We start from the raw sequence: 57671 nt of genomic DNA on the forward strand, positions 1-57671 counted from the left end.
ACATTAAACTTGAATTATGCGAACAATCCTTTCCAGGATAACTAAATTTCATCACATCCTGATTGCCTGTTCTATGCTGATGGCAGCATGCAGCTGCAATAAAAACGGCAATAAAAATGAAACAGCATCACCGGAACCACCAGCCAATTCAAGATCAGATATCTCAACTTATCTTACTCAGCCCGACCGTTTCATCTATTTTAAAAAGCAGTCTGATGAAGTGAATTTTGCAGATGCCACAACGAGCCATCCCGTGATCGATGTGGATACCGCCGTCACATATCAAACGATTGATGGGTTCGGTTTTACACTTACGGGTGGAAGTGCTGCTGTGATACACGGTCTGCTACCTGCGCGGGAAGATGAGTTGTTAAAAGAATTATTTAATATAGACAGTACATCCATAGGCATCAGCTATCTCCGGGTCAGCATAGGCGCATCCGATCTTGATGCTGCACCTTTCAGTTATAACGATATCCCGCTAAACGAAACAGATTATCCTCTTGCCCGGTTCTCTATCGAACCAGATAAAAAGAACCTGATACCGGTGCTGAAAAAGATAATTCAACTTAACCCTTCCATAAAAATTCTGGGATCTCCATGGTCGGCACCACAATGGATGAAATCTAATAAGGCATTTGTTGGCGGCAGCCTTCTTAAAGACAACTATGATGTGTATGCGAATTATTTTGTCAGATATATAAAAGCAATGCAAAGCGAGGGCATTCGTATTGACGCCATCACTCCGCAAAATGAACCATTGCATGGCGGAAACAATCCCAGCATGGTAATGCAGCCGGCAGAGCAGCTTGATTTTATTAAAAACCATCTTGGGCCTGCCTTTGCTGCTAACGGTATTGACACCAAAATCATCGTATATGATCATAATGCCGACCGGCCCGATTATCCGTTGGCTATATTAAATGATCCTGAAGCAGCCAGGTATGTTGATGGATCGGCATTCCATTTATATGGCGGACCAGTCACTGCATTGTCGCAGGTGCACAATGCTTTTCCGGAAAAGAATATTTATTTCACGGAGCAATGGGTAGGTGGACCCGGTAATTTTAGCGAAGATTTGAAATGGCATATAGAAACGCTGATTATCGGTGCCACAAGGAACTGGAGCCGCAATGTGCTTGAATGGAACCTCGCTTCAGATCCTGAATACCGGCCACACACAAACGGCGGATGCACCAATTGCCTGGGAGCGCTTACTATAAGCAGTAACATCACCCGGAATGTTTCTTATTATATCATTGCTCATGCTTCCCGTTTTGTAAGGCCCGGGTCCGTTCGCATCAGCTCCTCAAATACAACTTCTATACTTACGGTTGCTTTCAAAAATCCCGAGGGGAAAAAAGTGCTGATTGTATTGAATAAGGATAACGGCAGCCAGACTTTCGGGATAAGGTTTGCCGGTAAAACCGCTACTACTGTGTTGGGCGGAGGTGGAGTGGCCACTTATGTCTGGTGATCTTAGAATAGACATTTCACATATCAAACCTAACGGTCCGGCACAGATGGTAATACTTGAAGATTCATATCAGGGATAAGTTCCATTATAACGGCTACCCATAAAGGCGCCCCAGTTGGACATTTTTTTTATCGGGATATTTGTTTTGTATCGGCTGATAAACAAACCCAGTGGTTCAGCCAGGTCCAGGTTGATATCATTATATCTTACGGAAGAATAAATAATATCGAATTTGCCATCATTGTCAATATCACCGATCCAGGGCGTAGATGCGAAATTAGTAGACTGAATAGTATCCTTCAGGGAAAGTATATTATTGTTATTAGTAAAATCAATAGCCATCAGGTAACAGTAATAAACATTATCAAATTGCCTTTTCCTTAATGCACTTTGATTAATGATAACTTCATCATGTCCGTTACCGTCAAGGTCCGCAGTGACGGCGCTGGCATATTGAAAGGACTGCACAGTATCCTGGAAAACGATCCTGCCATTGCTTCCATCAACCATAAAGCGTATTGATTTCGTGAGCCTGGGGAATGTACCAATGGCAAAATTCGCAAAAAAGTCAGGAGTGGAATCCCCGGTGAAACTACCGACCGCAGGAACCGTATAGGCCTCTGTGCCAGGAAAGCTGACCTGCCACAATATTGAATCTGTAACGCCATCAATTGCTTTCATCTTTCCTTCAGAATCATTTACTACAATGTCTTTTATACCGTCATTATTTATATCTGCCAGTACCGGTGAAGACACAAATCCTTTTTTTTCAGTTCTTGCAATTAATGTGGAACTGCTGATATCATTTTCCATAATGTTGTTAAGCCGGGTACGGTAAAGGCCGCCGCCGATTGTTTCACCTCCGGTGCCAAACAATATCTTCCAGTTGCCATCCTGGGTTGGTTCGCAAATCACAGACATATACGTTTCTTTTCCATCCGGTACAACCGCATTGGCAAGGATATTTCCGGTTTTGGTGCTGATTACCAGCAACCGGCCGGCCGGCCTGGTGGTAACATAAGGAGCAGCGCGTGCATCACCGCCATTTGCAATGATCAGTTCATCTATCCCGTCATTATCCTGGTCAGGAATAAATTGCGGTGTGGTAAAATTGTACCATCCACCATCGCTGCCATCTGTTTGTTTGCGCCCGGGATAAAAGGACCACAATATCTTGCCGTCGGCGCCATTAATGGCAGTTAACTGCGCCCATCTTCCGCCTATAAAAATATCGGGAACATTGTCTGCATTGATATCTTTAAAAACAGCTGAGCCAACATATTGATTGATTCCGGGTATTGCCCATAAAATTTTTCCCGATTTACCGTCGAGCGCCAATACTGCCGTGTCGCTGTATTTCTCCTCCCTGCCTCCTGCGCCGATCACGATATCAGATACCTGGTCATTATTGAGATCAACAAGGCGAGGCGAAGAATAAGTGCCGTTATTATTAATATAAACCGTCCATGAATTGTTTTGACTGTTGGAACAGGAGAACGCAGCCGGAATGAATGTGAAGACGGCAAAATATTTTCGGAGTTGAAAAAATATATTCAGATAGATGGATAAGTTGAACAATCGGTATGTTTTAATGATCCTTATGTTTGTTTTAGTACTACACTGTTATTATGGTTCTATTTTGGTATTTGGTTCTATTCTGTTAATTTGGTTCTATACTGTAAAGTGATGTGCGCGTAGTAACAAATAATGTTTTTCCATCCTTACCGCCAAAAATGAGTGTTGAAGGTCTTTCCGGCATCCTGATTTCACCGGAAGGTTTTCCATTTTTATCATAAATATAAATCTGTCCGTCCGGAACATATATTTTGCCATCATTGTCCAATGCTACAGAGAACTCACCTTTGGGAATCAGTATACTGGCTTCACTTAAGTGTCCCTGCTCACTCACTGAAAATTTTACTATCCTATTATTGTATTCATCCACGGCATGAAATACTTTTCCGGGAAATGCTTCCAGCAGCGAATTGGATCGGATAAGATCATAGGCTACAGGTATCACCGTCACACCGTCGGGGGCGATAAAATACGATCCTGGTTTTTTTGTTGTGATGTTCATATAGTCACTGTTGTCGCGCCATCTGTTAGCCGGGTACAGCGCCTTGAAGACTTTTGTAACAGAAGAACCGGGCTGGGGCATTAGCTCACGCATAGTTTCTTCAGGCCGGGAAGGATCAGCGGTAAAGACTTTAACTGTAGAACCGGTGTTGTACCAGACACCGTAAGCTGTACCGGCCGCATCAGCTGGCTTAGGATATATCTCCTTTTTCCCATCCACGACGGACCCTTTTAAAGGGGTATATTCAACTACAACTATCAGGTTATCCCGGGTATCAAAGGCCAGTGATAGTGGTTTCCATGGCATATCAGTTACAACACTTAGCTGCTCCTTAATCACATCCCATTTATAGATGCGCATCCATCTTGAATCACTGAAAAAAATATTTCCTTTGCTATCGCGGCATATAGCATCTGCAAACTCAAATCCTCCGGCGAGTTTTAATGGTTGGCCGTCAGCAGTACCGGCTGTTTTTGAATTCACAGTAGCATCCGGGCGCCCTGCTAATCCATTATCACCTGGTATTTGCAGCCATGCGATTTGCCATGGACGCACCTCCATATTTGTGCCCACATCCAGCAGCGTATTGTCGATTGTATATTTTACCTGTGTAAAGTTGTGAATGTTTGCGAACCTTATGTTTTGAGAATGCCAGGTTTTGATCGCATAAGGGTAAGGGTTAGCCAGCCAGATGGTTCTGAACAAATAAAGGTTTGCAAAAAAAAGATCGTTGCAACTATCAATGTCTACCGGCAGGCAGTTCCAGCTTTCAGCAACTTCTTCTTCGAGTTGCAGGGCATACATTTTCCAGCGGGAAGTATTTTTGAATTTTACCTCATTGCGAACATGATGCTCTGAAGACATTGCGTATATGATTCCGGGAGTGTTGGTATTGGAAACATAAAGACCTGCAGAAGCATAAGGGCTGGCGGTCCAGATATTATTGAAAATGCCCCCGTCGCCTTCCGTAATCCAGAGGTTCCAGTATTGTGAATCCCATTTTCTATCGGGATTGCCGTCGCCGGTGCGGTTCGCATTATATGTCGGCACCCTTGTCCCGTCGCGGTTCATGCTGCCATGTCCACCAATAAACTTTACATCATTCATGTAAGAAAATTCTCCGGCCATCCATTTGCAGGCAACGGCCCTTGGGTTCGAACCTCCTGCATCAAGACCAATGCCGGTAACAATGTTACGGCCGCCTTTTGGTGATTCGAGCAAGGGTAGCGGTGATCCGAAACCGCTGAATGTTTCTGTGTTGTCGGAAATGAACAATTGAGTGGCAATCGGGTTAAGCCCGATAAGTACTGTGTGTGGTTTTAAGCGAATGGTCCCGGTGACGCGATACCAGCCCTGCGGCATATATATCACCTCGTGGTTTTCAATAGCATTTTGAATGATTTTTGTATCGTCGGTCTGGCCATCACCTTTTGCTCCCAGCGATTTCAAGACTATTCCAAAGTTTGATTTTACTTTGAGTGTGTTGATAGCGTTTTGTAGTGCCTCCGACACATCCATAATACCATCAGCTTTTATGGAAAAGTTTTCAGGAGAGAAAGTAACAGCGGCTGTATCATCAATTTTACTTTCGTATAAAGATTTGCTTCCGTTAGCCGGCTGCTGGGAATGCGCGGATGTTGCGATGGCTATAAATAGCAGATAGATAAGTTTCCTGGCAATCATGATCGTTTAAATAATTGTTTGCAGATGTTTGAAATGGCAATTGTCCCTTGTTAATATTTTGTATGATCGTTACAGCATGTTAACATTTGATATGATCGTTCTAGCATAAGAATTCTCTTTTGATGTTTATGCAGTTTAATTTTCCGGTGGATGTTGCTCCCCGATTATTTGTGGGCTTTTAACCAGGTTACCCGGGTCCATTGGTGCTATCGGCAGATTATTGCGTTGAAGGTCGAACAGGAACTGGAATAAATTTGTTTCGGTAGGTATTTGCAACTTTTTTCTCAACCTGTAACGGCTTATTTCGACGCCCCTTACTGAAATGCTCATCAGTTGTGCAATTTCCTTGCTCGAAAGGTTCATACGGAGATATGCGCAGAGTTTTAATTCATGCGCCCTTAATGCGGGATATTTTTCTTTAAGCGTTACCAGCAAATCACTGTGAACCTTATCAAAGTGAACGGAGAATTGCTCCCATTCTTCATTTAACTTTTCTTCTTCATTCAGAATCTTTAATAGTTTCTTTACCTCCGGCGAGTCAGATTTATCTATTCCCGATTTATTGATTTGTTGCAATTCTTCTTTGATCTTTATAAGTAGTTCACCTTTCTGCACCAGGTGCATCGCTGTAGTGGCCAGTTCAGAATTCTTATACTCAATTTCTGTTTCCAGTTTTTCGTTCTTGAGTTTCATAAGTTCCTTTTCGGATTTTTCCATTTCAAGCTGATGGAGATATGCCAGTCGTTTTTGTTCTTCATTATGTTTTTGTCGCTCCTGCATTAATTTTTTCCGGTGTTTCAGGTATAGAACCACACCCAGCAAAGCTGCCAGTAATCCATATAGTAACCAGGCCCAGATTGTTTTGTACCATGGAGGCAAAACAACAAAGGAATACACGGCTGCGGGAGATTCTCCCATCAGGTTGTTCCTCACTTTCACATTGAAGACGTACCGGCCCGGTGGAAGACTGGTGTAGTCTTTTTCAGTTTTTTTTGACCATGAGGACCAGTCTGTATCGAAATCCTTCAAATAATAACTGTATTCAAGGTTTGATATTTGTTCAAATAAAGGCGAAGCGTATTCAATATGCAGAGAGCTATTGTCGTGGGAAAGGGCTGGAACAGTATTTTCGTTTTGTTTTGCAACTGCACTGAATCCGGGTCCATAGCCGCCAAAAATCAGGCTATCCTTTTTACCACCGGACATGATCTTACGGATGTAAACATTCAGCGGGCGGTTGCTCTCTTTATATTTTTCATAGTTAATATGATAAAAACCTTTTTCTCCCCCAACGAATACATTATTGTCATTAACAGGATAGATGTATTCAAAACCACTGAGTATTTTTCCCTGCAATTCCGGTAAATATATAATCCTTGGTTTCAGATTGGAGAAATCAACGACGCCTATGTTCTTCTCCTGTACGAACCAGATGTTTCCGGAAGAGTCGTCTTTAAGATAACGCACGCTTTGTTCTCCAAAGATCTCCCGGAAATACCCGGAAGGTTCAAAAATGTCAAGCCGGAGGTTATATTCATAAACGCCTTTTTCAGTTGCAATGAGTACCTTATTCCTTACATAATAAACATGGTTGTTTAAAGTAGAAGGCAGACCCTTTGCCGTGGTATATAACCTGACATCTGCATCGCCGTTTTCTGTTAACAGCACTCTGTATACTCCGCGATATGGGTGTGAGATCCAGATGGTATTGTCATTATCTATAACGATAAATCGCGCGGATTCTCTAAAGTTCCTGATACTTCCCTTTTCAATTACTGTATTGTTTTTTAATTCAAACAACGCTAACCCCAAGTAATTTCCTCCCACAATAATGGGTGATTGCTGGTTTTTTATTTGCTTAAAGGTCCAGTAACCGGTTCCCTTTTGAACTGCGGCCAGGTTATCTTCCAACACCCTGAAAAAACCATCATGACGGCCGGCAAGCAACATGTTGTTCAGCACCGATAGTCCCCAGGTCTGCCCCTCAGCAATCAATTTAAAATTATCCGGGGCGTAGCTTAAATCTTTTACATGTGGTAAGGGAAGCTTGAAAATACCATTTGACATAGCGAAATAGATGTCATCATTATAGGTTAACACCGAATAACCAGCGCCTCCATTCATTATGGAAGGGTTAATATGCTTTATGGCATTATCAAAAACTATAAAATCGATTCCGGAATCCAGGCCGAGCCATATATTGTTATTTCTGTCCTTAAAAACGCTTCTTACATTGCTGTTTTGTAAGCCATCTTTTCTCGAAATAGTCTCAACGACGGTTCCTTTTTTGTTGATTAAATAAAATCCTTTTGAATAGGTGCCCAGTACAAAATGTTCTTCGTCTACCTTCAGAAGACTGGAGAATAAAATGTTTGAGTCAATATTAAGACCGGAGATTGTAAAGGGAAGTATCATTTGACCAGTGATGATGACTATACCGTTGTTAGTTATCACCAGTGAAGAGTCCCGGCCATAGTCAGCCACCTTTCTTAAAAAGGCACCTCGGGGCAGGAGGGATTTGTCAATATAGGGGACCCATTTTCCATCCTGGAATAACAGGACTCCTGTTTTCTCGTCCTGTGCCACCAGTTTATTGTTTAGCAGTCCAAGAAAAAGCCAATTGCTCTCCGGGCGGTAAACGATCATTTTCTCCCTGGTGTAATGAAAGATTTTCTGGGATGTGCGGAAAAAGATATCCTCACCGACAGCAACAATGTCCCAAATATCAGCAAACTGTTGATCCCCCGACGGGATAAGATGTTTTAAAGATACGAATGACAATTTGCCGGTTTTATCAGGAGAAAAATAGCCAATCTCATCCTGACCGCCTATATAAATACGATTATCGCCTGCTATTTCGATGGATCTTACAATAGTCTTATTACTTAAGGGAAAAAGATTCCAAAAAACACCGTCAAAGCTCAAAAGTCCCTCATTATTAGCGAAATAGACTATACCATTCTTGTCCTGCCTTATATTCCAGTTCTGTGAACCGCCATTATAATCCTGCTTTTGAAAATTCCTGATTTCCCGCAAACCTATATAAGACTGGGCAGTACATAAAATCGCTGACAGCAGTAAAACAGGCAATAATAACCTTCGGCAAAACATAAAAGTAATTTAGGGGCTAATTCAGTACATCAGTTCCTTTTGAGCAGCGTTTTTTTTGTTGATGTACTTAAGATGTAGTGATTCAGGCATAAAATAGCGTATTTATTTGAAGGATGTAGTAGAGATGTGGTGTGATGTTTTTCCGCGGAAGTAATTGAAACTACATTTATCCTACTAAAACGGCCTACGATTGCGGCCGTTCACTAACCAACAATTTGCTTATGATAAGTGTCAAGCCATTACTTCGACAAGCGTTACATGTAGCTAACTTTAACACGCCGCTTCTCCGGGACAAAACCGCTCCTCCCAACAATCCGACAGTTACTGAACTACTTTACAAAGGCCGCTGGGTTCTTGCAATTCACTGACACAACGGCAGCGTAATTTCGATGTTCACTTTTTATATCCACTTACGCTTTGTGCAATTTTTTCAACCGAATATTTATTAATACTATGAAAAAATCTATTAGATTTTTGCTTTTAATCGATATTCCAACCATGATTTTAATTATGGCCGGATGCACCCCCGATTCGGGAGGACTGCTGGGCGATCCGGCTACAGCCTCTTTTACAGTAACACCAGTAACAGGTCGGGTAAACACTTATCTTCTCCAAAGTACCTCCGCCGGTGCATGGGGTTTTCAGTGGGACAGGGGTAATGGAACCTTTGTGAAAGGTAAAGTCTCAGACACTGCTTATTTCCCAACAAAAGGGAAGTTTACCGTCAAATTGAGGGCATTTGGCAGAGGAGGATTTACTACAGCGGAGCAGGCTGTGGAAATTACAGTGGATGATATAGGCAACAATGCCCAGTTTAAATTGCTCACTGCTAAGAAGTGGAAACTGGATGCAACCGATGGAGCGAACGCCATAATTGTTGGCACAGAGGGCAATCCCGGCCAATATTCTCCGGGTGGTCCACTCGCAGATTGCCAGAAAGATGATGTATACACTTTCACCACCGACTTCAAACTAAGTTATGCGGCGAATGGTTCTACTTTCAACGCCGGTAATTTGTCACCTAATTATACCTGTAGTGGTGACAGGTCATACAATAATATTACTTACACGTTTCAACCAGGTGTTTCCGGAGGAGCAGGCATAGCAACGATAACAACCCCTGGCTTGCCCCCTGCAAATTTTATAGGTGTTACGGATATATCATCCAATACTTACCGTATCATTTCCATATCTGCGACGGCTATGGTGCTACGTTCAGGCACTTCAACTCAAACAGTTCACCAGTTCAAATTTGTGGCTCAATGAGAAGAGGGTAACCAACAAACCGCACCGCTTTTAAGCAATTTTTCCATACTAATTTAATAGCTGCATATGAAACGTCTAGGTAAAATATTAACAAGCATATTTCTTACACTTTGTTCGGTTGCCGTATTACATGGGCAAACCCTCGAGGTAACCGGCCTGGTTACAAACAAAAAAACAGGGGAACCCCTTGCAGGGGCTTCCATAAATCTGAAAGGTACCACCACCACAACTATTACTAATGCCGGGGGAAATTTTTCGATGAGTGTTCCCTCCGGATCTACAATTGTGGTTTCATTTACCGGCCTTGGAACCCAGGAGAGACCGGTTACAGCCAGTGGTGCATTAAACTTCGAACTATCCGAATCTGAAGCTGGCACTTTAGACGATGTGATCGTGGTTGGATACGGACAGCAACGTAGAAATAATCTTACCGGTTCGATCGGCACAGTTAATACAAAGGCCCTGACCCAGGCTCCTGTTTCGGATCTTAGTAATGCATTGATGGGTCGTGTTCCGGGCATCGTAACCAAACAAGGTTCCGGCGAACCGGGAAGGGATAATGCAAATATATTTATCCGTGGCGTTTCCACTTTCAGTGGCGGCACGGAGCCACTCTTTGTAGTTGATGGTATCGTACGAACCTTCAGAGATTTTTCTCAGCTTGATGCCAATGAAGTGGAATCTGTAAGTGTATTAAAAGATGCATCTTCGGCTGCTATCTTTGGTGTACGAGGTGCCAATGGAGTTGTGCTGGTAACTACCAAAAGAGGTAAATCGGGTAAGATTACGGCGAACTATTCTTTCAACTATGGCTTTCAGCAGGTCACGAAATTCAACAACAATCTCGGGTCATATGAATATGCCACGATGCTCAATGAAGCACTATTAAACGATAATCTTCCGCTGGCTTTCAGTAATGAAGATATTCAAAAGTTCAGAGATGGTTCCGATCCTATACAGTTTCCGAATACCAACTGGCAAAAACTTGTACTGGGTGGAACAGCTCCCCAGATGCAGCACAACTTATCATTCAGCGGAGGGTCAGACAGGGTTAAATACTTCGCATCACTCGGTTATTTCGATCAGGACGGTTTATACAATTCCCTGAACTACAAAAGATACAACCTCAGAACAAATCTTGATTTGCAGGTTACCAAAACAACAAAAGTTACAATCGATCTTGCCGGTCGACTTGAAAAAAGAACCGCACCAACAACAGGTATTTCTGGCATTTTTGAACATACGTTAAGAAATCCTCCGACAATTGTTGCTGACTATCCCGGTGTGGGATATGCGCAGGTAGGTTCTTATGTGAACACTTTAAGGGCGATTGATGCTGAAGCAGGATATGACAATACCGAAAACAATACCATTCTCACCAATTTCCAGATAGAACAACAGATACCCTGGGTAAAAGGCTTGTCAATCAAAGGTGTATTGGCCTATGACAAAAGAATGAACTATGGTAAGCGGTGGACGGAAAATGTTTATGTTTATACGCGGAACCCAACAACCAATGGATATGACCGTTCTGCTTATAACAACTCAAGTCTGGCGGAGAATTTTTTCCAGAATGACCAGACTGAACTTCAGGGGCAGCTGAATTATACTAATCGTTTTGGAAAGCATGGCGTTTCCGCGCTTGTACTATTACTGCAGCAGGAGCGACCTCAAAATCAGTTTAGTGCTTCCAGATCGGGATATGAATTCTCTTTGTTTGATGTACTTAGCCAGGGTCCGTCTACAAATGCGGCCGGTGTTATCACTGAAACTATAGCTGGTACTAAGGATAGATTTGCTCTCAGAAGCGCCGCTGCCCGTATCAACTACGACTTTGATAATAAATACCTCTTCCAGGCAAGTTTGCGCCGGGATCAGTCAGAGAATTTCGCACCTGACGTGCGGACCGGATATTTCCCCGCTCTTTCTGCAGGCTGGGTGATTTCGAGTGAGAATTTCATGGCTTCTACAGGAAGATTCCTTGACTATTTAAAGATCAAAGGATCCTGGGGGAAACTGGGTAACGATTTGTTGCCAGGATCCCGTTTCTACTATCTTACAAGCTATAACACAGTTGCAAATAACTATGCCTTTGGCGGAACGATTGTTCCGGGCCTGAATCCAAATGCGTTTAACCCGATTGTTGAGTGGGAGACATCCACAAAAACAGATATTGGCCTTGAAGCGCGTTTCTTTGGTGGCAAATTGGGATTGGAATTCGATTATTTTATGGAAGACAGGGACGGCATACTCGCTACACGTTCTGCCCAGATCCCATCCAGTTATGGCGGACCCTTACCTGCTGAAAACATAGGAAAGGTGCAGAACAGGGGTATTGAGCTCACCCTGACCCATGAAAACAGGATCTCAAAGGATTGGTCCTACAATCTCGGAGGCAACTTCACTTTCACATCTAATAAAATATTGAATGCTGCCCAGGCAGACAATGTGCCTGCCGAATTCAAGGTGGCCGGGAATCCAATTGGTTCTTATTACGGATACAAGTCGATAGGTATCATTAAAGATTCTGCAGACTTTAAGAACTATAACAAGAGCACTGCATTCCCTATCGGCCTTGGAGATATAATGTATGAGGACCTCAATAACGATGGTATAATTGATAATGCTGACAGGCAGTTCCTGGATTATGGAAATATACCACGCGTTGTCTATGGATTCTCCGGAGGTATTAACTATAAACGCTTTGAATTCAGCTTCCTGTTTCAGGGTGCAACTGGTGTTAACCAACAATTGACCAACAATGCAGGTTTTGCTTTCTTCAATGGTGGCAGGGTTACTGAGGAATGGCTCGATAGATGGACACCGGATAATCCTAACGCGAAATATCCAAGGCTGAGTACCAACGCGACAGCCACTACCAACAACTACCAGATACCTGGCGGTCCTGCCTATGGCAATGGTGGAAATAGTTTCTGGATAGAAGATGCATCCTATCTCAGGTTGAAAAATGTAGAGATAGCCTATTCCATCAGTCCCGCTATCCTTTCAAAAATTGGAGCCACACAGTTGCGGATTTTTGCCACGGGCCAGAACCTGGTAACATTTACAAAGCTGCATAATGTTGATCCGGAAAATTCAGATGGCAATGGCTGGTATTATCCTGTAATGGCAGTTTATAATTTTGGATTGAACCTCCAGTTTTGATCAGTGATTGTATGAAACGTTCGGCTATAAAAAATAGAAATGAACGGATGAAATTGATTTTAGTAAATAAAATAAAAAACGTAAGTATGAACGCAGGAAATTTAAAATGGGTAACAGGAATATTGTTTCTGGCCACCCTTGCTGCTTCTTGTAAAAAGGATCTGCTTGATATTTATCCATCCAATGCTTTGTCTGATGTAACTGTGTTTGAAGACATACAATTCGCAAACCGGTTTTTAAATAATGTTTATGGTACCCTGCCAAACGGATTTTCCCGGCGGGATCAAAATCCGGGCGATGCCGGTTGGTCAAGAGGGATGAGTGCGTTTGCAATGGCCGAGGATGACGCGGAAGCAAACAACCTGGCGGCATCTACCCAGGGTCTTAACCAGGGCGTGCTGCCGACAACATGGGCTTATGCGGATGATATTTGGGTTCAGAACTATGCAGTGATTCGTAAAGCCAATATGTTCATGGAAAAAATAGATGCCGTTCCGGGAGATGCAGCATTAAAGGCGAGGATGAAAGCCGAGGCTCAATTTCTGCGGGCATTTTCATATGCAGAACTCGCAAAATGTTTTGGTGGTGTTCCACTGATGCTGACTGCAGGTACACCCGAGGAAGCTATTATTCCAAGAAACACCTATGATGAAGTGGTAGCTCAGATAGTTAAAGATTGCGACGAAGCGGCAGCAGCACTTCCTGTTGCAAGTGCGCCTGCGGACCTGGGACGTGCAACGAAGGTGGCCGCACTTGCCGTAAAGGCGAGGATACTGCTTTATAAGGCAAGTCCCCTTAACAACTCCGGTAACACCGCGTCTCTCTGGGCAGACGCTGCTAATGCTGCTAAAGCAGTGATGGCCTTCGGGCCGACACCAGGTTCAGGAGAGTACGGTCTACACCCCGATTATTATAAACTGTTTATTGATAAGCTGGGAAACCGGGAAATAATATTTGCGCGGAAATTTCAGAATCCAAGTCTCAATCCGAGCGATGGTGCAAGAAACAAATGGTACATGAGTGTTCCTGGTGTTAATGACGGTGCCTGGGGCGGATTCTCTCCCACACAAAACCTGGTTGATGCATACGAAATGAAAAATGGTTTGCCGATCTCAGACGGCGGTTCCGGATACGATGCTCAAAAACCTTATGTCAATCGCGATAGTCGCCTCGATAAATCCGTACTTCACCAGGGTTCCATTTACAAAAGCGGAATTGTCATTGAAACTTTCAGAGGTGGCAACACAAATAATGCAAACAGGCTCGATAGTTCAAAGATGGGATATGGTTTACTTAAGATGGTTGATACTACAAAATACGGCGCTGCAGGCAATGCTGACAACGACTGGATTTTTATTCGTTATGCTGAGGTGCTGCTCAATTATGCCGAGGCCCAGAATGAAGCTGTCGGACCGGATATGAGTGTACTCGCTGCAATTAACCAGGTTCGTTCAAGATCAGGTCAGCCAGCTCTTGCTGCCTTGTCACAACAACAAATGCGCGAACGGATCAGGAACGAAAGAAGGGTAGAGCTTGTTTTTGAAGAGCATCGGTTTTTCGACGTGAGAAGGTGGAAACTTGGTTCAACATATTTTAAAGAGCCGATACGCAAAGTTCAGATCACCAGGCTTACTAATGGCACCCTGCAGTATAATTATCCGTTATGGGAAAGCCGGAATTACCAGGAGTTTCAGAACCTGATGCCTTTGCCACAATCTGAGGTTGACAGAAATGCCAAACTCACGCAAAACCCCGGTTACTAAGTTTTAACCGTATAACATTTAATAATAACCACGATATCACATAAATAATAAACACCCTTAATTCCAATCTGCATTCATAACCCTGGTTTTCAGGCCAGGGTTATTGTTTTGCATGTTGACAGGAGCATTGATTATCTGTTGATGGCAGGATGACTATATGGTGCAGGTATATTTTGCCTGGTGCAGATGATAAAATGCTGGTGCAGATGATATAAATGAATGTATATTGATTTCTCAGTAGATTGATTTGATTATGAAGTTTCAGTAGATTGATTTGATTATGAAATTCAGGTTGTGGTATATATTAATTGTCTTAGCTGCTATGTCATGTAACCGGCCTGATACTTTATTTGAAAAACTGGAACAATCAACTACCAATATAGATTTCACGAATACCATTACAGAAACCGCGGATCACAATGTGTTCACCTATCAATACTACTATAACGGCAATGGGGTAGCCATTGGGGATGTAAACAACGACGGCCTTCCCGATGTGTTTTTTACCGGTAATCAAACCCCGTCAAAGCTATACCTTAACAAAGGATCGTTCAGATTTGAGGATATCACAGAAAAGAGCAAGGTGGCGGGCAGAAACGCCTGGCGCACCGGGGCAAATATGGTAGATATTAATGGCGATGGCCTGTTAGATATCTATGTGTGTTATTCCGGTTTTGGAAACGCGGAGAGCCGGGCAAAGCAATTGTTTATCAATAAGGGAAATGATAAAGATGGTATTCCTGTTTTCACTGAGAAATCCTCAGCATACGGGATTGATGCCCCCGGCACTTATTCCAGCCAGTCTGCCTTTTTTGATTACGATCTCGATGGCGACCTGGATATGTTTTTACTGAATCATGCAAACGAATTCTATTCTCCATTTTTCAATACACACCGGCTGCGGACCCTTCACCATCCTGAATACGGAAACCGTCTTTATCGAAATGATGGAAACCGGTTCAAAGACATAAGTGACTCTGCAGGTATTTTCGGCGGTGGAATAAATTTTGGACTGGGAATATCGATAAGTGATATAAACAACGATGGATGGCCGGATATCTTTGTAAGCAATGATTTTCACGAGCAGGACTATGTTTACCTGAACAACAAGGATGGAACTTTCACGGATGTGTGCCACAGGATTTTTGGGCACATGAGCAGAAATACTATGGGTCTCGACATTGCAGACTTTAATAACGATGGCCTGCCCGATATCCTCACCCTGGATATGTTACCTGAATCAAACTACCGCCAGAAGATTTTACAGGGTCCGGATGAATATGATAAGTTTACAAAAATGGTTGATAGTGGCTACGGTTATCAGTATAACCGCAACATGCTTCAGCTTCATCGTGGGTTTACTGATGATGGAATGCCGGTATTCTCGGAGATCGGCCAACTGGCAGGAGTGTCAAATACAGACTGGAGCTGGTCTGCTTTATTTGCAGATTTCGATAATGATGGTGCCAAGGACCTGTTTGTAACAAACGGTTATTTACGCGAATCGACCAACCTGGATTTTATGAGATATGAAGTGGCCGAAGCGCTGCGCGTAACCGCGGAAAAGGGCCTTGATGTTTCTACCGCCATGGGTTATGCGAAAAATATGCCTTTATATGATCTCGTGAAGAAAATGCCAACCAAAAAAATCAGTAATTACGCATATCGTAATGGTGGGGGGCTTTCATTTACCAACGAAACCAGCAACTGGGGGCTGGATGAAGAATCAGTCAGCAGCGGCGCAACCTATGCAGATCTGGACAATGATGGTGACCTGGATCTTATTGTATGTAATAATAATGATCCTGTATCTATATTTAGAAATAATGCTGATGTTATTCTCGGGAATAATTTCATTAAAATAAAGCTGGAGGGCGATCATCAGAATCGATTCGCTATCGGTGCCAGGGTCATTGTAAAAACAGACAGCGGGGAACAGATGCAGGAGATGTATCCTGTGAGGGGATACCAGTCATCAGTCGATTACGTACTAAACTTTGGATTGGGTCAGGTAGGAAACGTGAAGGAGATTAAGGTTTTTTGGAACCGTGATTCTGCCACGGTTGTGACTGATCCGGCAATTAATTCAACAATCACCATTTCGAAGAAGCAGTCTGTTGCTATCAATGCTTCTTTAAACGCTTCATCGCAATTCAACTCTTCCCAAAATCTCAGATCACCTAATCATAAAGATTCAGGTTTCACATTTGAAGATGTCAGCAGGTCGGCAGGCATCGACTTCAGGCATGTTGAAAATTCATACATTGATTTTAAAACCGAATATCTGATTCCATACCAACTATCAAGGCAGGGACCAAAAATGGCGGGAGCCGATGTTAACAATGATGGGCTCGATGACATATTTATCGGCGGAGCTAAAAACCAGGCTGGCAGGTTATATCTGCAGGCAAAAGATGGCAGATTCTTGTCATCGGCCTCACAGCCATGGATAACCGATTCTGTAGCAGAAGATATGGGAGCAATTTTCTTTGATGTGGATGGCGATGGTGATCAGGATCTTTATGTCACAAGTGGCGGAAATGAATGGTTCTATCCCGGTCCATGGCTTCAGGATCGGTTATACATTAACGATAGTAGAGGAAATTTTGTCCGCGATAGCACTGCGCTACCCGCTGAAGTATATAATGGAAGCTGCGTAATTGCCGCAGATTATGATAAGGATGGTGATCAGGATCTGTTTGTTGGTGCCGGAACTATACCTGTTAAATATCCTGCCAGTGCGGGAAACATCATTCTGAGAAATGATTTCGATAAATCAACCCGCAAGATCAGGTTCACTGATGTCACTGCTTCGGTTGCGGGAAATGAATTGTTCAGGGCCGGGATGGTCAATGATGCTGTATGGGTCGATCTTAACAAAGACGGATGGCAGGATCTAATCATTGCCGGCGACTGGATGCCTGTAATGGTTTTTCAAAATGAGAATGGCCGCCGGCTGATGGATGTATCGGTCCAGTGGGGTTTGGAAAAATCAAATGGCTGGTGGCACAAATTGTTGGTCGCCGATGTTGATGGGGACGGCGATATGGATATTATAGCCGGCAATCTTGGACTTAATAACTCATTCAAAACATCAGCCAATGAACCCATGGTTACATACACAGCTGATTTTAATGACGATGGCAGGAAGGAGCCCGTGATGAGCTGGTATATTCAGGGCATTAGTTACCCTTTTAATTCGAGAGACGAACTGGTTGAGCAGATGCCTGTATTGAATAAACGGTACCTGAAATATGATGATTTTGCAAAAGCTACTATAAAAAATTTGCTGGGCGAAGACCGGGCGAAAACTGCTGACAAACTATATATCTATAATACAAAAACGTCTTTATTTATAAATGGTGGTGCACGGTTCGAATGTAAACCACTACCGGAAGAGGCACAGTTCAGTGTTGTCAGTTCAATAGTTTATAAGGACTTTGACAATGATGGAAAGGGCGACCTGCTACTTGCCGGAAATTTTTATCCCTTTCGAGTACAGCAGGGCCGTTGCGACGCAGGGCTTGGCACGTTGCTAAAAGGTAACGGAACAGGGACCTTTACTGCTGTAGACAGGAGATTAACCGGTCTCTATGTTCCCGGGGATGTAAGGGATGCACTTGAACTAAAATCAAATGGCAAAACGATCGTCGTTTTTTCAAAAAATAATGACAGGGTTCAGGTGGTAAGTGTGAAGAAATAAATTAATGCAATGAGAAAAATGTTCTTAAAAGACTGCCTCCTGAATAGATACTTAGTTCCACTCATGATTTTTGTACTGGCAGCTGCATGCGACAAAAAGAATAAAGGGCCGGAGACAATGCCCACCATCAGTTTCAGCGACGTCCCGGTTGCTGAAAACAGTGGCAAAGCAGAGTTGAAAATTTCGTTGAGTGAGCCGGTTTCCGGCGTTGTTTCTGTCAACTGGTCAACCAGCGATGGTACCGCAAAAATCGGGGCGGACTTTGCTGCTGTTACCGATCAAACATTGGTGTTTCAACCAAATGAAACGGAAAAGATCATTACGGTTAACCTTGTTGATGATGATATTAAAGAGGCAGACGAGATCTTTTATGTAAATCTGTCCAGGCCGGTGAATGCTACATTGCTACAAAGCAAAATAATAATTACGATAAGAAATAACGATACAAAAATCGGCTTCAGCAATACTGGTTTTGATGCACCAACTACATATGCAGGCTACAGTCTGTCCTGGAACGACGAATTTAATCAACCAACATTAGATCCTTCGACCTGGTCTTACGAAACGGGAGATGGCTGTCCCACTCTTTGTGGTTGGGGAAACAACGAACTGCAATATTACAGTTCATCACCCGACAATCTCTTCTTTCAGGACGGCAAAATGATTATCGAAGCCCGGGCTGAAACATTCGGCGGTAAAAATTATACATCATCCCGTATAAAAACACAAGGCAAAAGAGCTTTTAAATTTGGCCGGATTGATATCAGGGCGATTCTGCCGGTAGGAAAAGGGCTATGGCCGGCTTTCTGGCTACTTCCACAGGATAATGTGTTCGGCGGCTGGCCCCGGAGTGGCGAAATTGATATGATGGAATACATAGGTGGTGAGCCTTCCAAAGTGCTGGGCACAGTACATTATGGTCCGGGACCCGGCAGCACCTATATCACCAGGAGCACTTCTTTAACAGCAGGAACCTTTAATGATAAGTTCCATGTTTTTTCGCTGGAATGGGAAACCGACCAGATCCGTTGGTACCTGGACGGAAATCTTTACACAACGATCAGCAAGGCAGATATTGGCAATAACAATTATCCTTTTAATGAGAATTTTTATCTGCTGATCAATATGGCTGTTGGAGGAAATCTTCCTGGCGCACCTGATGCCAGTACCAGTTTTCCACAACATCTTATTATAGATTATATCAGGGTCTTTCAAAAATAAATTATGGGTTATCAATCGACTAAGAGTTATTTATCAACTATGGGTTATCAATCAACGTCCGCACAACTATCGGGTTTACTTCTATTCTGCATTTTATCATTCAGCTGTGCTTCCTCTGTTAAGACAAGCTCATTGCAGCAGGGGCAGGAAGTTGTTTTTTTTGATGACTTTTCAGGCCCGTTGCTGGATACCACAAAATGGAACGTAAGAGTTACCGGTGGCACCGTTAACAATGAACAACAGGCTTATGTAGATTCTTCCAATACTGTTTTTATTGAAAACGGGGCTCTTGTTCTTCATCCAAGATATTCACCCGGCTTCATAACAAAACAGGGTAAGAAATTCGATTTTATATCAGGAAGGATTGATTCCCGTGGCAAGATGGAATTTAATTATGGAACCGCTGAGGCACGTATCAGGCTGACTGAAGGTGCAGGGCTTTGGCCAGCATGGTGGGCGCTGGGGGCCGGTCGTTGGCCGGAAACCGGGGAAATCGATATAATGGAATATGTGGGAGAAAAAGATTGGGCCAGTGCGGCAGTTCACGGCCCCGGGTACAGTGGCGAAACTCCGTTTGTGGACCGGTTCTATTTCCCGGAGAAAGCAGACGTTACTAACTGGCATACCTATGCGGTGGATTGGACACCCGATAGCCTGGTTTTTAAATACGACGGCAAGCCAATGTTCCGTGTAACAAAACCGATGGTTGAGCACTACGGAAAATGGGCCTTCGATAACTCAAAATTCGTTATTCTGAATTTTGCGCTTGGCGGTGCGTTTCCTGCCAAGGTAAACGGTGTGAAACAACCTTATTATGGTCTTCCTGCTTCTACAGTTGACCTCATAAAAAATAATAACAGCAAGATGATTGTGGACTGGGTAAGAATTACAAAAAGGAAATAGTTGTAGAGCTCATAAAAAATAATCTTTAAAATTTCACGGATAAGTCATTTCTAAATCAGCGTTCATCATGAGAAAATTCTTTTTAGTCCTGGTATGCATTTATATCAATATTATGGCCTTTGCACAAAAAACAGGTGCCATAAAATCGGAAATTCAGAAGACTGACAGCGGTTACCAGTTGTTGCGCGCGGGCAAACCGTATTTCGTTAACGGAGCAGGCGGTGGCAAATACCCTGACAGGATTGCGGCTTACGGCGGAAATTCTATACGTACCTGGGGCACACGTGGCGCCGACAAGATCCTGGATTCTGCCCAGAAACACGGACTTACCGTATTGATGGGACTTGATGTGGCGCGCGAACGTCATGGATTTAATTATGACAACGCTGACTCAGTAAAAATGCAACTTGAAAAGATCCGTGCCGAAGTAATGAAATACAAAGATCATCCTGCATTGCTTGCCTGGGGAATTGGAAATGAATTGAATCTCCAGTATAAAAATACAAAGGTATGGGATGCGGTAAATGACATATCGAAGATGATTCATGAGGTGGATCCAAATCATCCTACCTCAACCATTCTCGCTGGAGTCAATAAAAACCTGGTGGATCTGATTAAAGAAAAAACAACTGATATAGATTTCCTCGGTATCAACACCTATGGTGGCCTGCAAACGCTTCCGGGAACATTGAAGAATGTTGGATGGAACGGACCTTATATGGTGACGGAATGGGGACCTACCGGTCATTGGGAAGGACTTTCGACTGCCTGGAAATCACCGATAGAAGAAACGAGCAGTGAAAAGGCTGGTGTTTATAAAATGAGGTACGAATATTCTGTTGAAAGAGACAGAGCCAAATGCCTTGGTTCATATGTTTTTTTGTGGGGACAAAAACAAGAGCGAACACCTACCTGGTATGGCTTGTTTACAGAAAAAGGGGAAGAGTCTGAAGTAATGGATGTGATGCAGTTTTTATGGTCAGGAAAATGGCCGGCAAACAAGGCTCCGCATGTTTACTCATTACAAATCAACAATCTCAAATCGATTCAAAACGTATATTTGGCCCCGGGCAGCATCAGTGCAGTTGCCACATATGCTACGGATCCTGACAATGATAAACTCAATTATCGCTGGGAGCTGCTTCCTGAACCCACACAAGTGGGAGAAGGTGGTGATTTCGAAGCAAGACCGAAACCAATTGAAGGACTTATCAAATCAACTCGTGAAGGAAAAGCAACGCTGCAGTCTCCGGCAAAAGCAGGGGCGTATCGTCTTTTCGTTTACATCACTGATGGGAATAACAATGTCGCTACTGCCAACCTTCCGTTTTATGTGAGATAAGGAAGGAATATATTTTTGTTTATCTGATTTAAAACATAGCTTAGCTACAGGTACCCCGCCATAATCTTCCCTTACCCTCCCCATTATTCAGATTGCATTTCCAAGGTCTCGACTCCTCATCATATAACCCTCAAACAAAAAACATGAAGAAGATTATTCCTGGAATTATTTTCTGTGCATGCCTCTGGGCCTGCAACGACGACAAACAAGCTGAAACTGCAGGCGATGTAGCCACTGATAGCAGCTCTGTCAAAAAGCCGGCTACAGAAGTACTGGATTTAAGCGAAGCTGATGGCCTGAAAGCTTCGTTCGCAGCCCTGGCTAAAGGCGATATAGATGGAATGACAGCCAATTACGATGACAGTGCCCGGTATTTCTGGGCAGCAGGCGATAGTGCTGTTGGCAAACAAGCCATTAAAGATTACTGGAACAACCGCTGGAAACTCATCGAATCTCTGTCGTTTCCTGAAGTCATTGTATTACCGGTAAAAATAAATGAAAGCCAGTCGCCACGGTATGCTCCGAACGGCAAATGGGTTTTCGCCTGGACGCTCTCACAAGTAAAATATAAAAATGGAAAGACGCTTACTTTTTGGGCCCATACTGATTATTATTACAATGAGGCCGGCAAAGTTGTAACTGTAATTCAATTTATAGACCGTTATCCAATTATGGAAGCTACGAAGGGCCTGGTGAAATAAATCATAGTGTTTGCTCCAAAGGATAGTCGGAGTTTAAGTAAACTTCCGACTTTCCTTTTCAAAGTCATCAAGAAAATGAAACATTGGCATGGTCTATCGGCTTAAAGTTGAAAATTACTTTTATATGCGTTCCGACATTTGTTTCAATGCTTAAACTACCTCCCAGATCATCGGTGAGACCCTGGAGCAATTCCATACCCATCGATGCCCCTATTTTGGTGTCAAAATCAACAGGAAGCCCGCGTCCATTGTCAGCAATACTCAATAAAAGCTGAGAATCTGAAATATGAGTAAGCGATATCGAGATTTTTTTGTTTGCCGTTTTTGCAAACGCATATTTAATCGAATTGGTAATCGCCTCGTTAAGTATCAGCCCTAATGTAATTGCAGACGCGTGGTTCAATTCGATGTTCTCTATTTGCAGTGAAAATCCGATGTTTTCCCGGATAGAATAGCTTTCACGGAGGTACTCAACCAGTTCATATATGTACTCGGGCATATGGATGGTAGACAATGTTTCGGACTGGTAAAGTTTCTGATGAATAATAGACATTGAGTGAATTCTGTGCTGGCTTTCTTTTATAGCAGATAAGGCTTCTTTGTTTTTAAGATAACTTGATTGGATCTCCAGCAGGCTTGCCACAATGTGAAAGTTATTTTTAACACGATGATGAATTTCTTTGATCAGCCATTCTTTTTCAGTTAAGAGATGCTGTAACTGTTCGTTTTTATGAAGTATAACCTCATTGCTTTGTTGTTTATGCAAGTATTGCCTGTAGAGCAATCCGATAATGACAAACAGTAAGGCAATTCCGCCGATTGTAAAATTCCTTACCAGTTTCACACGGTCAAGATGGTTTTGTTGCAACTGGTTCTTTTGATTCAGTACAGTTATTTCATTTTTATTTTTTTCTGTTTCGTATTCCACTTCCAATTGACTTATTTGCCTGCTGGTGGTTTCATCAAAAAGTGAATCATTCAAAGTTTGATATTTCAGCAAATTTTCTGTTGCTGATTTGTAATACCCCAGGGCTGTATCTAACCGGAACCTGAGGAAATAATCTTCTTTGATCCGGTGAGGGTCACCGATTTTCCTGCCTAATGAATCTATTGTTCCAATATATATGTTGGCCAAAGAATATTGTTTTGACTGCAGGTGAAAACCGATAAGTAAAGAATAGTACTGGTGCAGCTGCTTATCCGATGGCCGGTGGGTTTTGATGAGTTGCAGTATCTGGTTGGAATAATATTTGACTGCAGCATATTGTTTCAACTCGTTGTAAATTCTTAGATAGGATAGTGGAGTATAAATATAGCTTTCATCATCTCCCGGCTCTAGAAGTTTTTTTGGAAGCTTTCTCATAAATAACAACGCTTCATCAGGATTTTCTAATGCAATATAGCTGTCAACGATATTAGCCATTACTTGCAACACCGCGTCATTGTCCTTGTGATCTTCAGCAACCTTAAGCGCTGCCTTGAAGTATCCAATTGCCTTTTCGTTTTCTTTTAGCCGGCCTAAAATAATTCCTATATAATTATTGACCTGGCAGAGGGTCATGCTGTTATCCCCTGTTTTGAGGGCACTCGTCAGCGCCATCAGGCCATGATTCAGGGCCTGCTTGTAATTGCCGTCAGTAAAATAGATGTTGGAATATAAAATATATACGCCCTGGAGGTTTGTAAAATTTATTGATTTATAAAGCTGTAAGGATAGATTGAGCTTTTCGATAGCTTTTTCCCTCAGATCGTCTACCGCGTACAGATCAGCAAGAAATTTAAGACTATACGCTTCCTGTTCTACGTAACCAGCTTTATGAAAAGATTGAATAGCCAGTTCGACAAGACGTCTTTTCTCTGCATTTTCAACCGGGATGGCATAATTATAATAGTCTGATAAACTAAACCATGCCACACCTGCATAATACTGATTCTTTGCATTCTTCAACAGGCTGGTAGCTTTTTCCGCTAATTCTTTTCCTATTTTTTCCTGTCCTCTTTCCCTGGCAAGAAGTGATTCAAACAAAATCTGGATATTATCAGCATCATCCGATTTAATTTTTTTATTCAGCAGCGCTACCTTACGCATACATTCCCCGGCGCTGTCAAGATCGATCTTTAGCTCTCCGGATTTAAATATGTGGTATTGAGCTTCCATGAAATAAATATGCATCCGGTCCGCATCTGGTGTCCCTTCATTTAAGGTCTTCCGAAGCAAGTCCCACCACTCTTTGCCAACCCCCTGGCTATAAGTTGTAAGTCCTGTTAAGGTCAGCATTATCACTATAATTAGCCTGTTCAACATACTTTAAATGGTTAATTATTTTTCCTGGCAATTATGTCCTTTTCAATGCCCAGTTTTTTTATTCTTGAGTTCAGCGTGTTCACGTTTACATCAAGAATTTCTGCGGCGCCACCTTTGCCGGATATTTTCCAGTTACAGCTTTCAAGCACCGCAAGTATGTGATCACGTTCGTTTTCTATCATGGTTTTGAATCCGTTGTGATTGTTCGGGATCACAGTGGCCGTATTTTTTGAAGCTGGTATTTCGAGTGATTCAATAAAATCGCCCTTTGCAAACACCACATTTCGTTGGATAGTATTTTCTAATTCCCTGATATTGCCCGGCCATTGATACTGCATGAGCATTTTTGTAGCTTCTATGGACAGTTCAGGGACTCGTCTTCCTTCTTCAGTACTATACTTTTTCAAAAAATGATTTGCCAATAGCGGTATATCTTCTTTTCTTTCCCGCAGCGATGGCAATAGTAAAGGGAAAACGTTAAGCCGGTAATAAAGGTCAATGCGAAAGCGTCCTGCTGCTACTTCCTCTTCCAGGTCTTTATTGGTAGCTGCAAGCACCCGTACATTAATCTTTTTAGGCTTGCCTCCAACAGGTTCAATTTCTCTTTCCTGTAATACCCGCAGGAACTTGACCTGCAGTTCAAGCGGTAACTCGCCGATCTCATCCAGGAAAATTGTTCCACCATCAGCCAGATCAAACTTACCTTCCCTTTTATTAACGGCTCCGGTATAAGAGCCTTTTTCATGCCCGAACAAATCAGATTCGATAAGATTAGCTGGCAATGTTCCGCAATTAACAACGATGAATGGTTTATGACGCCTGGCGGAAACCTTGTGAATCGAATGAGCAATCAATTCTTTTCCTGTACCACTTTCGCCAAGTATCAGTACGGAGATATCTGTAGACCCAACCATCTTGGCGCGTTCAAGTGATTCTAGAAATTTTTGGCTCCTGCCAACGAGGTGACTGAATTCAGGGGGAAGGACAATGGGTGCGGTTTTTTGTGAGGAAGGAATATTGATTTTTTCAGTCACCCGGTTTTTGTGCAGGTACAAGGCAACGTCTAGCATAATCAATACATCCTTCGCACGAAAAGGTTTGACCATAAAGCCATAAGGCTTTGTTGTTTTTGCCTCTTCCAGTATCTGCCTGTTGGAATTGGCAGATAAATAGACAAAGGCCATATTTTTTTCATTAAGTATTTTACCAAGATCAATACCGGTGCCTTCTCCCTGTAGAAAAATATCAACTAACACCAAGTCTGGTTTTTCTTTTTCAATGATTGATAACGCAGCAGTAACTGATCGTGCAATAGAACAAGTGGAATAACCTGCGTTCGTGAGGATAACATTGAGACTTTTCGCTTCAATAAATTGATCTTCTACTATCAGAATCTTTGCTTTCAATGAAGTTTTATTTGATTTGCTTAATACTTTTATTAACAATGAATAAACTTTTATTAATTATTAATAAATTTACAACAGTTATTTGTCCGAACCATAAAACATTCATGTTCAACAGTCTACCTACGGATTTTTTCAATAATTATTGATATAGCAATAAAGTATTTCATTGATAAAATATTAAAGTATTGCAAACCAATTATCTAAAAAACTGGCATAGATCTTCGTTATAACACAAAAGAATTTTCCTCATAAGGATGGAAATGAGATAGAGAACCGGAAGGAAATACATTCTCTTGAGCTACAGCACCGTAACCTAATATTTTTTCAATAACAACTTTTAATCAGGCTGAAATAAGTCTGACAGTAAAAGCAATTGTCAGCAAAAATAATTATTCACTGATAAGCCATTGATCTATACTGAAGACTGTGTTGCAGCCGGATCCAGGGAAGACTTATTGTAGTTTTTCGCAGCATGCTTAACAATTAATAAAATTATTGTAAAGATACACCAGTACTAAAACTATTGTAATGATACACCAGGAAAAACTGTTGATACCGATACAGGTAATACCCAATCCCGATTCAATTGGTGAAATAGTCGCAGGTCTCAAAACGCGGGGTTACCAGCTTAAGTTCAGAAGAGAAACAACCTGTGTCAATTGCATAGAATTGAACCGCTGGATTATGCCCGATAGTTTCATGGTAGACGAATATTACCATTTCGAAGATACTTTGAATACTGACAGAGACAGAACGCTCTATGCCATTTCTTCAATTGACGGACTCAAAGGTTTTCTCATAGATGCATGTTTCGTTTATGAAGACAACATTAGCCCGGAAATGACACAAAAACTACAATTCGAATAACCTTGGGAGAATACAAACAATCAAAGTTAAAACTAAAATATTATGCAAAATTATGAATCACTGGTCGATGCTATGGATGATCTCAGGAAAAGAGGTTATGAAGCCGACTTTGAACCGCAGTCAGATTGCCTGTACTGCAGCAACCTGGATTTGCGGCTAAACGAAGAAGAATTTCATATAGACGAAGTCTACCATTTTGAAGGAGATTCCAGGACTGGAGATAACGCCGTCGTCTATGCGCTAACTGCTCCTGGTGGAGTAAAAGGCACCATAGTGGACGGGTATGGCGCATCCTCAGAAAGCACCGGTGTTGATATGATAAAGAAGCTGCAAAATCACCCGACAATAGCAAGCGGCTAACAAGTAAAAAATTATTCCATCATGAAAATCATTTTCCAATAATCACGGCACTCACAACACTCACAACACTCACAACATTCACAACACGCACAACACTCACAGCACTCCCACATTCACAACACTCACAACATTCACAACATTCACAACACTCACGGCACTCACAACATTCACGGCATTCACAACATTATTCATATTTAAAAACAATATTTATGGCTCAGCCCAAACAAACACTAAAAGCCGAAAACGATCCACGCATTTTTAAAGAAATAAGAGGGTTCCTGAAAGTACTTAATTCAGGTACAGGTAAACCTATAGAACAACTGAGCCCCGCAGATGCGCGAAAAGTGCTGGTTGATGCACAAAATTCAACCACAGTTGATTACTCAGGTATTGAAGAATCTGAGAAAATGATAAACCAGGACGGAGAAAATCTCAAGATACATATCACAAAACCAATAGGCGCCGGTCCAGGTGCGCCGGTATTCATTTTTATACATGGTGGGGGATGGGTATTGGGAGATTACCCGACACATAGGAGATTAGTAAGAGATCTTGTTGTGGAAAGCGGGGCTGATGCAGTCTTTCCAGACTATACTCCATCTCCCGAAGCCCGTTATCCTACCGCCATTAATCAGATATATGCTACTATAAAATGGGTGTCCGGGCATGGAGATGAAATCGGGGTGAATGGAAAAAATCTTGCTGTTGTTGGCAATAGTGTAGGTGGAAATATGACCGCATCTGTCGTTCTGATGGCAAAGGAAAAAGATGGTCCGTCAATAAAGCTCCAGGTATTACTGTGGCCGGTAACTGATGCAGATTTTGAAACCGGTTCATATAAAGAACTGGGTGAGGGAAGGTTTCTGTCAAGAAACATGATGATCTGGTTTTGGGATAATTATTTGCCCGATAAAAATGCACGGAAAGAAATCTACGCCTCACCGTTGCAGGCAACTTTGGAACAATTGAAAGGACTTCCGCCCGCCTTAGTTCAAACTGCAGAAAATGATGTGCTGCGCGATGAAGGCGAAGCGTATGCGAGGAAATTAAATGAAGCCGGGGTTGCTGTAACATTAACCCGGTATGGTGGATTGATTCATGATTACGGTTTGTTGAATCCAATAGCAGAAACTCCTGCTATTAAAACGGCACTATTGCAGGCGGCAACTATTATCAAAGAAGCATTGAAACTTTCATAGCAGGATAAACAATGAAATCAACCTGGGTTTTTTAATACAGTTTTTGAATACTTATCAATCATATAGGCACTTAGTAAACCAATCATAAAATAAATTAAAAACACAAAAAAATGAAAATCGTAGTAATCGGCGGTAGCGGACTTATTGGATCAAATCTCGTAAACAAGTTTCGCCAGCTTGGTCACACAGTGATAGCGGCATCACCGAATTCAGGTATTAATACAATTACTGGTGAAGGCCTTGATGAAGCTGTTAAGGACGCAAATGTTGTTGTTGATGTTTCAAATTCGCCATCATTTGAAGACAATGCAGTTCTGGCGTTTTTTCAAAAATCAACCAATAACCAGGTGACTGCAGAAACTAAAGCGGGTGTACAGCATCATGTTGCAGTATCGGTGGTAGGTGCTGAACGTTTGCCGGAAAGTGGTTATCTACGTGCAAAACTTGCGCAGGAAGAACTGATCAAAAAATCCGGTATTCCGTATACGATTTTGCGTTCCACACAATTCTTTGAATTTGCTGCGGGTATAGCAAAGTCGGGCACAATGGGCGAAGAGATTCACATATCAACAGGTGCGGTACAACCAATCGCTTCTGAAGAGGTAGTAAATGCATTGGTGGAAATTGTACTTGGTGGACCCTTAAATACTACTGTTGAAGTCGCAGGTCCGGTACGTATGCCGATGTATGAATTTATTCGCTACTACCTGGATGCTACAGAAGATTCACGTCACTTGATAGCGGATGAGCATGCCCGTTATTTCGGAACCGAATTGAATGATGACGCGCTTGTACCAGGCGAAAATCCACGTCTTGGAAAAATTAAATATGAAGATTGGTTCCGCACCCAGTTAGTTAGTTAGTTAGGTAGTTAGTTAGGTAGGTAAAGTTTATTCGATCAGTGCCTTCGTAACGAAGATGACGGGTGTCAGCTCGTTGAGGCGGCTGTAAGGGGCTTGCACTTTCCACCCGTTCGTGCAAGGGACAACCCCAAGTCGGCGCGGTGTCCCCGTGAAAAACCGATCAGCTACACAGCGATACGCCAGGCAATAGGTATTCTTATTTTCTAATGATAAAAAGGATTTAACATGAATACAATCCTTTCTCCTCAAAAAGGAGATTCCTACAAAGAGGTGACTTTGCCAGAAGGAATCCAGGAAAGCATATATCCGGATCAGCACGAAATAAATATAACTGATGGCGGTGAGTTCCTGGATGATGGCATACGAATGAAAGATCAGCCGTACGGGGAAACAACCGTGAAGGAAAATGAATAAATCTTCACAAACCTCAGTTAGAGCTAAATTTTAAAATCAAAAAACAAAATTTTATGTTATCACAAAATGAAGAATCTCAACCAAACAAAAAAGGGATAAAGAACGTGGTATTTGTACATGGTGCCTTTGCGGATGGCAGCAGCTGGTCGAAGGTCATCACACAATTGCAGGCTAAAGGCTACAACGTTATTGCTGCTCAAAATCCACTCACTTCGTTCACTGATGATGTTGCTGCGGCCAGGCGTGCCATAGCTCAAATGGACGGCCCCGTACTGCTGGTGGGACACTCCTATGGTGGAATGGTGATTTCCGAAGCGGGAAAAGATCCAAAGGTAGCCGGATTGCTTTACATTGCTGCATTGGTTCCAGAGGAAGGACAAAATGTTAACGACGTTAATGCAGCGATGCCACTAACAGGTGTTGGACCGGAGTTCCAGCTCAGTCCCGAGGGCTTTTTATCTTTGTCTTTGAAAGGTATCAACGAGTTTTTTGCCCAGGACGCTTCACCTGAAGAAAGAAAAGTAATATACGCTACACAGGTTGACTGGGCTGAATCAGCCACCCATGTGAAAGTGTTCAGCCCGGCATGGAAAACCAAACCTTCCTGGGTTATCGTCGCAGCAAAAGACGGAATGATCAACCCTGATCTTCAGCGATTCAAAACGAAGTTGATCAATGCAACCACGATCGAACTTGCATCCAGCCATGTTCCAATGATTTCCCAACCAAACAAAGTAGCGGATTTCATCATCAGTGCAGCCGGACAATTATAAGCCGGGGTAACTGGTTTATCCCATAATGATTATGCGGCCATCCCTGCTTAGCATTTTCAATTGTCAATTATCATTTTCAATTATGAATGAAAATGCATAACTCACCACTAAATAACTTCTTTCATAATTCATAACTCATAATTCATATCTCTCTTAAAATAATTCTCTTAAAGTGCATAGTGGAAAATCATATAAACTTTCGGAATTTCTTTTTTGGACGCGAAGAAGCATAATTTGGCTCCTGTTGTGGAGCATTATTACTACAGTCCTGTACCAGGTATTTGATTTAAAATGGATATCAGTTCCGTGGACGGTTGTGGCCTTGCTGGGTACGGCTACCGCTTTTATTGTTGGGTTTAAAAATGTACAAACCTATAATCGTACCTGGGAGGCCAGGACAATTTGGGGCGCTGCTATCAGCGCCAGTCGATCCTGGGCACTGATGTGCCGGGATTTTATCGGGGACGACAACAAGTCCAGGGAAATTATCTATCGACATTTCGCATGGCTTACTGCTTTGCGATACCAGCTCAGAGTGCACAGGAATTGGGAATCCACAAACAAATCATATAACAAAGAGTATAAACAATTTTATACTATTCCCGAACTGGAAACGCCCTTGGAAAAGGAATTATTGAAATACATAACAAAGGACGAACTGGAAATGATCATGTCCAAAAATAATAAGGCAGTTCAATTGTTAAGCTTACAAAGCACTGCTCTGACAAATCTTTATACAGAAGGCTTGCTGGATAATTTCAGGTTTATGGAAATGCATAGTGCGCTAAGAGAATTTTCCAACCACCAGGGAAAGAGTGAAAGAATCAAAAATTTTCCTTACCCCAGGCAATATGCCACCATAAATACGCTTTTTGTAAAACTGTTTTGCATTTTGCTTCCATTTTCCCTGCTGGGGGAATTCAGTAGCCTGAATGAAAATATTGATGGGTTTTTGAAAGGGAATATGGTTTGGTTTGTTATACCATTCAGCGTTTTGATCTCATGGGTATATACATCATTGGAACAGGTGGGTGAAAGCACAGAGAATCCATTTGAAGGTAATGCTAATGATGTTCCCATCTCACAAATGAGCCGGGCGGTAGAGATTGATATAAGGGAGATGCTTGGGGAGACTGATTTGCCGCCGGTTTTGCAGCCGCAAAACAATATCGTTTTATAATTAATTACAATAAGTCTATGAGCTGATTCAGTCGGTTCATAGAGATTGTTAGGCTGAAAATAATATTTTTTTATCTTCTGCGTTATTGCATTTAAATCAAAATCCAATCCAAATGAAAAAATTACTCATGGGATCCCTTGCCCTGACCCTTTTTTCCTGCGCTATTTTAATCTTCCAGGTTAGTTGTAGTAAAGATGCCATTGCCCAGGTGGCTGAATATATTTTGCCGGCGGCCAGTTCTACTAACCTTGGCGGTGTAATGATCGGCGACGGGCTACAGGTAACAAGTGCAGGGAAGCTTTCCGTGGTCACAAATGATAGCACCAATATTTCCCAAAAGAACATCATTCTTTTAGAGGACCAGCTTGATGGTTTTATTATCTGTAATTATGATGGGAGCGGCAAGAAAAAAATTCCGATTACCTTGCCTGCCGGACGCCAGCTGAATGGTACGAATGCCAAACTTTCACCAGATGGTACGAAGCTTTTTTTCGACGTGTATGAAAGCAGTACCGGGACAAGTTTTATTTATTCAGCTTCCATCGATGGCAGCAATATTACCCCGGTGATTTCCAGTGATACTCGTCCATACAAAATACTTGGAGCCTATTAATAGTGTTATCGGTTCAGGTGTTCCATAAATCTTTCAGGGTAGCGTGTGCCTGAAACAATTCCGGCAGGCATAATTGCTTCGATGCTTCCCAGGTCTTCACTGGTCAGTTGCACATTTTCGGAGGAGATGTTTTCTTCAAGATATTTTATTCTTTTGGTGCCGGGGATGGCAATGATATCCTCACCCTGCGCAAGCACCCATGCAATGGCAAGTTGTGATGCTGTGCAGCCTTTTTGCTTTGCAATCGTTTTTATTTTTTCCACCAACTCCAGGTTTTTGAAGAAGTTATCACCCTGGAAGCGTGGCATGTTGACGCGATTGTCTTTAAGATCTTCCGGTGTTTTTAATTCACCGCTTAGGAAGCCCCGGCTTAAGGGCGAATAGGCAACAAGCCCGATCCCAAGCTCGCGGATTGTTGGAAGCACTTCGGTCTCAATATCGCGGCTCCAGAGGGAGTATTCAATTTGCAAAGCGGTAATGGTGTGAACGGCAGCAGCCTTGCGTATTGTCGCTGTGGATGCTTCCGAGAGCCCGATGTAACGAACCACTCCTTTTTCAACTAATTCGGATAGCGCGCCGACTGTGTCTTCAACAGGCACTTTAGGGTCTACACGTCCCTGGGTGTAAAGATCGATATAATCAGTTTTGAGCCGCTGAAGACTATACATTACTGCATTTCGGATATAATCAGGATGTCCATTTACCGGCCCGTGTGCCATCGATTTGTTAGGGCCGGGAGCAATGAGTACTCCGGTCTTTACCGAAATAAAAGCTTTGTCACGTTTGCCTTTAATGGCCCGGGAGATGAGCTCCTCATTATGTCCCATCCGATAGTAATCGGCAGTGTCTAAAAAGTTGTGCCCGAGTTCAAGGGCTCTTTCAATAGTGGCTATGGATTCTTTATCATCGCTTTGTCCATAGGCGCCGGACATTCCCATACATCCTAATCCTACTGCTGATACAAGAGGGCCGTTTGTTCCTAATCTTCTGTTCATAATTTAAATTTTATTGTTGAACAAAGATGCCGAGAACATAAGAACAGGAGCCGGACAAATCATATTAGTCCCCTGACAAATCCTGCACGAACATGCTGATAGTTTTGCCGTTTACTTTTTTAAATAAACGGGCGAAGTATTCTGGATCGTTAAATCCAAGATCGTAAGCGAGTTCCTTGATGGAACTTTCCGAATAGTAGAGACGGCGTTTTGCTTCCAGCATGAGACGACCTGTAATAAATTCTTTAGGAGAAACTCCTGCATAGTGTTTAACAATGCTGTACAAGCTGTTGGTACCAACCGTGAGCTTTTCAGCGATATCGGTAACAGTTGTATGTTCGGTAAGATTATTTTCTACAAACAGTTTGAACCGGATATATGTAGACAGCCTGTTGTCTGCAGGGCTTTTATCAGTAGCAAAATAAGCTGCGTTGATTTCTGTAAAAAGGCTGTTGAGGTGTGCCAGGATTATGTCAGGACTTGTATCCATCGCGCTTAACAATTCCTGGAGAATTTCAAATACAGATTTCACCCTTGCCGCAGGTAAAGAAGAAAATTGAATCTTTTGCTTGTTAAAAGGGTTGATGAGGAAAGGATATTGTTTTGGTAGGAGGGATAGACAGTTTTCATCAAAACCTAGCTTGAAATAGTCGGTTCCTTTTTTTGTGGATGGAAGCTTGTGGATTTGGTGGGGGAGGATAAAAAGAAGTTCATTGTTTCTTATATCATATTCGTGAAGGTCTACGCCATGCCGGGTGAGGCCTTCTATCATAAAGATGAAAAAATAGTGTGACTTGCGGTGTGTGGGCCCATATATGCCAACTATTTCGGAAGCAAGGTGCCCGAATGTCGGTGAAATAAGACGGATACTGAGTTTGTTATTTTGTTTATAACGATGGAGGAATGATTCTGGATTTTGCATAGGTCAAATAGTAAATGATGTCACTCAAAAAGGTAAGTTACAGTTAATCCTGATCCAATCTATTTGCATTGATCAAGATTAATAATTTGTTGTCTTCCTTTTTTCATCATTATTTCGTCCAGTCATAAAGGAATTAATCTGCCTGCCTCTGCTTTTTTTTCATTTCCACTTAAAGAAAGGCAGAAGTTTGAAAAGGACATTTGATGTTTAGGCTTTTGAATTAAACAAGGTGATAAGCGTAAATTGAGTGCTGCCATGTTTTGTTAACTGTCAGCATATCGCTCTTGCAGGTACTTCTGTAACACTAAGGCATGATTATGATGTTCATCTTTTGCGGCGTATATAAGCGTCACTAATTTTTTATCTTTGTGTCTGTCCACAAAGACATCAACACCTTTATTCTTTTTTAGTTCAGATTTGTATTTTCTTTGAAATTCATTCCAAAATTTGGGGTCATGCCCAAACCATTTTCTTAAAGCAGGGGAAGGCGCTATGTCTTTAGCCCATTCATCAATTTCAATTACTTCGGTTTTTATCCCTCTTGGCCAGATTCTATCAACCAATATTCTAAACCCATCCTTTTTGAGAGGCCTGTCATAAGCTCGTTTTATTTCTATCAGGGGAGGCATAATATTTATCAGATAGTTAAGAGTTCTTTTTACAATGTTGAAGATATTTTCTGATTTCCTCCGTTGAATTCCCGACTTTGTTAATGATTGATAGAATGTTTTCCGGAGTAATGCCGAAGTGAATCGACCACCAGATTAATTCACCACAATTATTCTGATCTACTTTGGCCAAAGTAGCAGGTTTCTTCATTTGGATGCTCTCACTCATACCAGGCAAAATTACCATTAAATACGTTAAGACGTTTTAGATAAATAGACAAAAATTTGCTCATTCAGGCCAATCTTAACATCATGTTAATTTTGATAAGGCGCTCAGGCAGGAAGTAATGGGGCTCATTCTAATAATACTGACCGTCTTTAGTTATTCCAGCCAAATCGATTAACTTGCTTAAATAATTAATGTTAATGGGCTTAATTGCATTATTGCCTGAAATAAACAAACGACCTAACTCGGTATTTGTATTGCATGAAAAATCCGAAAAGTTAATTCCCGCTCATACTCATAATAAGGGGCAGCTAAGCTATGTTGAAGGAGGAATAGCGTACATTACCATTGCTAATAAAACTTATTTTGTTCCGGCACGCCACTATTTCTGGATTCCGAAAGGATTAAAGCACGTTCTTCGGATAGGACATTCTGCAACGGTTCTCCGGTCTTTGTATTTTTATGGCCTGGATGATCACACTAATCCGTTTTATAAAAGGCTGGGCATATACCCTGCAAGGGAGTTATTGATTCAAATGATTAACTACACAGAGCAGTGGGACGGGAAACATGTAACTATTAAAGACTATAATTTTGAATTTCTTATTTCATTGAAGAAGCTATTACCCGGGATAAGCAACAAGTCTTTGCCTATCATTTTGCCATTAACTGACGATGACCGCATGCAAAAGATCGTGAGGCATCTTGAGAAAAACATATCAGAACAACTCAGTTTAGAATCTGTAAGCAAAAAATTCAATCTTGGGAAAAGGTCATTGTCCCGTTTGTTTCAATCAACATTAAAAATTTCATTTTTGCAGTATCTGAAAACAGTAAGAATGATAAAAGCAATTGAAATCATTTTAAAAACAACTAAATCGATAAAAGAAGTCTCCTTTATGTGTGGTTATAGCGATATTGGTTCCTTTAGTAATGCTTTTTATCAATTTACACATTTCCGACCTTCAGACTTCAGGAAAACCAGGTAGAAATTCCCTGGCAATTGTAACCTTTTCATTGTTCACTGTCTCCATGAAAGTATACCAAACTTCAAAAAAATGGAAACAATCGCACTTAACCAACCAACAACGTCCACTTTCAACTTCCTGAAATTAACATATGGTATTGTCCCCATTGTTGCCGGGCTAGACAAATTCACTAATTTACTTACTGATTGGGAAAAATATCTTAATCCGGATCTTGCGAAATTGTTACCCTTTGCTCCCCATACCTTTATGATGATCGTTGGGGTAATTGAAATAATAGCCGGGTTTATTGTATTGGCAAAACCCGCCATTGGTGGATATATAGTAGCAGCCTGGTTAACATTAATTGCCTTTACATTACTGGCAAGCGGTAATTACCTGGATGTTGCTGTACGGGACCTGGTAATGGCTATTGGTGCATTTTCCCTTGCGCGGATGGCAAAATTTAACCCGGCATAAACAAACGATTTTCAGGATGGGAGAGTCGGAGCAATATACAGACATAGCAATCATAGAAAAAATACTGGCCGGTGAATCAGGGCTATTTGAAATCCTTATTCGCAGGTATAATGCGTGCCTGTACAAAACCGGCCGCTCTTATAGCTACCGGCATGAGGATACACAAGACCTGATGCAGGATACATTAATAGATGCCTATTTGAATTTGTCAACATTTGAAAACCGCGCATCCTTTAAAACCTGGATAATTAAAATAATGCTTCATAATTGTTACAGGAAAAAAGAGAAATTTAGTTTCAAAAATGAGGCAGCCACAGAATTAAATGATAATTCAATACCCGTGTTTTCAAAACAGTCAAATAGCGATACAACAAAGATGGTAGTGAACAGGGAACTTGGCTCAATCATAGAAAATGCCCTGCAACAGGTGCCATTGGATTACAGGATGGTTTTTTCTTTAAGGGAAATTAATGGATTCAATATCGCAGAAACAGCAGATGTTTTACAGATCAGTGAAACAAACGTAAAAGTTCGTCTCAACCGGGCAAAAACAATGCTAAGAAAGGAAATCGAAAAATCTTATTCAGCGGCAGATGTTTTTGAATTTAATCTTGTTTACTGTGATGCGATAACGGAAAGGGTAATGAATAAGATCAAAACGCTTCGTACAGAAAACAAAGATGGAAACATATAATTAAGTTCGTGATCAGGATCAACTGTCCTGATGAGGACGACCATTTAAGCTGGGAAATACGTAAATAGAACAAGGATCAAATGCCCTGATGAGGATCAAAACTAAAAATAAAAAAGCCCGGCTTAATATCCCGGGCTTTTTTACATTTGATTACTATAATAAGCCAAGCCATGCTAAAAAACTATATCAAAATTGCCTGGAGAACCATCTCCCGCAACAAATCGAATAGCATTATCAATGTCGCCGGACTGGCTATCGGAATCGCTTCCGTGCTGCTGATTGTTTTTTACATACAGGATGAGTTAAAATATGACCGGTTTTTTGAGGAAGCTGATCAGATCTACCAGGTCAATATGACCGGTAGCGATAATGGTAATGAATTCCTGACCGGCAATACGGCTCCTGCTGTGGGGCCGGCGCTGGTAGCCAGTTTCCCGGAATTGGAGACATTTGCAAGGATTTACCGTCCCGGTGATATTATGGTGCGTTACGAGGAAGGAAAAGAGGTGTTGAATTATTTTACTGAAAAGCGTATCCTCGCCGTAGACTCAAATTTTTTGCAGGTCTTCAGCTACCAGGTAGTTAAAGGTGATCCGGCAACCTGCCTCAATAAGTCAAATTCAATTGTTTTATCAGAACAAACTGCAAAAAAATATTTCGGTGAAGAAAACCCCATTGGGAAAATCCTGTTGTTTGATAATGATAAAACGCCATTTACTGTAACAGCCATCCTGCAAAATATCCCGGCTCAATCTTCTTTTCAATTTGATATGCTGGCACCTGTTTCATCTTATCCTGTAGTAAAAAAGCGAAGCTGGAACTGGTCATGGCTGCAGGTAAGTACTTATGTAAAATTGCGGGATAATGTGCCGGTAAATAAAGCAGCCATGGAAAACCTGGAGTCGAAATTCCCGGTAATGGTTAAGACGCATGCTTTTAAACGTGGACAATCATACGATGAATTTGTTAAAAAGGGCGGCAAACTTGAGTATCACCTGCAACCATTTACATCGGTGCATCTTTATTCGGCTGGTATGGGTACGGCTTCGCGTTTAACCACCCTGGGTGATATAAAATACATCCGGATCTTTTCCATTATAGCCCTTTTCATCATCATCCTCGCATGTGTCAATTTTATGAACCTGTCCACTGCACAGGCCGTAAAAAGGGCAAAGGAAGTTGGGATTCGCAAAGTGTTAGGTTCTCTGAAAAAGCAATTGGTAAAACAATTTCTTATAGAAGCTTTATTGTATAGTGCGATAGCAACAGTTGTGGCTTTGTTACTCGTTCTTGTTTTGATTCATCCTTTTAATGAAGTAACCGGTAAGGATTTTTCTTTCAGCCTGGTTTTTAGAAATTATACCTTGCTTTTTGTAACTGGGCTTTTTCTGCTTACTGGTCTTCTTGCTGGCAGCTATCCCGCACTATATCTTACTTCATTTAAGCCGGTGGTTGTGCTGAAGGGAATGAAGTTTTTCCCTTTAAAAGGTGGAAATAATTTTATCCGTAATGGTTTAGTAGTGTTTCAATTTACCGTCTCCATAGTCCTGATCATCGCATCCCTTGTTGTATTCGGGCAACTGGATTTTGCCAGGAATCAAAATCTTGGCTTGAATAAGGAAAGGGTAGTAGTCATCGCAAATACCGACCGTTTGGGCAACAGTGAAGAGGCATTCCGGCAGGAATTGACCAAACTTAAAGGAGTTGTAAGTGCAACCGTCTGTTCAAGCATCCCTACAAAAGTGAATTTCGGTGATAGTTATGTTGCTGGTTCATCTAATGGTGATGAACCGGTAGATACGGAGATCGGGCTTTCTTCATTTATGGTTGATGAAAATTTTATTCCGACCCTGCAGGTCCAGGTTTTAAAAGGAAGAAATTTTTCAAAGAATTTCCGGGATTCATCTTCAGTCATCTTAAACGAAACTGCTGCAGCTGAAATCGGATGGAAGGACCCGGTCGGTAAAGTGCTGAATTATCCCGGCAATTCACAAGTGTTTACCGTCATTGGTGTAGTGAAGGATTTTAGTATAGAATCGGTGCGCAATAAAGTGGCTCCCTTTGCTTTGTTTCATACTTCGTCCAATACTTATAATCTTGGACTTTCCTATGTTTCCGTAAGACTGAAGCCAGGAAGCGTTAGTGATAAACTAAAAGAACTTGAAGATAAATGGCAAAGCTTTGCACCGAACACACCATTCGACTTTAGTTTTTTAGACAGCGAGTTTGAGACGCAATACCGTTCCGAAGCAAGTATGGGAACGGTGGTTGGTATATTCACCGGTGTGTCTCTTTTTATAGCTTGTCTTGGTTTGTTTGGCCTGGCCACTTATACGGCGCAAAGACGCACAAAAGAAATAGGTGTTAGAAAAGTATTGGGGGCTTCAGTACAGGGAGTTGTCGCTTTGCTTTCCAAAGACTTTATCATACTGGTCTTGCTGGCTGCTTTTATTGCTTTTCCGATTGCATGGTGGAGTATGAATAAATGGCTGGAAGATTTTGCTTACCGGATCACCATTAATTGGAGTTTGTTTGTAACAGCAGGTTTGTCAGCGCTGGCAATCGCCCTGGTTACGGTGGGTTTCCAGGCTATCAAAGCGGCCATTGCCAACCCGGTAAAAAGTTTGAGAAACGAATAGCATCGCAATTCGGACCGCAAGGATCCTTAAACTATTGTCGGGAACAAAAACATGATTATATGAATATCATCATAACGTGGATTCACCGGTTGTAGATCTCGGGCATGAACAAACGGAATTGCAGATCACAACACACGAGAGTGAAAGGCTATAATTAAAATTCACTTATTTTTTTGGTACATCAAACTTTTAGCATCCGTAAAGTACCTACCATTTTTCCTGTTTTTAAATCAGAGATTCTCATCCAATAAGTACCTCGCAGGAGTTGTATTGTTTTGAGAGTTACCGTTTGCTCATTCCTTGAAATAGTTGTTTGCAGATTTGTTCCTTTTGTATCGAATAACTGTATACTGTACGACTTGATAGGTGAAAGTCCTGAAACATAAATGGTGTTAGAGAACGGGTTAGGAAATACATTGATAGTGGCCAACGGGTTATCCGGATCAACCAAAGCAGTTGTTGTAAGGTTTTTTGTGATGATGATACTATCTGTAACTGTGGCATTTGTGAAACATGTTTCGCTGGTTTTCATCTGCACATAAATCCAGTTTATTTTTTCAACCAGTATAGCAGCTTTGATGCTTACTATGTTGCCTGAACTTTCGGCTTTAAGTACCTTAGTGAATTGCCTGTCAAGAGCGAACAGGTAAGATGGATCTGTCCCACCTCCCTGGCGCGCAATGGAAGTAATTGTTACGGACTCTTCGTTATGGATCAGGACGTTCTTGTCAGCAATTATTTGGAGTTCTGGTACAACCGGTCGAATGAGTTTAAAAGGAAAAACGGATGAAGCTTCACCTGATTCATTTGAAAAACGGATACGAATAAGATGTTCACCGGGTTGCATACTGTTTATTGGTAAAACAAAGTCACCATTTGAGTTAACAGGTAAAGGTTTACCGTCAACAATCAATTCTGGCCTGGCCGATACCGGAACATTAAGGATCTTATATGTTTGTCCAGCCTGCATGCCGCAATAAATGCCTGATTGAAAATTAGTGACAGGCTTTCCTGGTAAAGGCGGCAATTTTTTTACCTTAGTAGTAACGGTATTAGTAGTGATGGGTAGGTTGTAATCGAAATAAATAGCTGCCTTGTTGCGGGCGATTTCACCAAGAGCGGCTGTTGGCTTCAACTTAACGTTAAAGACTACAAAGCCATGGCTTTTAGGTTCGTTAACATTGCTGTCGGGTAGCAAAATATTGTCAAACCTCCAGCTGAGTTGGTTGCCATTCTTAATTGAGAGACGATAATCGTGACTGGCTGCCACCATTTTAAGCGTTGCGGGATCGTGCATAAGATCCAACGTATCTCTTATGTCAACAGTAAATGCAGTGTCGGTCCCGGTATTCTGGAAACGAATGGTGTATTGAAGGGTTTCTCCTGAAACTAATGATTCAGGAGATATGATCCCTCCATGTATTTCTGCTTTGTCATTCGGATCAAATGATCCGGTTAGCAATTGGCGTAACATAGCAGTATCATTCGATGGCCTGGTATCCAGGCTGTCCTGACTTATGAATGCACGATAAAATAATGTATCGCTAATGTTAACAGCCGGTGGTGCCAGTATTGTGGAACTTATTAAGATTGATTTGGTACTGTTTATCTCAATTGGGTCCAGTTGCCACACCAATGTGTCTCCCGAAGCAAAGGAATACATTGGTATAGAAACGATGCTATCGGTTTTACTGCTTTTTATGACCGTGAGTTTTACTGATTCGGCGACTTTATTTCCCTGATTATAATATCGGAGTTCGTGGGTTGTTTTAAACCCAGGCCTTGCCGCACTGGTGGACTGGAAATAGATACCGATATCATGTTTGTTGTCAACTGCAAGCAGTGCAAATTCAACAGTATCGGTGGCCGAACCAGGTCGAAGTTCGCTCCAGGTCGATGAAGGCCTTGAAGCAAAATATTCCTGTGCTAATGGTTTTGTTTCATAAAAACCCGTGTCGGTCTGCAAAATAAATGTTCCGTTTTTTGATATAGTTCTCAACTCATGGCTGTTGCCTTTTGATGAAATCTCAATTCCATCTGCGTATTTTTCGGAGCCGTTCCTGATTCCATCGTTATTCTGATCATAAAAAACTTTACCATGAATATATCCTTTGAAAGGTTCAACGGACGGTGGCGTAACTTTCCTGATACGGTAATTAAGCTGGTCAGCGATGTACAAGTTTCCTGAACCATCGATACCGACATCCAGCGCATTAAATAGCTTTGCTGTATTTGCCGCAGTGCCGTCACCGTTATATCCAAGGTAAGGATAAGTGCCTGCGACTCCTGTGATGATTCCAGTGTTAACATCTAATTTTCTGACAACACCAGCAGCCGCGATATAAATATTTCCCAATCGATCTGATACCAGGCCAAAGGGTTCCCCGATGGTAGCAACGTTTGCCAGCCCGTTATCACCTGACCATCCAGGTGTTTTGTTTCCTGCCACGGTAGTAACGATACCTGTACGCGCATCAATTCTCCGTACCATATAATTATAGGTATCCCCTACATAAATATTTCCGAAAGGATCAACGCATAAAGCTCGGGGATAGTCAAAACTTGCTGCAAGGGCTGATGAGCCGTTGCCGGAAAACCCACGTTCACCACTGCCGGCTACTGTATTGATGATGCCTGTGACTGCATTGATTTTCCGGATGCGGCTACTAGCCATGTCTGCAATAAAAAGATTACCGGCAGAGTCTATGGCAAGGTGGTAAGGAAGAAACAAAGATGCTTTATTTGCTGGCCCTCCGTCGCCTGACAATCCTAAAAGACCTGTGCCCGCAACATGGCTGATTAAACCGGTCCGTCCATCAATTTTCCTGATGTTAATATTCTCTTCTATAAAAAAAAGGTTACCCGAACTGTCAACACAAAGTCCATTTGGTGTAGAAATTCTGGCATTTACTGCAGGTGTATTGTTGTCCGTATTCAGGCCCTTAATACCCGTACCGGCAACCACAGTGACCATCTGGGTCGCCTGATTAATTTTGTAAATCTTATGATTGAAGGGATCTGATAAGAAGACTGTGCCATGACGATCAACTGCTATATAAGAAGTTTCATAGAACTGTGCTTGTGAAACTGGTCCTGGTATACCCGAAGTGCCAATCGTGCCGTTGCCTGCATAACGGCTGATCATTTTTGTGTGAATATTGATTTTGCGGATAGAGTTGCTACCGTTGATATCCTCAAAATAAATATTGCCAGCAGGGGAAACTGCAATTGCCGAACTTTTTGGAAAAGAGGCGAGCGTTGCCTGGCCATTGTCACCTGTAGAAACCGGCGAACCTGTCCCAGCTACCGTATTGATAATATTGTTGGTGTCTATATTTCTTACACGCGTGTTGTCATTGATGTACAGATTGCCTGCACTATCAGCGGTCATGGCGTTTATGCTGTTAAACCTTGCCATTGAAGCATTTCCTCCATCTCCCGAAAAAGCTGTATCGGCATAAGTGCTGCCAGCAATTGTGGAGATCAATCCGGTTGAAGCAGTTATCTTCCTGATTGATTTCCGGTTTTGTACCAGGAATATGTTTCCGGCATAGTCGCATGCGACGGGCCCGGGTAAAATTGTTGCGGATGTGGCCGGCCCATTATCTCCGTCGCCGCCAGCAATACCTGTTCCTGCAACAGTCGTTACGATATCAGTTCTTAGATCTATTTTCCTGAGTCTCGAATTATCGACAACATATAGTTGCTGGTTGCCATCAATGGCAATTGACGAAATTTTTGCAAAGCCTGCGTTAGCCGCTGCACCGTTGTCTCCACCATAAATTTTATCCTTGCCTGCATACCACGAAACAGCACCGGTTGAAAGTTCAACCCGTCCTATAAAGTTTGCATCGGCAAAATAGAGTCTACCTTTGCCATCGAGGGCCATAGTGACAACGCTATTTGTAACAAAATAAATTCCATAGATATCACTTTTTATCTCATGGTCAGTATCGGCAATCTTTGAAACAAGTCCGGTGACGGCATCTATTTTTCGGATACTCCGGTGTTGTTTGTCATAAAAAAATAAGTTGTCATTCTGGTCAGCAACAATTGCAGGAACATTGGTTAGTGCTATGAGGGTTGAGATTTTTCCATCTCCTCTGACCCCACCTGCCATAGTAGTAATAATCTGGCCCTTAGCCTTATTTGATGTTACAGCGACGATGAGTAATACAATAAGGGTTTTCAACGCAATGCGCAGTCTACAATGGATTAGGTTCATTTTTTGGAAAAAGGGTGGGGATGAATGATAGGGGATGATCGGAGGCAAAATACTACAAATGTTCTAAAAATGAAATTCTGTTATTCAAGCAAGTATATTCGATAGGAAAATACGACCGCCAGTTTTAATTATAACGGCGCTTATTACACGCTGTAAATGTTTGGGCAATTATTGGAGGGACTATGGTATTGCACCGGGCATCCAGGATAGATCATTCAAAATGATAATCACATCCAGACAGCCACAACTACTCCTGTCCAAATCTGTACGGATAATGTCCGCTTTCGAACGGGTTAATTAAAACCAGTTTGCTAATTCTCTGTTCAACAGGTAATTGCAAAACGGCACGACGGTTGTAAGTTACCCGATAATAAAACTTCGCCATGCTAAGCCAATTCTTAAAATCTGCTTTCCGTAGCATCCGGAAAAACAAAACTTATAGTTTCCTGAATATTTTTGGGCTTGGGATCGGAATCGCCTGCGCCGGACTCATATTTCTTTGGGTGGAAGACGAACTCAACTATAATAAAAATAACGCAAAAGCTGAAAAGCTTTATGAACTGAAAGTAAATTTGAAACTGGCTGGAAATCTCTTCACCATATATTCATCCCCAAGACCAATGGCAGCCGCAATGAAGACTGAAATTCCCGGTATTGCAGATGCAGCAAGATATTCAGATAACGCACAAAGACTTTTGGTTAATACAAGTGATAAATCATTGTATAGTTTGGGCAGATATACCGACCCTTCTTTATTCCGGATGTTTAGCTTTCATTTTTTAAAAGGCAATGCTTCAAATCCATTCCCCCAATTGTATTCAATGGTAATTACCGGGAGCTGCGCCAAAAAACTTTTTGGGAATGAAGGAAATGTTGTTGGTAAGGTTGTGCGCATAGATAACAAACAGGATTATGTAATCAGCGCTGTTGTTGAAGATCTGCCGGAAAATTCCACCCTCCAGTTTGAATGGCTGGCTCCTTATGAGATTATTACGAATGAATTAAAGAACACAAAGTCTATCAGCGATGCTGTGGACTGGGGTAGTTATGGCCCTATTACCTATGTGGAGCTTGAGAACAGCATAAATGTTGAAGATGTAAATTCACTCTTAAAAGGATTTATCAAACAAAAAGCATCGGATCAGAAAGCGGAAGCGTTTTTATTTCCAATGGCAAAATGGCGTTTATATAATGAGTTTGCCAATGGGCAGGAAACAGGTGGAGGTCGCATCAAACAGGTAAATATGTTTGTAACCATTGCCTGGATCATTTTGTTGATTGCCTGCATAAACTTTATGAACTTGGCTACCGCAAGCAGCCAGAAAAGAGCAAGAGAAGTCGGTGTCCGCAAGGTGCTTGGTTCCGGACGCAAAAAATTAATACTGCAGTTTATGGGAGAGGCCCTTATGATGTCGTTTTTCGCGATGCTGTTTGCGCTGATCATCATTACGGTTACCCTTCCTTTTTTCAACCTGCTGATGGAAAAAACGTTGCAACCGGATTTTGGCAATCCAAATCATATCCTCGCGATGATGGTCATCACGCTGGTTTGCGGCATCACTGCAGGTATCTACCCATCGGTGTTTTTATCATCCTTTAATCCAACGAAAGTATTAAAAGGGTTAAGAGGCAAAAACAGCAGCGCAGTTTATATCAGGAAAGGGCTGGTAGTTACACAATTTGTAGTTTCTGTTGTTTTTATCATCAGCACTGTTATTGTCTACAATCAGATACTCCATGTCAAAAACAGGAAACTTGGCTTCAACCGCGAAAACCTGATCGAGATAAACCCGCAGCAGGATGTTTCAAAGACTTTCCCGATAATCAGGGATCAGTTGATCCAGACCGGTATCATCCAGGATGTTGCACTAGCTGACCATTCAACACTTGTTGGGGGAAATACTGATAGCAGGTTTAAATGGCAAGGTAAACCGGGCGGGGAATCAACGACTATTGCTCACCGTCATGTGAGTCCCCAGTTCATAGCGGTATCGGGCATGCGCATTATGCATGGCCGGGATTTCATAAATAATCCTGTTGCTGAAAATTCAAATGTGATTATTAATCAATCAATGGAGAAGTTGATGGGATCGGGGACTGCTGTGGGACAGATTATACAATCGCCACGCGGAAATGACAACGGTGTGTTTTCCGACATGACAGTAATAGGGGTAGTGGAAGATTATGTTTATGGAAATATCTTTGGTAAGGCCGACCCGTTGATTATTTTTTGTAAACCTCCTCAAAATCAGAATTTTCTTTACCTCCGGCTGAAAGACAATATTGAAACAGAAAGTTCCCTGGCAAAAATTGAAGCCGTAATGAAGAAGTTAAACCCCGCTTATCCCCTGGAATATAAATTTGTTGATGAACAGTTCAACCAACTGTTTAAAACGGAAACACTGCTGAGCAAAATTTCCGGCATTTTTGCGGGCCTTGCCATAGTGATTTCAGCCCTTGGGTTGTTTGGGCTGGCAGCATATACTGCCGAAAGGAGAACAAAAGAGATCGGCATAAGAAAAGTGCTTGGCGCAACTGTAGCGGGTGTGACGGTACTCTTGTCAAAAGAATTTTTGCAACTCGTGATTATATCCTGCCTGGTGGCATTTCCGTTGGCCTGGTTAATCATGGATAACTGGCTGCAATCTTATGAATACCGGGCTATCATAAGCTGGTGGGTATTTGGTGCTGCAGGCCTAACTGCGATTTTGATTGCCGTTACTACAATCAGTTTTCATTCAATAAAAGCCGCTCTTGCAAACCCGGTGAAGAGTCTGAAAACAGAGTAAGATCATAAATTATTCAATAAAAATATTCAAAGCCCGGATATCGGCTGGTAAAGCATCAACAAACATCTATAAAAAATCATTGGCTTCGCCAGGTAAAAAGCTGACGCATTCCATATCTTAGCAATATGAGAAAAATCATGCTGTCCCTCCTGTTTGCATTGGTAACAGGAGTACTATCCGCGCAAGACACTACCGCTGCTTACCGTAAACTAGATTCAATAGCTATCATAGATCAAAAAGTGATGATGCCCATGCGGGATGGCGTCAGGCTGGCAACCGATATTTATCGTCCGAAAGGAAATGCGAAAGCACCGATTATTTTTTCCCGCACTCCATATAATTTCAATACCTGGATAGATGGTAAAATGACAACCCGTACACTGGAAGAAGCATATAACGCGGTAAGCCGTGGATATGCATTGGTGGTACAGAATGAACGCGGCCGGTTTTTTTCAGAAGGAGAATGGGATATACTAGGCACACCTCTTACAGATGGCTATGATGCATTTGAGTGGATGTCAAAACAATCCTGGAGTAATGGTAAGATTGGTTTAATCGGTTGTTCTTCTACTGCTGAATGGCAGATGGCTGTGGCTTCTCAAAATCATCCTGCGCTTGCAGCTATGGTGGCACAAAGCTTTGGAGCTGGAATTGGCCGGGTTGGAAAGTTTATGGAACAGGGTAACTGGTACCGAGGTGGTGCTCAACAAATGCTTTTTACTGCCTGGCTATATGGAACCCAGGACGACATATACAAACCACGCCTGCCAAAGGATGTTACACAGGAAGACGTCCGCCGTCTGCAACGCTTTTATGATATGGGACCGGAAATGCCAAGGGTTGACTGGGCTGCAGGCCTCAGGCATCTTCCTGTAAAAGACATAATCAAAAATGCACAGGGTCCGGTTGGGATCTATGATAAAATGATTGCCCGCAAACCCAATGACACGGCCTGGTTTAAGGGTGGTCTTTATCATGACAACATGCCGCTGGAAGTTCCGGCTTACTGGTTCGTATCCTGGTATGATGTTTCTTCGGCGCCGAATATTGCGCTGTTTAATCATGTAAGAAACAGTGCAAAAAGTAAGGCCGTTGCTGATAACCAGTACCTGGTAATTGCTCCAACGCTCCATTGTTCTTATAAACGCGCTACGGAAAATACCATTGTTGGTCAACGCAGTATGGGTGATGCACGCCTGAACTATGATGAACTTACCTGGAGTTGGTTCGATATGTTACTAAAGGGAGAAAATAATAAGTTCAAAGAAACCAATCCACGCGTGCGATATTTTACAATGGGTATTAATAAATGGCAACAGGCTGAAAGTTTTCCTTTGCCAAATACCGAAACCAGGACATATTATCTGAACAGTGGTGGCAAAGCAAATACCAGGAATGGAGACGGTACACTGATGCTGAAAAAGCCTGGTGCAAAGGACCTGGCTGATGGATTTAAATACGATCCCATGAATCCTGTTCCATCCTATGGTGGTAATGTATGCTGCACCGGTACTGCAGTACAGGGAGGAGCCTTTGATCAATCTGAAATGGAGTTGCGCGATGATATACTGGTTTATACTTCCGAGCCATTAAAAGAAGGCGTGGAGATAACCGGTTTTATCGAGTCGACTTTATTTGTTTCTTCGACGGGGTTGGATACCGATATCACGTTAAAACTGATCGATGTGGACGCCGATGGCAAAGCCTACAACCTGGATGAAACCATCCAGCGTTTGCGTTATCGCGAAGGTTACGACAAGGAAGTGATGATGGAAAAAGAGAAAGTCTATAAGGTGGATCTTAGCCCGATGGTCACCAGCAATTTTTTTGCAGCGGGTCATCGGATCAGGATTGAAGTTTCGAGCAGTAATTTCCCGCGTTTTGACCGGAACCTGAACACAGGCGGCAACAATTATGATGAATCAAAAGGAGTGGTGGTGGAGAACAAAATACATCATTCATCGAAATACCCATCCTTGATTAAGTTACCGGTGATTTCGAAGAATACAGTTAAATGATAAATACTGTTTACAATCCTTTGTGTGTTGCCCCTTAAAGCCTGTCAGAACCATGGTTGAAACTTATGTCCCGTTACTTGTCCATTAATTTAATCCAATCCTTGACAACTTTTTGAAGATTTTCTTTGTGTTTTTTTACTTCATTCATCGAATGAAATTTTGCATATGCTTTCCCTTTTGGTCCTGGTTCGAGTACCCCGGTTTTATCATTTAATAATTCACCTTTGTGAAATATCACTGCGACATAATCTGTTATTCTTGGATTAAATGTTGCCATTGGTTCTTTATAGTCAAAGCTTGGACCACCCCATTTCACATCTTCCTCAAGCCTGGGACTGGCTTCACGAATAAATTTTATTACAGCTTCCATTTCTGCTTTTAGTGGATGTTTGAGTTTGTTTACAAACTCATCAACTTTCGTGTTTGTCATGGCGTTAGTTGTAATTGTTTTTTTTGATTATTTATTTTCTTGAAAGTAACTATATTCTTTTATCAAGAATTTATTGTTTTGTAAAAAGTCATTTGCGTTACAATTATAACTCAAATATGAAGATTCTTGCTTTTGTAAATCTTTACATTCACTCCTTTGCAGGCTCTTTTTTCATAGTAGCATATGCAGAGGGTGTAACGCCAAATTGTTTGAGAAAGCTGCGCCCAAAATTTGACTGGCTGTTAAATCCGGTCATGTCACAGATTTCATAGATACGATGCTCGCCCGCCGCGAGTAGTTCAGCCGCGCGTTTCAACCTTGTGATATTGATCAGTTCCAAAGGTGTCAGGTTGGTCACTGCACTAATCTTGCGATAAAGCGTCGCCCGGCTGAAATTCATTTTACAGGCAAGCAGATCCACATCAAGCGAAACATTTTCCAGATTCTGCATAATTAATTCATGCAGTTGCTGCAGGAAGATTTCGTCTGCCCTGGTATGGGCAACCGTGTTGATATTTACCAGCGGCGTATTGGCAAAATGTTCACGTATCTTAAGCCTGTTCGATAGAAGATTTGCAATCTGCACTTGCAGATAGGCAGGTGAGAAAGGTTTTTCAATATAAGCATCTGCACCTTCTTCCAGACCCTGGATCTTTGACTGCAAGGTGTTTTTTGCCGTTAACAATATCACCGGGATATGACTGTTCTCAATGTTTGATTTAATCGCCCGGCACAATTCATAACCATCCATTACCGGCATCATGATATCGCTGATCACTAACTGGATCACATCTGTACTTAAAATTCCTAATGCATCCTGGCCGTTCGTTGCCGTATAAACCTTGTAAGACTCAGAAAGATCTTCTGTAAGAAATTCAAGGATCTCCCTGTTGTCATCTACTAATAATATTGCAGGTTTCATAGATAAGTTAGTTGAGGTCATGGTATTAAACGTTGAGATTCTAATCCCGATACTGTCACACAGTTCTAGTAGTTCTTTGAGGCGCCAGGTTAAATTCAATCTCCTGGTGCATGGGCAATTCAACTTCAAACACATTCATATTATTAACCGACTTGTTAAGTTGCAATGATCCGCGATGTAATTCCGCCAGTGATCTTGCCAAAGCTAACCCTATACCGGTGCCGGTCTCACGACTGTTTTCATTTAACCGGAAAAAAGATTCAAATATTTTTTCGCGCATCTCATAAGGAATCAAAGGACCATCATTGGAAATAATCACCCGGAACGAAATATCGTCTGCAGATGGTTCCGGTAGCATGATATCAATCCGGGAATCCGCATATTTAATGGCATTATTTAATAGGTTAGAAATGATTTTATTTACCGCTTCCTTGTCGATATAAACTAGTAGGGCTTCAGGTGTTTCGATGGAGATATGGATATGTTTTTGCTCTGCCGCTGACTTAAACCTGAGTACATTATCCCGCAACAATGCCGATACATCAGTACATACAAAGTTCAGGCTGAAGTTATTGGTTTCAGTTTTCCGGAAATCGAGCAGTTGAGTAGTGAGGTCAAGCAGCCGGTCGGTATTTCTTTGCATGATCCGCAGGTTAGATAATATAGAAGCGTCTGCATGCTGGTTGCGCATCAATTTTTCCATCGGTCCCTTTATCAGTGTCAGTGGAGTCCTGATCTCGTGGGCAACATTGGTAAAAAATTCAATCTTGGAATGATAGATTTCCTTTTCTTTTTCATGTTCCAGCAATTCAAGTTTGCGGGCATTGATTTCGGCAATACGTCCGTGATAAAAACGCAACGCCAGCCATATAAGCGTACAAGAAATAATGAGGTATAACGTATACGCATAACTGCTCAGCCACCACGGTGGCTTCACCTGGATCTGGAGAATGGCCGGTTGTGCGTTCCAGATATCACTACTGTTGGAAGCCTTTACCTCGAACCGGTAGTTACCGGGTGGTACCCCGGTAAAATAAACCTTCCTGTTTTTTTCGAGATAGGTCCAGTTGTCATCGAGTCCTGCAAGACGGTATGCGTACTTTGTTCGTTCCGGAGCCGTGAAACTCAGTCCCGCAAAATCAAGACTGAAAGTAGACTGGTCGTGGTTCAGTATGATTTTATCCGTAAAAGTAACAGATCGCTGTAATGGAGATCCCGCCTGTTTTACACCCTGCTCTTTATCATACAATTGAAAACCGGTGATATAAACCGGTGGCAGATATTTATTAAGTATAAATTGTTCCGGGTGAAAACTGACCATTCCTTTCACGGTACCAAAATACATCCGGCCCGATGAATCCTTGAACGCGGAGTTATAGTTGAACTGATCGCTGATGAGCCCGTTTGCCTTTGTATAAGATTTTGCTTTGCCTGATACTGGATCAAAATCAGCCAGGCCTTTGGAAGAGCTGATCCAGAAATGACCGGCACGATCTTCCAGCATTGCAAAAATCAGGTTACCCGGAAGTTCATTTGCAGTGGTGAACCTGGTGAACTGCTTGTTTTCATCAACCTTGCAGAGGCCGCTCTCAGTAGCTACCCAGATATTTTGATGGCTGTCTTCATGGATCCAGGTTACATGGTTATCGGCAAGACTAAGTTTGTTGTCTGGATGATATTTAAAATTCCTGGTTTCATGGCTCAAAGGATCGTATGTAAATAAGCCTTCAACAAAACTGCCGATCCAGAATTTTCCTTTACTATCCTGGAAAATATATGTGTAGAATGTTTCCGGCAAATCTGCGAACTCAACAAAATCATCTTTGACAACATCATGAATATAGATTCCCTGGTTGGTGGCTGCAAGTATCCGGCCCTCTTTTGATTTTGCAAGATCATAAATGAAATTTGATTTAAATCCATGTGATCTTGAATCGTAATGCTTTAGTTTTTTACCCGTTTCCAGATCAACAAGATCGAGGCCATGTTGAAAGGTACCGATCCATAATTTGTTTCCATCAACAAGTAAACCATGAATATTTGAGTTAGAGTTCCGGTTGTGAAAACTAAACTCGTCAAATAAACCGGTGGCCGGGTTCATGATGTTGAGCCCCGCGTCTTCAGTTCCGATCAACAGGTTTCCCTTTCCATCCGGAACTATTTCCCTGACCGCATTTCCGCTGATTGAGTTTACCTGGTATTGTGGAAAAAACTTTTCGAATCTTGTAAACTGGCGCGGATAATAATTTACCCCACCGAAATATGTGCCTGCCCAAACACCACCTTCGCGATCCTTACAGAAAGTGTAGACGGCATTGTCAGAAACTGAATAGGGATCATTGTAATTTTTTCGAAGCCTTTTAAATTTCTTAGTATCGGAATTGTATATGATTATACCGGACTCTGACGCTACCCATAATTCTTTATCGGAATATTGAAGGATATCCCTGACAAATAAGCCGGAATCTTCGACATCAGGAATTTTAACATCCATGTATTTTCTTTGCCTTGTATCAAAAAATTTCAGGCCCTGAGCAGCAGTGCCGATTATCAAGCGACCAGGTCCGCCAAATGTAATTTTTTGAATCCAGGTAGAGATCGGTTTTGCCGAATGCTCAAAGAGATTGTAAGACTCAAAAGTTTTTTTCGACCTGTCATACTTTTCAACAGAGCCAGATGTTGTAACAACCCAGAGTTCGTTTTGATCATCAAGGCACATCGAGGTGGCATCAAAGCGCCGCGGTTGTTTAAATGCTTCGGTTGTTTTATTTGACTTATTGTATATTAATAAGGTGCCACGCGAAATCATCCATCTTTCATTTTTTCCGACCGCAATGATTTCTGTGATTTCCTGTGGCGGTGCAATTGACGAATAAGTAAAGGCTTCCGTGGCCGGATCGTAAATAAAAAGCCCTCCGTCTGTACCCACCCAGATGGTACCATCTTGTTCTTCAAATAAGCTATAGACAATATTTCTTCCTATGCTATTTGTATCACCGGGCTCATTGCGGAATACTTTAAATGAGTAACCATCATAGCGATTCAAACCATCTTTTGTGCCAAACCACATAAAGCCGTGACTGTCCTGCATGGTTGTCATCACTGCATTATTTGACAAACCGTTCTCAACCTGGAAATGATTGAAATAATATGGTTGTGCAACAGTAATGAAACTGGTAAACAGTAAGATTAATATGCATGATAACTTAAGCACTGATATCTGTTTGCTGATTTCCTGGCTTTTGACAAGTATTGATCAGGTTGATACAATTAGACTAAATATTGATACAAAACGGTTGAGCTGGAAAATATAATTCATTCAATTTACAATTCATTAACGTTTGTTGCTTCCGACTTCGGAACATATTGAAAAACTTTCTTTAAAACAGCTTAGCCATGATGAAAAGATCTTCATTGTATTCGCGGCTATCGCAGCAATATATAAAAATATTGCTCATGCCGGTCCTTCTACTCTTTTCACTGTTCACCTCTGCACAAACTTCTACCGTAATTACGGGTAAAGTTACCGGATCTAATGGCGAACCCTTGCCGGGCGTCTCGGTGAACCTCAAAAAATCAACTTCCGGTACAGCTACAGATTCTTCCGGTAACTATTCACTGGAGGTTCCATCACTTACCGGTACGCTTGTATTCACTTTTGTTGGACTCACACCACAGGAAATTTCAATTTCAAATCGTGCCACCATCGATCTTGTCATGCAAAGCAATGCCACAGATCTTGGAGAAGTAGTGGTGGTGGGTTACGGTACCCAAAGAAAAAAAGATCTTACAGGTGCAATCTCTGTGGTCTCTGCCAGGGATATTCAGAGGCGTCAGGTAACAACGGTTGGTGAGGCTCTACAGGGACTCGCATCCGGGGTGAATGTCCGCGCCAGTGGCCTGCCGGGATCTGAGGCCCGGGTCCAGATCCGTGGTTTGAAAAATGTACAGAATGCGAATCCTTTATATGTGATAGATGGACTCATCACAACCGGTAACCGGGATTTTAATCCAAATGATATTGAATCGATCCAGATTTTGAAAGATGCTTCTGCAGCGGCCATCTATGGATCGAGGGCGGCCAATGGAGTTATCATCATCACTACCAAAAAAGGAAAGAAGGGGCCGATGCAGATTGAATTCTCCGGCAAAGCAAGCATTCAGAAAATGCCCGAGTATAATCTTGCGGGCCGTGATGAATTTGCGGCGCTTAATTATATGGCATATGATAATGCCGGCGCTACAAGACAAAACCTGGATATGAATAACAACACCGACTGGCAGGATGTTGCTTTTCAAAATGGGGCCATGCAGGATTACAATCTTACGTTTTCCGGGGGTAGCGATAATGGTTCATACCTGGTGTCTGCAAACTACTTCGATAATAAAGGAACAGTTATCAGTACCGGCTTCAACCGGGTGAGCCTACGGGTAAATTCGCAGGGTTCAAAAGGTATTTTTAGTATCGGTGAAAATATAGCCATTACGAATAGCAGGACGGATGAAATTTCCGGTAATCCTGTTGCCGATGTCGTGCGTTTGCTTCCAACCATTCCTGTTAAAGATCCGGCCAATCCCGGCGGTTATGGTTATGGCAACGAGTCAAAAGCAAGAACATTTGGCACCAATCCCGCTGCCATCGCAGACCTTGAAGATCGGGATAATGAGAATTTCAGAATCCGTGGTAATCTATGGGCAGAATTAAAATTCCGTCCCTGGTTGAAATACCGCTTTAATGCTGGATATGAAACAAGCAATGATCATTACAAATATTTCCGCAAGCAGGGCAACTGGACCTTGAACCAGGCATTTGATCCGGCTATCCTGAACGAAAACCGGGCAAGGTCTCAAACGGTATTGCTTGAAAACACGCTTAGCTTTAACAAGGCATTTGGTAAACATGCAATCAATGCAGTTGTGGGTCAAACTTATCAGCGCGATGATTATGCCCAGATCTGGGGAACCAAAAGAAATATTCTCCAGAACTCACTCGGCACTTATTATGATGTGCTTGACCAGGGTAACGAACCACAGACTGGTGGCTACGAACAAAAGGCAATTCTTCTTTCCTATCTCGCCCGGGTTGAATATAATTTTAATGAGAAATATATTATTAACGGCGTACTCAGGCGGGATGGATCATCAAGGCTTGGCCGCAGCGAACAATGGTACACTTTTCCTTCCGTATCAGCTGCCTGGCGCATCAGCAACGAAAACTTCTTCAAAGCCAGCTGGCTGGATGATCTGAAGTTACGTGCCAGTTTTGGAACCCTTGGTAGCTCTAACATCGGTTATTGGGATTACCTGGCCACTATCAATACATTCTCTACAGTACCCATTGGCCTTGATCAGCATGTTGAACCGGGAGCAACACAGGTGCGGTTGGTAAATCCGAGCCTGAGATGGGAAAAACTCCAGCAGACCAATATTGGAATTGACGCAGAATTGTTTAATCATAAAATATTGTTAAGCGCTGAATATTTTATTTCAGAAACACAGGATGTACTAACGGATATGCCTATCCCATTAACCTCCGGCAACGATGGTGGCAACCCGGTTGCCAATGCAGCGACATTAAAAAACACCGGGTTCGAAGTTTCGGCAACATATCGTAATAATGCGGGCGTCTTTAATTATTATGTCACTGCGAATGTTACTACCCTGAAAAATAAAGTACTGGAGCTTGGTTACGGCCGCAATAATATCTATGTCGGAAACACTGTGACAGAAGTTGGAGCCCCAATAGGAATGTGGTATGTTTTGCAGACTGATGGTCTTTTTCAGACACAGGCAGAAGTTGATGGCTATCGCAATAAAGACGGCAAGGTTATACAACCTACCTCTAAACCAGGAGACATTAAATTCCGGGATAACAATGGTGACGGGCAAATTACCAACTCTGATAAAGTTGTAGTTGGTAGTCCCTGGTCCGATGTTGAACTTGGTTTAAACCTCGGAGCATCATGGAAACAATTTGAATTCACGATGAACTGGTTCGGTGCATTCGGGGCAACTGTGTACAACGGGTACTATAGCCTGGTTGACAGGTTTGATGACAATTCAAATTATCGTTCCGGTATCCAGCCATGGACGGCTGCAAAACCTACCGATGCCACGCCACGTGCTTATTACGGATCAACATTGAATTCGCGGGGTGATTCGGATCGTTGGCTGGAAGATGGGAGTTTTATGCGAATGAAACTGATCAGCCTTTCTTACAATTTCTCTCCTGATCTTTTGAAAAGGATAGGTTTCACCAGCGCCCAGCTTTCGGTTTCAGGTCAGAACCTGATAACAATTACATCTTATAATGGCCTGGATCCCGAATTTAATAATTCAAGTATTTTTCAACGCGGGTTTGACAACTTCAGTTTCCCCAACCTGAAAATGTATACTGTTGGATTACAATTTGGATTTTAATAAATACGATTCATTATTATGAAAAAGATATTAAATACAATCGTTTGTTTTTTATTGCCGGTTATCATTTTAACCTCATGCAATAAAGACCTGTTGGATATAGATAATCCGAACACGCTGACCGAACAGGAATTCTGGATTTCAGAGTCAGATGCTCAAAAAGGTGTGAACGCAATTTATGCCATGTTCGCGAAACCAGGCACCTGGGCGAGATGGATGTATTTCAGGATGGATCTTACTTCAGATGAAGGGTTTAGCAAAAGCCCATGGATTGAACTGGCAGACTGGACCCGGTTCCAGTATGTGAATTATAATTTTTGGGAAGGTAATGTGATTACCTGGCGTGATACCTATAAGGCAATCTTCAGGTGTAACCAGGTATTGGCCAATGTACCCGAAATAACTTTTGCTGACGCGGCAAAAAAAGAAAGCCTTCTTGCCGAGGCAAAGTTCCTGAGAGCCTTCTTTTACTATTATGCTGCCGTGCTTTGGGAAAACGTTCCACTTGTGCTTGAACCCTCGTTGCCGGATGATTTACCTGAACCCGGAACACTTGCCGAGGTTTGGGCACAGGTGGAAAAAGATCTCACCGAAGCCGAAGCTGCATTGCCCGTTAGTTGGCCCGCAGTTGGTGTTGGCCGGCCAACCAAGGGATCTGTAAAAGCATTTCTTGCCCGCACATTAATGCAACAACGGAAATGGACAGCTGCAAAAGCACAGCTTGATTATTTTTTCACTGGTGCAGGTGCAGGCAAGTACAATCTTGTTGCAAACTACAATGATAATTTTACGCATACCAATGAAAACAATATTGAATCTGTTTTTGAATTACAATTCTCAGATGCCAACAAGGGTGGTGACGGAGATGATCCTAACCAGAACATGGGTTCAAACAGGGCACAGTTTTTTGCGCCACGTGGAATTGGTTGGGCCGATGGCCAGGCGC

The 57671-nt window shown here is 42.1% G+C and carries 38 protein-coding genes (1 of these 38 running past the window's edge); 25 read left to right on the forward strand and 13 right to left on the reverse strand.

Annotated elements, in window-relative coordinates:
- Nucleotides 1-16: 16 nt before the first annotated feature.
- Nucleotides 17-1477 (forward strand): glycoside hydrolase family 30 protein, encoded by a 1461-nt coding sequence (locus tag VK664_RS05140; RefSeq protein ID WP_461397546.1) that lies wholly within the window; start codon nucleotides 17-19, stop codon nucleotides 1475-1477.
- Between the two features lie 69 nt (nucleotides 1478-1546).
- On the opposite strand, the gene VK664_RS05145 is transcribed toward VK664_RS05140, so the two are convergent.
- The 3 genes from VK664_RS05145 to VK664_RS05155 all read right to left on the reverse strand — a co-directional run bounded on the left by VK664_RS05145 (nucleotide 1547) and on the right by VK664_RS05155 (nucleotide 8348).
- The gene (locus VK664_RS05145; RefSeq protein WP_461397547.1) at nucleotides 1547-3055 is read right to left on the reverse strand and encodes a hypothetical protein; all 1509 of its coding nucleotides are present in this window, start codon (nucleotides 3053-3055) and stop codon (nucleotides 1547-1549) included.
- An 82-nt stretch (nucleotides 3056-3137) separates the two neighbouring features.
- Nucleotides 3138-5237 carry a glycosyl hydrolase family 28-related protein gene (locus VK664_RS05150; RefSeq protein ID WP_461397548.1) on the reverse strand — a complete coding sequence of 700 codons (2100 nt, stop codon included), beginning with the start codon at nucleotides 5235-5237 and terminating at the stop codon, nucleotides 3138-3140.
- Nucleotides 5238-5372: 135 nt separating this feature from the next.
- Nucleotides 5373-8348 (reverse strand): triple tyrosine motif-containing protein, encoded by a 2976-nt coding sequence (locus VK664_RS05155; RefSeq protein ID WP_461397549.1) that lies wholly within the window; start codon nucleotides 8346-8348, stop codon nucleotides 5373-5375.
- 453 nt (nucleotides 8349-8801) lie between these two features.
- Between VK664_RS05155 and VK664_RS05160 the strand changes: the two genes are divergently transcribed.
- The 8 genes from VK664_RS05160 to VK664_RS05195 all read left to right on the forward strand — a co-directional run bounded on the left by VK664_RS05160 (nucleotide 8802) and on the right by VK664_RS05195 (nucleotide 22412).
- Nucleotides 8802-9614 (forward strand): hypothetical protein, encoded by an 813-nt coding sequence (locus VK664_RS05160; RefSeq protein WP_461397550.1) that lies wholly within the window; start codon nucleotides 8802-8804, stop codon nucleotides 9612-9614.
- Between the two features lie 66 nt (nucleotides 9615-9680).
- On the forward strand, nucleotides 9681-12779 hold the full coding sequence (locus VK664_RS05165; protein ID WP_461397551.1) for a SusC/RagA family TonB-linked outer membrane protein: 3099 nt from the start codon (nucleotides 9681-9683) through the stop codon (nucleotides 12777-12779).
- Between the two features lie 86 nt (nucleotides 12780-12865).
- Complete coding sequence (locus VK664_RS05170) at nucleotides 12866-14542, forward strand: RagB/SusD family nutrient uptake outer membrane protein (protein ID WP_461397552.1); 1677 nt, start codon at nucleotides 12866-12868, stop codon at nucleotides 14540-14542.
- Nucleotides 14543-14864: 322 nt separating this feature from the next.
- The gene (locus VK664_RS05175; RefSeq protein ID WP_461397553.1) at nucleotides 14865-18245 is read left to right on the forward strand and encodes a VCBS repeat-containing protein; all 3381 of its coding nucleotides are present in this window, start codon (nucleotides 14865-14867) and stop codon (nucleotides 18243-18245) included.
- A 9-nt stretch (nucleotides 18246-18254) separates the two neighbouring features.
- Nucleotides 18255-19466, forward strand: coding sequence for a family 16 glycosylhydrolase (locus VK664_RS05180; protein WP_461397554.1), 1212 nt, complete (start codon nucleotides 18255-18257; stop codon nucleotides 19464-19466).
- Between the two features lie 3 nt (nucleotides 19467-19469).
- A complete protein-coding gene (locus VK664_RS05185; protein ID WP_461397555.1) occupies nucleotides 19470-20369 on the forward strand; it encodes a glycoside hydrolase family 16 protein in 900 nt (299 codons plus the stop codon).
- 67 nt (nucleotides 20370-20436) lie between these two features.
- Nucleotides 20437-21711: a glycoside hydrolase family 2 TIM barrel-domain containing protein gene (locus tag VK664_RS05190; protein ID WP_461397556.1), complete on the forward strand. Its 1275-nt coding sequence runs from the start codon at nucleotides 20437-20439 to the stop codon at nucleotides 21709-21711.
- A gap of 143 nt (nucleotides 21712-21854) precedes the next feature.
- The gene (locus VK664_RS05195; RefSeq protein ID WP_461397557.1) at nucleotides 21855-22412 is read left to right on the forward strand and encodes a nuclear transport factor 2 family protein; all 558 of its coding nucleotides are present in this window, start codon (nucleotides 21855-21857) and stop codon (nucleotides 22410-22412) included.
- Between the two features lie 67 nt (nucleotides 22413-22479).
- Here the strand turns inward: VK664_RS05195 and VK664_RS05200 are convergent, their stop codons facing one another.
- Nucleotides 22480-24717: a tetratricopeptide repeat-containing sensor histidine kinase gene (locus tag VK664_RS05200; protein ID WP_461397558.1), complete on the reverse strand. Its 2238-nt coding sequence runs from the start codon at nucleotides 24715-24717 to the stop codon at nucleotides 22480-22482.
- Nucleotides 24718-24728: 11 nt separating this feature from the next.
- Nucleotides 24729-26123, reverse strand: coding sequence for a sigma-54-dependent transcriptional regulator (locus VK664_RS05205; RefSeq protein ID WP_461397559.1), 1395 nt, complete (start codon nucleotides 26121-26123; stop codon nucleotides 24729-24731).
- A gap of 528 nt (nucleotides 26124-26651) precedes the next feature.
- On the opposite strand from VK664_RS05205, the gene VK664_RS05210 reads away from it, so the two are divergent.
- The 8 genes from VK664_RS05210 to VK664_RS05245 all read left to right on the forward strand — a co-directional run bounded on the left by VK664_RS05210 (nucleotide 26652) and on the right by VK664_RS05245 (nucleotide 32392).
- The gene (locus VK664_RS05210; RefSeq protein WP_461397560.1) at nucleotides 26652-26990 is read left to right on the forward strand and encodes a hypothetical protein; all 339 of its coding nucleotides are present in this window, start codon (nucleotides 26652-26654) and stop codon (nucleotides 26988-26990) included.
- 42 nt (nucleotides 26991-27032) lie between these two features.
- Entirely contained in the window at nucleotides 27033-27350 is a 318-nt protein-coding gene (locus VK664_RS05215) for a hypothetical protein (protein ID WP_461397561.1), read from the forward strand.
- A 209-nt stretch (nucleotides 27351-27559) separates the two neighbouring features.
- A complete protein-coding gene (locus VK664_RS05220; protein WP_461397562.1) occupies nucleotides 27560-28549 on the forward strand; it encodes an alpha/beta hydrolase in 990 nt (329 codons plus the stop codon).
- A gap of 110 nt (nucleotides 28550-28659) precedes the next feature.
- A complete protein-coding gene (locus tag VK664_RS05225; protein WP_461397563.1) occupies nucleotides 28660-29412 on the forward strand; it encodes an SDR family oxidoreductase in 753 nt (250 codons plus the stop codon).
- 225 nt (nucleotides 29413-29637) lie between these two features.
- Complete coding sequence (locus VK664_RS05230; RefSeq protein ID WP_461397564.1) at nucleotides 29638-29826, forward strand: hypothetical protein; 189 nt, start codon at nucleotides 29638-29640, stop codon at nucleotides 29824-29826.
- A 53-nt stretch (nucleotides 29827-29879) separates the two neighbouring features.
- Nucleotides 29880-30599, forward strand: a complete 720-nt coding sequence (locus tag VK664_RS05235) for an alpha/beta fold hydrolase (protein ID WP_461397565.1) — start codon at nucleotides 29880-29882, stop codon at nucleotides 30597-30599.
- A gap of 244 nt (nucleotides 30600-30843) precedes the next feature.
- On the forward strand, nucleotides 30844-31779 hold the full coding sequence (locus tag VK664_RS05240) for a bestrophin family protein (protein ID WP_461397566.1): 936 nt from the start codon (nucleotides 30844-30846) through the stop codon (nucleotides 31777-31779).
- A 112-nt stretch (nucleotides 31780-31891) separates the two neighbouring features.
- On the forward strand, nucleotides 31892-32392 hold the full coding sequence (locus VK664_RS05245; RefSeq protein WP_461397567.1) for a hypothetical protein: 501 nt from the start codon (nucleotides 31892-31894) through the stop codon (nucleotides 32390-32392).
- 5 nt (nucleotides 32393-32397) lie between these two features.
- On the opposite strand, the gene VK664_RS05250 is transcribed toward VK664_RS05245, so the two are convergent.
- The 4 genes from VK664_RS05250 to VK664_RS05265 form a co-directional block, all read right to left on the reverse strand.
- Nucleotides 32398-33387, reverse strand: coding sequence for an aldo/keto reductase (locus VK664_RS05250; RefSeq protein WP_461397568.1), 990 nt, complete (start codon nucleotides 33385-33387; stop codon nucleotides 32398-32400).
- A 64-nt stretch (nucleotides 33388-33451) separates the two neighbouring features.
- Entirely contained in the window at nucleotides 33452-34309 is an 858-nt protein-coding gene (locus tag VK664_RS05255) for a helix-turn-helix domain-containing protein (protein WP_461397569.1), read from the reverse strand.
- A gap of 263 nt (nucleotides 34310-34572) precedes the next feature.
- Complete coding sequence (locus VK664_RS05260; RefSeq protein ID WP_461397570.1) at nucleotides 34573-34938, reverse strand: DUF488 domain-containing protein; 366 nt, start codon at nucleotides 34936-34938, stop codon at nucleotides 34573-34575.
- 16 nt (nucleotides 34939-34954) lie between these two features.
- Nucleotides 34955-35164 carry a DUF3606 domain-containing protein gene (locus VK664_RS05265; RefSeq protein WP_461397571.1) on the reverse strand — a complete coding sequence of 70 codons (210 nt, stop codon included), beginning with the start codon at nucleotides 35162-35164 and terminating at the stop codon, nucleotides 34955-34957.
- 179 nt (nucleotides 35165-35343) lie between these two features.
- Here VK664_RS05265 and VK664_RS05270 point away from each other — a divergent pair, with 179 nt between their 5' ends.
- The 4 genes from VK664_RS05270 (at nucleotide 35344) to VK664_RS05285 (ending at nucleotide 39921) form a co-directional block, all read left to right on the forward strand.
- Nucleotides 35344-36132 carry a helix-turn-helix domain-containing protein gene (locus VK664_RS05270; protein WP_461397572.1) on the forward strand — a complete coding sequence of 263 codons (789 nt, stop codon included), beginning with the start codon at nucleotides 35344-35346 and terminating at the stop codon, nucleotides 36130-36132.
- Between the two features lie 69 nt (nucleotides 36133-36201).
- Nucleotides 36202-36588 carry a hypothetical protein gene (locus tag VK664_RS05275; protein ID WP_461397573.1) on the forward strand — a complete coding sequence of 129 codons (387 nt, stop codon included), beginning with the start codon at nucleotides 36202-36204 and terminating at the stop codon, nucleotides 36586-36588.
- 16 nt (nucleotides 36589-36604) lie between these two features.
- Nucleotides 36605-37282, forward strand: coding sequence for a sigma-70 family RNA polymerase sigma factor (locus VK664_RS05280; protein WP_461397574.1), 678 nt, complete (start codon nucleotides 36605-36607; stop codon nucleotides 37280-37282).
- A gap of 170 nt (nucleotides 37283-37452) precedes the next feature.
- Nucleotides 37453-39921 (forward strand): ABC transporter permease, encoded by a 2469-nt coding sequence (locus tag VK664_RS05285; RefSeq protein WP_461397575.1) that lies wholly within the window; start codon nucleotides 37453-37455, stop codon nucleotides 39919-39921.
- A 181-nt stretch (nucleotides 39922-40102) separates the two neighbouring features.
- Here the strand turns inward: VK664_RS05285 and VK664_RS05290 are convergent, their stop codons facing one another.
- Nucleotides 40103-44146, reverse strand: coding sequence for a DUF7619 domain-containing protein (locus tag VK664_RS05290; RefSeq protein ID WP_461397576.1), 4044 nt, complete (start codon nucleotides 44144-44146; stop codon nucleotides 40103-40105).
- 383 nt (nucleotides 44147-44529) lie between these two features.
- Between VK664_RS05290 and VK664_RS05295 the strand changes: the two genes are divergently transcribed.
- The gene (locus VK664_RS05295) at nucleotides 44530-46935 is read left to right on the forward strand and encodes an ABC transporter permease (RefSeq protein WP_461397577.1); all 2406 of its coding nucleotides are present in this window, start codon (nucleotides 44530-44532) and stop codon (nucleotides 46933-46935) included.
- A 125-nt stretch (nucleotides 46936-47060) separates the two neighbouring features.
- Nucleotides 47061-48953, forward strand: coding sequence for a CocE/NonD family hydrolase (locus tag VK664_RS05300; RefSeq protein WP_461397578.1), 1893 nt, complete (start codon nucleotides 47061-47063; stop codon nucleotides 48951-48953).
- Nucleotides 48954-49026: 73 nt separating this feature from the next.
- Here VK664_RS05300 and VK664_RS05305 read toward each other — a convergent pair whose 3' ends face one another.
- From VK664_RS05305 to VK664_RS05315, 3 genes are all read right to left on the reverse strand, one after another.
- Nucleotides 49027-49383: a DUF1801 domain-containing protein gene (locus tag VK664_RS05305; RefSeq protein WP_461397579.1), complete on the reverse strand. Its 357-nt coding sequence runs from the start codon at nucleotides 49381-49383 to the stop codon at nucleotides 49027-49029.
- A gap of 148 nt (nucleotides 49384-49531) precedes the next feature.
- Nucleotides 49532-50305 carry a response regulator transcription factor gene (locus VK664_RS05310; RefSeq protein ID WP_461397580.1) on the reverse strand — a complete coding sequence of 258 codons (774 nt, stop codon included), beginning with the start codon at nucleotides 50303-50305 and terminating at the stop codon, nucleotides 49532-49534.
- Nucleotides 50306-50360: 55 nt separating this feature from the next.
- On the reverse strand, nucleotides 50361-53519 hold the full coding sequence (locus VK664_RS05315; RefSeq protein ID WP_461397581.1) for a ligand-binding sensor domain-containing protein: 3159 nt from the start codon (nucleotides 53517-53519) through the stop codon (nucleotides 50361-50363).
- A gap of 182 nt (nucleotides 53520-53701) precedes the next feature.
- On the opposite strand from VK664_RS05315, the gene VK664_RS05320 reads away from it, so the two are divergent.
- Complete coding sequence (locus VK664_RS05320; RefSeq protein ID WP_461397582.1) at nucleotides 53702-56725, forward strand: SusC/RagA family TonB-linked outer membrane protein; 3024 nt, start codon at nucleotides 53702-53704, stop codon at nucleotides 56723-56725.
- Between the two features lie 18 nt (nucleotides 56726-56743).
- On the forward strand, nucleotides 56744-57671 hold the 5' portion of the coding sequence (locus VK664_RS05325) for a RagB/SusD family nutrient uptake outer membrane protein (protein ID WP_461397583.1). 608 nt of this gene lie beyond the right edge of the window; 928 of the gene's 1536 nt are visible here — the first part of the coding sequence; the start codon lies at nucleotides 56744-56746; its stop codon lies off the right edge, out of view.

It is taken from the genome of Flavitalea sp. (assembly GCF_035489435.1).
In the GTDB taxonomy this organism is placed as follows: domain Bacteria; phylum Bacteroidota; class Bacteroidia; order Chitinophagales; family Chitinophagaceae; genus DATHKG01.

Coding starts and splice junctions, on each gene's coding strand:
- VK664_RS05140 (WP_461397546.1), top strand. CDS start 17: ATGCGAACAATCCTTTCCAGGATAACTAAATTTCATCACATCCTGATT.
- VK664_RS05150 (WP_461397548.1), bottom strand. CDS start 5,237: ATGATTGCCAGGAAACTTATCTATCTGCTATTTATAGCCATCGCAACA.
- VK664_RS05155 (WP_461397549.1), bottom strand. CDS start 8,348: ATGTTTTGCCGAAGGTTATTATTGCCTGTTTTACTGCTGTCAGCGATT.
- VK664_RS05160 (WP_461397550.1), top strand. CDS start 8,802: ATGAAAAAATCTATTAGATTTTTGCTTTTAATCGATATTCCAACCATG.
- VK664_RS05165 (WP_461397551.1), top strand. CDS start 9,681: ATGAAACGTCTAGGTAAAATATTAACAAGCATATTTCTTACACTTTGT.
- VK664_RS05170 (WP_461397552.1), top strand. CDS start 12,866: ATGAACGCAGGAAATTTAAAATGGGTAACAGGAATATTGTTTCTGGCC.
- VK664_RS05175 (WP_461397553.1), top strand. CDS start 14,865: ATGTCATGTAACCGGCCTGATACTTTATTTGAAAAACTGGAACAATCA.
- VK664_RS05180 (WP_461397554.1), top strand. CDS start 18,255: ATGAGAAAAATGTTCTTAAAAGACTGCCTCCTGAATAGATACTTAGTT.
- VK664_RS05185 (WP_461397555.1), top strand. CDS start 19,470: ATGGGTTATCAATCGACTAAGAGTTATTTATCAACTATGGGTTATCAA.
- VK664_RS05190 (WP_461397556.1), top strand. CDS start 20,437: ATGAGAAAATTCTTTTTAGTCCTGGTATGCATTTATATCAATATTATG.
- VK664_RS05195 (WP_461397557.1), top strand. CDS start 21,855: ATGAAGAAGATTATTCCTGGAATTATTTTCTGTGCATGCCTCTGGGCC.
- VK664_RS05200 (WP_461397558.1), bottom strand. CDS start 24,717: ATGTTGAACAGGCTAATTATAGTGATAATGCTGACCTTAACAGGACTT.
- VK664_RS05210 (WP_461397560.1), top strand. CDS start 26,652: ATGATACACCAGGAAAAACTGTTGATACCGATACAGGTAATACCCAAT.
- VK664_RS05215 (WP_461397561.1), top strand. CDS start 27,033: ATGCAAAATTATGAATCACTGGTCGATGCTATGGATGATCTCAGGAAA.
- VK664_RS05220 (WP_461397562.1), top strand. CDS start 27,560: ATGGCTCAGCCCAAACAAACACTAAAAGCCGAAAACGATCCACGCATT.
- VK664_RS05225 (WP_461397563.1), top strand. CDS start 28,660: ATGAAAATCGTAGTAATCGGCGGTAGCGGACTTATTGGATCAAATCTC.
- VK664_RS05230 (WP_461397564.1), top strand. CDS start 29,638: ATGAATACAATCCTTTCTCCTCAAAAAGGAGATTCCTACAAAGAGGTG.
- VK664_RS05235 (WP_461397565.1), top strand. CDS start 29,880: ATGTTATCACAAAATGAAGAATCTCAACCAAACAAAAAAGGGATAAAG.
- VK664_RS05245 (WP_461397567.1), top strand. CDS start 31,892: ATGAAAAAATTACTCATGGGATCCCTTGCCCTGACCCTTTTTTCCTGC.
- VK664_RS05250 (WP_461397568.1), bottom strand. CDS start 33,387: ATGAACAGAAGATTAGGAACAAACGGCCCTCTTGTATCAGCAGTAGGA.
- VK664_RS05255 (WP_461397569.1), bottom strand. CDS start 34,309: ATGCAAAATCCAGAATCATTCCTCCATCGTTATAAACAAAATAACAAA.
- VK664_RS05260 (WP_461397570.1), bottom strand. CDS start 34,938: ATGCCTCCCCTGATAGAAATAAAACGAGCTTATGACAGGCCTCTCAAA.
- VK664_RS05265 (WP_461397571.1), bottom strand. CDS start 35,164: ATGGTAATTTTGCCTGGTATGAGTGAGAGCATCCAAATGAAGAAACCT.
- VK664_RS05270 (WP_461397572.1), top strand. CDS start 35,344: ATGGGCTTAATTGCATTATTGCCTGAAATAAACAAACGACCTAACTCG.
- VK664_RS05275 (WP_461397573.1), top strand. CDS start 36,202: ATGGAAACAATCGCACTTAACCAACCAACAACGTCCACTTTCAACTTC.
- VK664_RS05280 (WP_461397574.1), top strand. CDS start 36,605: ATGGGAGAGTCGGAGCAATATACAGACATAGCAATCATAGAAAAAATA.
- VK664_RS05285 (WP_461397575.1), top strand. CDS start 37,453: ATGCTAAAAAACTATATCAAAATTGCCTGGAGAACCATCTCCCGCAAC.
- VK664_RS05290 (WP_461397576.1), bottom strand. CDS start 44,146: ATGAACCTAATCCATTGTAGACTGCGCATTGCGTTGAAAACCCTTATT.
- VK664_RS05295 (WP_461397577.1), top strand. CDS start 44,530: ATGCTAAGCCAATTCTTAAAATCTGCTTTCCGTAGCATCCGGAAAAAC.
- VK664_RS05300 (WP_461397578.1), top strand. CDS start 47,061: ATGAGAAAAATCATGCTGTCCCTCCTGTTTGCATTGGTAACAGGAGTA.
- VK664_RS05305 (WP_461397579.1), bottom strand. CDS start 49,383: ATGACAAACACGAAAGTTGATGAGTTTGTAAACAAACTCAAACATCCA.
- VK664_RS05310 (WP_461397580.1), bottom strand. CDS start 50,305: ATGAAACCTGCAATATTATTAGTAGATGACAACAGGGAGATCCTTGAA.
- VK664_RS05320 (WP_461397582.1), top strand. CDS start 53,702: ATGATGAAAAGATCTTCATTGTATTCGCGGCTATCGCAGCAATATATA.